Here is a 57671-nt window from a genome sequence, read left to right as displayed (position 1 = left end):
TGGATCGAACTGGCCATCACCGAAGGCCGCAATCGGCAGGTGCGGCGGATGACGGCGGCGGTGGGGCATCCGACCTTGCGACTGGTGCGCTGGCGGATTGCGGACTGGACGCTGGAGGGGCTGGCGCCGGGCGAGTGGCGCGAAGTGCGTGCCAGCATGGGGCCGCAGCGCCGCCGAGCGCCAGGCGCATAGCACCAATGAAGGGCTGGCGCAGGGGTTCAGTTTGCCCTATTTCCCCGCCAACAGCCGGTCCATTCTGGACCTGGCCGGGTTGGAGGACTGAATTTGTCGACCCAGACCCCACTCAGGCGCCTGACCACGCGCGATATCGCCGCCATGCGACGACGCGGCGAGGCCATCGCCATGCTCACTGCCTATGACGCTACCATGGCCGCGCTGGTCGAGGCAGCGGGGGTCGACATGATCCTCGTCGGTGACAGCCTAGGCAATGTCGTGCTCGGTCACGAGACGACGCTGCCGGTGACGCTCGATGACATGATCCGCCATGCCGCTGCGGTCAAGCGAGGATCGCAGCGCGCACTTCTGGTCTGCGACATGCCGTTCGGCTCGGTGACCGATCCCGATACGGCGCTCCGCAATGCCGTCCGGGTGATCAAGGAAACCGGGGTCGAGGCCGTCAAGATCGAGGGCGGGCTCGCCATGGTGCCGACGGTCCAGCGGCTGGTGGCCCATGGCATTGCCGTGGTCGCCCATATTGGCCTCACGCCGCAGCATGTGCACCAGATGGGCGGCTACTACATGCATGGCAAGGACGAAGCTTCGGCGGAACGGCTGCGCCAGGAGGCCCGTGCGCTCGAGGCGGCCGGCGCCTTTGCCATCGTGCTCGAATGCGTCACCCCGGCGCTGGCGAGCGAAATCACCCATATGCTGACCATTCCCACCATCGGCATCGGCTCGGGCAAGGATTGCGCGGGACAGGTGCTGGTGATCAATGACCTCATCGGCCTCAATACCGCGCCCCCGCCGAGTTTTGCCCGGCCGCGCGCCGATGTCGCCGCGATCATCAAGGCGGCGGTGGGCGAGTATGTCAGTGAAACCAAGGCTTTACGCGGGCCTATTCCGCTGCCGCGGCGGGCTGACTGACGCCATGGCCAATATTCTCATTGCCGTTTCCGGGTCGATCTCGGCCTACAAGGCAGCCGATCTGGTCAGCGAACTGGGCAAGGCCGGGCATCAGGTGCAGTGCATTTTAACCAGCAGCGCCAAGGAGTTCGTGTCGCCGCTGGTGCTCGAAACGCTGAGCGGCCGCAAGGCGCGGGTGGAGCAGTTCGGACCGGATGTCTCCGGTACCGAGCATATCGATTTCGCGCGGTGGGCGGAGGTGATGGTGTTTGCGCCGGCGAGTGCTAACATGCTGGCGCGCCTCGCTTTAGGGCTGGCCGATGACCTGCCCTCGACGGTGGCGCTGGCCACCGAAGCGCCGCTGCTGATTGCGCCGGCGATGAATACGGTGATGTGGGAAAAACCCGTTGTGCAACAACATCTTGCGACGCTGGTCGAGCGCGGCGCGACGGTGATTGAGCCGGCGTCGGGGCTTCTGGCCTGTGGCGAGGTGGGCGTGGGCAAGCTGGCGCCGGTGGCGACGATCGTCGCTGCCATCGAAACGGCGCTGCGGCCCGGAGGGGTCCAGGACCTTCAAGATGAACGCATTCTGATCACCGCCGGGCCGACCACGACGGCGATCGATGCGGTGCGCTATATCACCAATCATTCGACCGGGCGCATGGGCGCGGCCATGGCCGAGGAAGCGCTCAAACGCGGCGCGGTGGTCGACTATGTGCTGGGTGTCGACAAGGGCGTGGTGCGGCCCAAGCCGCCACGCGGAACCGAGGAGCGGCTTCACCTGGTTGAGGTGCGGACCGCCGAGGAGATGGCCGCGGCCGCGCTCGAAAGATTGCCGCAAGCCACCGGCGTCGTGGCGACGGCGGCGGTGATGGACTATGCGGTGGCGGCGCCCTCGGCGAGCAAGCTCAAGCGCGCCTCGGACGCCATCGCGCTCGATCTTGTCCCGTCCACCGATGTGCTGGGCAGCCTGAGGCAGGCGGCAAACGGCCAGTGGTTCCTCGGCTTTGCCGCCGAGACCGATGATGTCGAAGCGCATGGCGCGGGCAAGCTCAAGGCCAAGGGGCTCGATTTCCTCTTTGCCAATGAGGTCGCCAGGCTGGGCGCGGCCGGCCAGACCGGCTTTGCCGTGGGCACCAATGCCGGCGTGCTGCTCTCGGCCAAGGGCGCGCGCCACGAACTGGCGCTGGGACCCAAGAGCGAGATTGCCCGGCAGATCTGGGATCTCATCGCATGACACTCATTCTGCGCGACAAGGCCAGCCTCAGGGCGTGGCGCGCCAAGGTGACCGAGGGGACACGCATTGGCTTCGTGCCCACCATGGGGGCGCTGCATGAGGGCCATATGAGCCTGATGGCCCAGGCGCGGGAGACGGCCGACGTGGTCATCGCCTCGATTTTCGTCAATCCGCTGCAGTTCGGGCCGAACGAGGATCTGTCGCGCTATCCGCGCCCCATCGAAGCCGATATCGAAAAGCTCGAACGGGCGGGGGTCGATGCGCTGTTCCTGCCAACGGTGGAGGACATGTATCCGACCGGTGCCTCGACGCTGGTGGAGGAGACACTGGTTTCCGGCCCCCTATGCGGGGCCATGCGGCCGGGGCACTTCCGCGGCGTCACCACGGTGGTGCTGAAGCTGTTCAACCTGGTGCAGCCACATGTGGCCGTGTTCGGGCAGAAGGATGCGCAGCAATGCGCGGTGATCGAGCGCATGGTGCGCGATCTCGACGTGCCGGTGGAGATCGCGCGCGGGCCGATCGTGCGCGAGGCCGATGGATTGGCGCTGAGTTCACGCAATGTCTATCTCTCGGCAGAAGACCGGGCGGCCGCGCCGCTGATCCACAAGAGCCTGCAGGCGGTGGCCGCGGCCCATGCGGCGGGCGAACATGATGCGGAAAGGCTGGCCGAGATCGGGAGATCGATGCTGGCGCAGTCGGACCGGATCAAGGTGCAGTATTGGGACGTGCGGGACCCCGAGAGCCTGGGGGCCATCACCACGGTGGGCGCGCGCGGGGCGCTCTGTGCGGTGGCCGCGCATCTGGGGGCCACGCGGCTGATCGATAATCTGGTGATTGGGCCGGAGGGGTAGGGGGCCGAGCGATGCCCCTGCCAGTCGAGTATAGCTCTCCTGGCCTTCTCACCTAAATTCGCTCCATTGGCGCGAATTTGCCTACGGCCAGTTCGAACCCCTCATCCGCCCTTCGGGCACCTTCTCCCACAAGGGGAGGAGGGAGGCGATGAACACCGGCGGCAGCGCCGGCCCCTGCCAGTCGAGCATAGCTCTCCTGGCCTTCTCCGCTCATATCGCTCCACCGGAGCGATATGCCCTTCGGGCCGCTGCGAAGCCCACTATGGGGAGGGAGACGATGAACATGACGCTCGTTTCCGGAAAGGCCTACTCGGCCGCCATGATCTGGGGCGCGCCGGCCAGCTTGTTGTCGCCGAAAAAGCGCAGGGGGCGGATTTCGTAGCAGCCGAGGCCGGGATTGGCTTCCGCCAGATCCCTGGCGAAGGCGAGGGCCTCGTCCATGTCGGCGCAGTCGGCGACGTAGAAGCCCAGAAACTGTTCCTTGGTTTCGGCAAAGGGGCCGTCGAAGACAACCGGCGCGCCATTGGTTTTCCGCAGCGTCTTGGCCTCATCGGTGTTCCAGAGGCGCACCACCGGGCCCAGCTTGCCGCGACCGGCCATGCCCGACTGCACATGCATCAGCCGCGCCATGCAGGCATCGTCCTCTTCCTGGGTCCAGGATGCGACGGCGTTTTCCTCGTTGTAGCACAGGATGGCATAGAGCATTTTTCCGACCTCTTGCTGGCAGCGGCAGGGACTATGCTCCTGTCAGGTCAGGATTCCAAGACCTCCGGCGGCGGCACGCGGCGGGCAATGGTGAGGGTGGCGCCGATCGAGGCGGCGATGATGGCGGCCATGCCGACAACCTGCCCGGCGGTCAGCACTTCGCCCAATATGACGAGGCCAGACAGCGCGGCCAGCGCGGGTTGCCCGCTCATCAGGATGCCGAAGAGACGGGCCGGGATATGGGGCAGGGCGACCATGTCGAGTGCATAGGGGATGGCGCTGGAACAGAGTGCGACGGCGAGGCCGAGGGGCAGCAAGGCCGGGTCGAACAGGCTCGCGCCCGCCGTGGCAAGGCCGAAGGGCAGGGCGATGATGGCCGCCGTTCCGACGCCCAGCGCGGCGATATGGGGGCCGCCGCCGGTCCCGGCGCGCTGGCCGAAGACGATATAGCCGGCCCAGCAGGCCCCGGCGCAGAGCGCCAGCGCGATCCCCAGCGGGGAGATGTCGCCGCTGGTCTGCGCCCAGGGCAGCAGCAGGGCGAAACCGGAAACGGCGAGCACGATCCAGAAGAAATCCAGCGGCTTGCGCGCCCCGAACAGGGCCACGGCAAGCGGGCCGGTGAATTCGAGCGCCACGGCGATGCCGAGCGGAATGTGTTCGAGCGCGGCATAGAAAAAGAGGTTCATCGCCCCCATGGCGCCGCCATAGAGCAGCACGGCGCGCCATTGTGCCGGGCCGAGGCGATGGCGCCAGGGGCGGAAGACGGCGATCAGCACCAACGCCGCCAGGGTCAGCCGCAGGGCCGTGGCCCCGCCGGCGCCGACCAGGGGAAACAGCATCTTGGCAAAGCTCGCCCCGGTCTGGGTGAAGACCATGCCGAGGGTGACGAGCAGGACGGGGAGAAGGAGGGTGCTGGAGCGCACGGGATGGGCTTTCTGGACGATTTTGGCGGCTGTAACAGGCTTTCTTGCGCGGCCTACCCCACTTCACCGCAATCTATATGCGTGCCAATGTTCTTGAAAGAGGTGGTCGATCTAGTTTTCGATCCAGTATCTGCCATGATAAAGGTGCTGCTTGCCTCTTCTACTAGGATGGACCCAATGCGCCGTTGCCGATTTCTTGGAAGTGGTCGCCATACTCGCAGCAGGTGGGGTGAACGTCTATGTTGACGCCGCTTCCCCTCCAATTGGAGGTAATTACGTTTGATATTCGTCAAGCCATCAATGCAAAATTGTATTACCCTGCACTGCTAGTAACTTTAACCTTGCCGGAAATATGCGCGGGGCTCACTCTAGACAAATCTCAGTTCGTCAAGCAAAAGCAGTACGTTGAATTTGTCGACTCTTACACGAGGCCAGAGGAGTTGGGACTTGATGGCATCAGCTGCTACCAACTTAGGGGCGGGTTGGTCCATCGTGCAGATTTGCGTGCTCACCCGTATTTTGGCGGCACACACGTGATCTTCACTACCCCGGAATCCCGAGGCTCAACCCACGGATTCTCCATTGCTGTCGCTGACAAGAGTGCCGCGATGTTTGACCTGGTTATGATGAGCAATGCGATGATCGAGGGCGCGCGTCGTTGGTATGGCGACAACAGTAGCAACCAAAAGGTAGCCGAAAATCTTGCGTTTCTCATTCGATCCTGCCCCAACGGTCTGCCACCATTTGTTGCTGGATTTCCGGTTGTTGCTAGCGGCGTGTGACGGACGAGTGAATGGACGAACATCGCCGGCCCCTGCGGCAAGGCTGCGCTACCTCCCCTAGAATGGAAAGTGGTCCGCTCGGAATGGGTTTCGGCTCGTGCTCGCTAAGTCTGACATATGAGAGCAATCAACATTGCGGCGGGTGGCAGTTTCATATCAGCCCAATTGACCCCAATCCCCGCCCCCTTTAGTCCTAGCTACCGGAACAAAGGAGGAATCTCATGGAGTATCGCTATCTGGGGCGTTCGGGGCTGAAAGTCTCGGTGCTGACCATGGGGACCATGACCTTTGGCGGATCTGAAAAGATCGGCAATACCAGCCCGGCCGACGCGGCGCGGCAGGTGGACATGTGCCTTGATGCCGGGATCAATCTCTATGACACCGCCAATGTCTATAATGCCGGTGTGTCCGAGGAGATACTGGGCGATATCCTGGCCGAGAATGGCCGCCGACAGAAGGCGCTGGTGGCCACCAAGGTGCGGTTCCGGATGGGCGAGGGGCCCAATGAGGCCGGGCTTTCCCGCCACCACATCATGGAACAGTGCAAGGCGAGTCTTCGCCGCCTCAAGACCGATGTGATCGACCTCTACCAGGTGCATGAATGGGACGGGAGGACGCCCATCGAGGAGACGATGGAGGCGCTCGATACGCTCGTGCGGCATGGGCATGTGCGCTATATCGGCTGCTCGAACTATTCGGGCTGGCACATCATGAAGGCGCAGGCCTCTGCCGACCAGCGGCACAATGCCCGCTTCATCTCCCAGCAGATCCATTATTCGCTGCATAGCCGCGACGCCGAATATGAGCTGGTGCCGATTTCGCAGGACCAGGGGCTGGGCATGCTGATCTGGTCGCCGCTGGCCGGGGGCCTGCTGTCGGGCAAGTATCGCCGCGACAGCCAGCCCGAGAGCGGGCGGCATGTGGGCGGGTTCCGCGAGCCGCCGGTCTATGATTGGGACAAGCTTTACGACACTATCGACGTCATCGTCGCCATCGCCGAAGCGCGGGGCGTATCGGGCGCGCAGGTGGCGCTGAGCTGGCTGCTTGGCCGGCCGGGCGTGACCTCGGTGATCATCGGCGGGCGCAATGAAAAGCAGTTTGCCGACAATATCGCGGCGGCCGATTTCAAGCTCAGCGCCGAGGAGCGGGCGCGGCTCGACGCGGTGAGCCGGCCGCCGCTGCTTTACCCCTATTGGCACCAGTCCTTTACGGCGCAGGACCGGCTGGGCCCGGTCGATCTCGACCTGATCGCGCCCTATGCCGAGGAGTTCAAGCGTGGCTGACCTGGTGTTTCCGGCGCCACAGCCGGTGCGCGTTCCGGTGCAGGGGGGCGGGTTCTTTCCGGTGCGGCGCATCTATTGCGTGGGGCGCAATTATGCCGAGCACGCCCGGGAGATGGGCCATGACAGCCGCGAGCCGCCATTCTTTTTCGACAAGCCCGCTGATGCCGTGGTGATCGATGGGGCGCCCATCGCCTATCCGCCGCAGACCAAGGATTTGCAGCACGAAATCGAGCTGGTGGTGGCCATTGGCAAGGATGGCGCGGCCATTGGCGAGCATGCGGCGCTCGAGCATGTATTCGGCTATGCCGCCGGACTGGACATGACGCGGCGCGACCTGCAGGCCCAGGCCAAAAAGGCGGGACGGCCCTGGACCATGGCCAAGGGGTTCGACCAGTCGGCGCCGATCGGCGTCATCGCCCCGGCCAGCGTCATCGGCCATCCAGCCCGCGGCGCGATCAGCCTTTCGGTCAATGGCGCGGTGCGGCAGCGGGGCGACCTTGGCGAGCAGATCTGGAGCGTGCCCGAGACCGTGGCCTTCCTCAGCCGGCTGGTGACGCTCAGGGCCGGTGACCTGATCATGACCGGCACGCCGGCCGGGGTCAGCGCGGTGCGGCGGCGCGACGTGCTGGAGGGCAGTATAGAGGGCGTGGGCACTGTTTCGACGGTTATCGCCTGATGGCGCCGGTCTGGTCGGGCCAGCAGGACGCCGCGCTGGTGGCGGTCTCGCAATGGCTCAAGGACAGACAAGGCCCGCAGGTATTCCGCCTGTTCGGCTGGGCCGGAACCGGCAAGTCGACGCTGGCGGTGCATCTGGCGCAGGATGTGCGCAGCGTGAAATATGCAGCCTTTACCGGCAAGGCGGCGATGGTGATGCGCAAGCGCGGCTGCAAGGGCGCCCAGACCATCCATAGCCTCATCTATACGCTGGTGAGCGAGAAGGAGGGCGAGCCGCGCTTCGTGCTCGACCCGGAAAGCCCGGCGGCTGACGCTGATCTCATCGTCATCGACGAGGTGTCGATGGTCGATGAGCAATTGGGCGCGGATCTGCTGAGCTTTGGGGTCAAGGTGCTGGTGCTGGGCGATCCGTTCCAATTGCCGCCGGTGCAGGGCGCGGGGTTCTTCATCAATAAAGAGCCCGACATCATGCTGACCGAAATTCATCGCCAGGCGGCGGACAATCCGATCATCCAGCTCTCCATGGCGGTGCGCGAGGGCGGCTTTCTCGAGCATGGCCGCTATGGCGAGAGCGTGGTGGTGGGGCGCGACCAGGTGGATCGCGACGCGGTGCTGGAGGCCGACCAGGTGCTGGTGGGGCGCAACAAGACGCGGCTGACCTATAATGACCGCCTGCGGGAATTGAAGGGCCTGCCCTTTCATGAGCCGGTGGTGGGCGACCGCATGGTGTGCCTGCGCAATAACCCGCGCAAACGCCTGCTCAATGGGCAGATCTGGATCGTCACCGACGCCACGCGGCGCTCGAACGGCAAATGGAGCCTGCTTTTGGCCGATGACGAGGGCAAGGGCGAGGCCCGGGTTTTGACCCACAAGGCGTTCTTTGCGGGCGAGGAGGACGCGATGAGCTGGCCGGAGCGGCGGCAGTTCGACGAGTTCACCTTCGGCTATTGCCTCACCGTCCACAAGGCGCAGGGCAGCCAGTGGGACAATGTGTATCTGTTCGACGAGAGCTTCGTGTTCCGCGAGGAACGGGCGCGCTGGCTCTACACCGGGATCACGCGGGCGGCGGAGAAGATCACCATTGTGAGCTGAGGGGCAGTCCGCGCAGCGGATGAATGGCTCCAGTGGAGCCATTCAAACCCCGAAGGCCATGAGAGCTATGCTCGAATGGCGGAGTCCTATTTCGATTTTGCCTGTGGCGGAGTCCCCGCCACTCGACCATAGGTCTCGTGGCCTTTGACCCTAGAAACGCTCCACCGGAGCGTTTCTGCCGGAGGCACGGGTCAAAGTTCCAACATACTTGACCTGATCTATAGAGCTTGGCGCGCGACCGGTCCGAATGGCTGATATGTCATGGGCAGGGAAGGCTTGCGCTGCCGGGGAAAAATACCCCATTGTTTCAATCGACATAGCCAAGACCGCCGGAGGCGCCGATGCACCATGACACCCCCCTGATCACAACGATCGTCGCGGGTCTGGTGCTGGCCTATATTTTCGGCATGGTCGCCAACCGGTTCCGGATGCCGCCGCTGGTGGGGTATCTGTTTGCCGGCGTGCTCGTTGGTCCCTATTCGCCGGGCTTTGTCGCCGATCTCGAACTGGGGGCGGAGCTGGCCGAACTGGGCGTCATCCTCCTGATGTTCGGCGTGGGCCTGCATTTTTCATTGAAGGACCTGATGAGCGTCCGGGCGCTGGCCATTCCCGGCGCCATCGTGCAGATCGGGTTTGCGACCCTGCTCGGCATGGGGCTGGGCCTCCTCCTGGGCTGGGACCTGTTCGGATCCATCCTGTTCGGGCTGGCGCTGTCGGTGGCCTCCACCGTGGTGCTGCTCAAGGCATTGCAGGACCGGCGGCTGCTCGAAAGCGAGCGCGGGCGCATCGCGGTGGGCTGGCTGATCGTGGAAGACCTGGCCATGGTGCTGGCGCTGGTGCTGGTGCCGGCCATTGCCAGCCTCAATGGCTCGGTGGAGGGCGTGCACGACCCCTTCGTGTCCTTCGTGACCCGGCTCCTCGGCATCGATGTGGGCCTGTGGGGCATATTGGGGCTGACGGTGCTCAAGGTGGCCGCCTTTGTCGGCTTCATGCTGGTGGTGGGGCGGCGCGTCATTCCCTGGGCGCTGCATGCCACCGCCCATACGGGCAGCCGCGAATTGTTCCGGCTGGCGGTGCTGGCCATCGCGCTTGGGGTGGCGCTGGGCTCGTCGGTGCTGTTCGGCGTGTCGCTGGCGCTGGGCGCCTTCTTTGCCGGCATGATCCTTTCCGAAAGCGAGCTTTCCCATCGCGCCGCGCAGGAAACCCTGCCGCTGCGCGACGCCTTTGCGGTGCTGTTCTTCGTATCGGTGGGCATGCTGTTCGACCCCTCGATCATCGTGACGCAGCCGCTGCTGGTGCTGGCGGTGGTGTTCATCATTGTCATCGGCAAGTCGCTGGCCGCCTTCTGGATCGTGGTGCTGTTCAAGCGGCCCGTCTCGACGGCGCTGACCATTTCGGCCTCGCTGGCGCAGATCGGCGAATTTTCCTTCATCCTGGCCAGCATGGGCGTGGCGCTTTCGATCATGCCGCCCGAGGGACAGGACCTTATCCTGGCCGGGGCGCTGATCTCGATCGTGCTCAACCCGGTGGTGTTCTTCGCGCTCGACCTGGTCAAGCCGCGGCTCGAGGCCCGCGTCGCCCGCCGCAAGGGCGAGGAGCCGCCGGCACCGAGCGAAGTGCGGATCGAACCTTCTGCGGGCACTGAGGGGCCGGCCACGACCGATGCGCCATCCGAAGGCGCCATCGACCGTGGGGCGCAGGGCGCCGATGACGATACCGGGGAGCCCTCGCACCAGACCGGCCATACCGTGCTGGTCGGCTATGGCCAGGTGGGGCGGATCGTGGCGGCTGGCATCAAGGCCGATGGCGGCGGGCTGGTGGTGATCGAGGATTCCGACCACGACGTGGCCGCGGCCCGCGCCGAAGGCTTCGAGGTGATCTTCGGCAATGCCGCCAGCGAGGATGTGCTCAAGCTGGCCAATCTGGGCGCGGCCAAGGCACTGCTGGTGGCGATCTCCAACGGGTTCGAAGCGGGATCGGTCTGCGAGAGCGGGCGCAAGCTCAATCCGGGCATCGCCATCATCTCGCGCGCCTATTCGGAGGAGGAAGAAGCCTTCCTGCGCAATCTGGGCGCCACCACGATCATCCGCGGCGAGCAGGAAATCGGCAAGGGCATTCTCGCCTATCTGCGCAGCGATGCCGGCATGGCCGGTGCGGGCGTCGAGATGCCGGCGGAGCCGAAGCTGCCCACGGCCGAGAATATCCTCGCCAATGCGGCGATGGGCGCGGCCCTGACCGAGGCGGCGCTGAGCGAAGCGTCCCCCGAGGACGCCGAGACACCACCGGTCGCAGAGCCATCGACGGACGAGCCTGTTGCTGTGGCGGCGGGCGCGGACGAGGCGCCGCCCGAGGACGCTGGCGAAGCGGAAAGCGAGGCGCCGGACAAGACGGACGAAGCGGCACAGGCCGAGGTCGAAGCCGGCATTGCCGTCATCGAGGCGCCCCTGCCGAATGAGGCGCCGAGCGCCGAACCGACCGCCGGGCAAACCGAAGACGTCATCATCCTGCCGCCTGCGGAACTCGAGCCGGTCGAGACGACCCCGCTGGTGGGCGAGGCGCCGGCGGAGATCGACGAGATCGTCGCGCTGCCAAAGGCGGATGCGGACGAGGTTCAGCCGGACGCGGATGCCGGGTCCGGGGAAAACCAGTTGCCCGAAGGCGATGGTGATGACATTGGGACAGCGGCGGAACAGGACAATTCGGCGCCGGACGAGGAGCCGGAGCCCAAGCGTTAGGGGCGGTAAACGCCAGGGGGACTGAATGATTTCGCAGAAGGCGAAATATGCCTTGCGGGCCTTGGTATCGCTGGCACGCGCCGGCCGGGGCCAGAGCCGCATGATTGGCGAGATTTCCAAGGATCAGGCGATCCCGAAGAAGTTTCTCGAACAGATCCTGCTCGAACTCAAACGGGCGGGCCTGGTCAATTCGCGGCGCGGCCGCATGGGCGGCTATGAATTGCTCAAGGCGCCCGAGGAAATCACCTATGGCGAAGTGCTGCGGCTGATCGACGGGCCGATTGCGCCGCTGCCCTGCCTTTCCAAGATTGCCTACAAGAAATGCGTCGACTGCCAGGACGAGGGGTCCTGCGAAATCCGCCATGTCTTCGAGCGGGTGACGCTGGCGACGCGGGCGGTGCTGGACCAGACAAGTCTCGCGGATTCGCTGAATCTCGAAGATTTGCCGGTCTGATCATCGGCCTGCAGGGCAAGATCGCTCCAGTGGAGCGATTTTAGATGAGCAGGCCATGAGGGCTATGCCCGAAGGGCCCGGAAGTCCAGCAAGCGGGATACCCCGCGCCAGGGTTTCACGTTCAGGCTGACGCGGTTCAACCGCCCCTCCACTTGAGGGGCAGGGGTCAACTTCGGCCGCGGGCGCCGGGATCAATGGTGCCGCCCGAACCCCCACCCTCGTTCCCTCCCCGCAAGGGGGAGGGAGGCGATGGAGCCGGCAATCCAGCGAATAGCGAGACCCTCTGGCTTCTCCTTGATGGGGGAGGGAAGCCACCAGGTGGGGCATCGCGTATGAGGTGCGCCCGGGCCATTCGAGCATAGCTCTCATGGCCTTCTTGCTTTCAAAGGCTCCACCGGAGCCTTTGATCTGCTGCGCAGACCAGCTGCGAAGTTACCCAAACACCACCGTCTTGCGTCCATTGAGCATGACCCGGCTTTCCAGGTGCAGCTTGACGGCGCGGGCGAGGACGCGGCTTTCGATGTCGCGGCCGGCGGCGACGAGGTCGTCGGGGCTCATGGCATGGGTGACACGGGCGGTTTCCTGCTCGATGATCGGGCCTTCGTCGAGGTCGGGCGTCACGTAATGGGCGGTGGCGCCGATGATCTTGACGCCGCGCTCATGGGCCTGGTGATAGGGCTTGGCGCCCTTGAAGCTGGGCAGGAACGAGTGATGGATATTGATGACCTGGCCGAAGAGGCGGGTCGAGAGATTGTCGCTCAAAACCTGCATGTAGCGCGCCAGCACCACGAGGTCGGCGCCGGTGGACTTGACGATGTCGAGCACCTGGGCTTCCTGGGCCGCCTTGGTGTCCCTGGTGACCGGCAAATAGTGGAAGGGCACGCCGGCGTCTTCGGCGATCTTGCGGGCGTCCTCGTGATTGGAGACCACGGCCGCCACCTCGGCATCGAGCCAGCCGACGCGGATCTGATAGAGCAGGTGCAGCAGGGTATGGTCGAACTTGGAGACCATGATGACGATGCGCTTCTTGCGGCTCTCGTCGACTAGGGCCGTCTTCATGTCGAAGCGCTCGATGGGCGATTTGAGCGCCTTCTCGATGGCGTCGCGATCGACCCCTTCGGGCGCGGTGAAGGCCAGGCGCATGAAGAAGCGGCCGGTTTCCCGATCCCAGAACTGATTGCTCTCGGCGATATTGGCCTTGAGCGCCGCCAATTCTGTGGTGACGGCGGCCACGATGCCGGGGCGATCGGTGCAGCTGAGGGTCAGAACGAAATTGGACGCGGGCAATTCTGCCTCCAAGTTTATTTGTCGCGCTTCCGAACCGAAAAACCGGCAACCACTTTTTCTGGAAGCGCTTTGGGCTCGGCCAGCGGTATCAATGGGTTGAGCAGCGCAGTCAAGCCATACCGGGGCGATTGGTGAAGGGGAGGGCCAACAGAAAAGGGCTGCCCTTTGCGGACAGCCCTTCCTGAGCTTATCGGCCTTGAGGGCCGGGAGGTGTGTGCTTGTTGTTCCCTAGGCGCGGTCTCGAAACGGAAAAGTGGTGTCCACTTTTCCTGAGCCCGCTCTAGTCGAGATCACTCCCAGTCAACACACGAAAACCCAGACCTTCCTCAAGAGCCAAAATCTCATAAGACACTGGATCACCTCCTTTGCTTTGGTTGAACATGAGGGGAGCTTGCGACTGATTTGCCGCCTTGTCCAGTCATGACGTGATCACGAGCGATTCAGGGTCTCACGAAACAGGGGAAAGATGACCAATCCCAGGGATGTCAAATATGCCAATGAGAGCATTGCCCGCTGGCAATCCGCCCTCAAGGAGCGGGCGATGCTGGAAACCAACAATATCACCTTCGCCTGCCTGCGCGGTGTCCTGCACGAAATCCGGGCGCGACTGCCACTCAAGGACCTGGCGCGCTTCGGCAATCATCTGCCGGCGGTCCAGAGAGGCGTGTTCTACCAGGACTGGACGCCCTCGGACCCGGTGGACACGCCGGACCTGGCCAGCTTCGAGCGCGCGCTGGCGGATCGGCTGCTGCCCCATGTGCATATGCCGGAAGGCATCACTGCAGACGTGCTCTTTGTCATCCGGACCGAAAGCGAACCCTTCGATGCCGCGGCCATCGGCGAGGTCCTGCCCCCGCCGCTCAAGGCCCTGTGGGCGCGCTTCTAGCTCGGTCCGAGCCGTCGCCGGTCAGCCTTGCGCCTTGGGCTTGCCGCGCAGCTGGATGATGGTGGCCGCCAGCACTCCCAGCGCCACGATGCCGATGATGATGGTGGCCAGCGCATTGACGTCGGGTGAAACGCCCAGCCGCACCTTGGAGAAGATCACCATGGGCAGGGTGGAGGAGCCCGGGCCGGAAACGAAGCTGGCAATGACGAGGTCGTCGAGCGAGAGCGTGAAGCCAAGGAGCCAGCCCGAGACCAGCGCCGGGGCGATGATGGGCAGGGTGATGTCGAAGAAGGTGCGGACGGGCGAGGCACCCAGATCCATGGCGGCTTCCTCAAGGCTGCGGTCGAAATCCCCGAGGCGCGACTGCACCACGACGCATACATAGGCGGTGCAGAAGGTGGCATGGGCGATGACGATGGTCAGCATGCCGCGGCCCTGCGGCCAGCCCAGCACCGATTCCATGGCCACAAAGAGAAGCAGCAGCGACAGGCCGGTGATGACATCGGGCATGACCAGCGGCGCCGAAACCATGCCGGAAAACAGGGTGCGGCCGCGGAAGCGGCGGAAGCGCACCAGCGCCACGGCGGCCAGCGTGCCCAGCACCAGCGCGATGCTGGCGCTGATGGCGGCGATCTGCAGGCTCAGCCAGGCGGCGCCGAGCAGTTGCGGATCGCTGAACAGGGCGCCGTACCACTTGGTCGAGAAGCCGGACCAGACGGTGACCAGGCTCGATTCATTGAACGAGAAAATGACCAGCGAGACGATGGGCGCGTAGAGGAACGAGAAGCCCAAGGCTGCAGCTATCGGCAGGAACCATCCGCGGCGCATGCTACTTCTCCACCACGGCGCCCTGGGCGCGTTGCAACAGCATGATCGGCACCACCACCACGACCAGCATGGCCACGGCCACGGCGGCGGCGCGTGGCCAATTGGTGGCCGAGAAGAATTCGTCCCAGAGCACGCGTCCGATCATCAAAGTTTCCGGCCCGCCGAGGAGCGAGGGGATGACGAATTCGCCAATGGCCGGGATGAACACCAGCATGGAGCCGGCAATGATGCCGGGCAGCGACAGCGGCAGGGTGATGAAGAGGAAGGTGTGCACCGGCCGTGCGCCCAGATCGGCCGAGGCCTCGAACAGGGAGACGTCGAGCTTCACCAGCGTCGTATAGAGCGGCAGGATCATGAAGGGCAGGTAGGTGTAAACAATGCCCACATAGACCGCGAAATCGGTCTGCATCATTACCAGCGGCTCAATGCCGAACAGGCCCAGCAGCTGGTTGATCACCCCGTTGCCGCGCATGAAACCGGTGAGCGCATAGACGCGCAGGAGGAAGGAGGTGAAGAAGGGCAGCACCACCAGCATCAGGAGGATATTGCGCCAGCGATCGGAGGCGCGGGCAATGGCATAGGCCATGGGATAGCCCACGAGCAGGGTGATGATGGTGGCAATGGCGGCAATGCGGATCGAGGAGAGATAGGCCGCGACATAGAGATTGTCGGTGAACAGGCGGATATAGTTGTTGAGATGCAGCGTGAGCTGCACCGTGCCCTCTTCAGTGGTGAGGAGGGGCGAATAGGGCGGGCGGCCGAACTGCTTGGTTGCCAGGGAAATGCCGAAGACCACGGCCAGGGGCACGAGGAAAAAGACCAGCAGCCACAGGACCGGCGCGGCCAGCACCAGCATGCGGCCGGTGATGCCGACGCGGGCGAGGCCGCGCTCGACGGCGTTCCAGGGCTTCAAGCGCCGGGGCGGCGGAATGGTGGGGTCGTGGGTGGTGGTCATGGGCAGACCTCCATGAGTCCGGTGCTGCTCCCCTCCCCCTTGAGGGGAGGGGTAGGGGGTGGGGGTGTTGTGCCCAGAACGCGCGCAGCATGTGGGAAAAGGGCCGACACCCCCACCCCAGCGCCGCTACGGCCCTTAGGGCCTAGCTTTGCTACCCTCCCCTCAAGGGGGAGGGAGCCGAAGGGGCCGAAAGTGCCTGCTCTGCTCATCATGAGGTCAGCACCGAGCCGGCGGAATCGTCCCAGGTCACATAGACCTTTTCTTCCCAGGTGATGGCGTCGGGATTGCCGCGCACCGAATTGGTCTGGCTGACGCGGATGCGTTTGCCGCTCTCGAGCGCGATCTGATAGACCGAGATATCGCCCAGATAGGCGATTTCCTCGACCACGCCGGTGGCGACATTGGCGCCATTGAGGCCCTCGGGCTTCTCGCGGCTCAGGACCATCTTTTCGGGCCGGATCGCCCACCAGAGGCGCTGCTCGGGGGCGCAATCGACGCCGTGGCCGACATAGATGTCCGAGCCCAGTTCGCTCGAGCGGATGCGCACGTGATCGGGCTCGTCCTCGGTGACGACGCCTTCCACCATGTTGACCGATCCGATGAAGCCGGCCACGAAGCGCGAATTGGGGAATTCGTAGATGTCGGTGGGCTCGCCGATCATGACGATCTCGCCCTGGTTCATCACCCCGATGCGGGTGGCCAGGGTCATCGCCTCTTCCTGGTCATGGGTCACCACGATGAAGGTGACGCCGAGCTGTTCCTGGATCTTGACCAGTTCGAACTGGGTTTCCTCGCGCAGCTTCTTGTCGAGCGCGCCCAGCGGCTCGTCGAGCAGCAAGAGCTTGGGGCGCTTGGCCAGGGCCCGGGCCAGGGCGACGCGCTGGCGCTGGCCGCCGGACAATTGGTGCGGCTTGCGCTTGCCATAGTCCTGGAGCTTGACCAGGGCCAGCAGTTCGGCGACGCGGGCATTGATCTCGGCGCGCGGCAGGCCGTCGCGCTTCAGGCCATAGGCAATGTTCTGCTCGACGGTCATATGCGGGAACAGCGCATAGGACTGGAACATCATGTTGACCGGCCGGTTATAGGGCGGCACCTCGGTCATGTCCTGGCCGTCGATCTCGATGGTGCCCGAGGTGGGGGTCTCGAAGCCGGCCAGCATGCGCAATAGCGTCGACTTGCCCGAGCCCGAGCCGCCGAGCAGGCAAAACAGCTCGGACTTGTAGATGTCGAGCGAGACGTCGTGCACGGCAATGATGTCGCCGAATTTCTTCGACACATTCTTGATGCGCACAAAGGGCTTGTTGTTGGCCGTATCGCGCCAGGGACGGGTGTCTATCGCAAGCTGCGGTCTTTTGGCCATGACGCTCTGCAAATCTGGTTGGGGCGGCGGTTGCCGCCGTCTTGTGCGTGTGCGGCGGCGGCGGATCGGAAGGGCCGCCGCGCACCGGTGATGGAGGGGGCGGCCGAAACCGCCCCCGGATCATGGCCTATTGGCCGGTCTTGATGCGCGTCCAGGTGCGGGTGAGGGTTTCCTCATAGTCCGGCGAATGGGCCTGCATCACGAAGGCCTTGGCGATGGTCTCGGCGGGCGGGTAGATGCCCGGGTTGGACTTGACTTCCTCGTCCACGAATTCCAGCGCCGGCAGGTTGGGGTTGGCGTAGTAGACATAATTGGTGATGGCGGCCACGACCTCGGGCTCGAGGATGTAGTTGATGAACTTGTGGGCATTGTCCGGATGCGGGGCATCGGCCGGGATGGCCAGGAAGTCGAAGAGGGTCGCCGCGCCTTCCTTGGGGATCAGGTAGTTCACTTCCACGCCCTGCCCGGCCGCTGCGGCTGCGTCGGCGGCGATGAAGATGTCGCCCGAATAGCCCAGCGCCAGGCAGATTTCGCCATTGCCCAGGTCGTCGATGTACTGGGAGGAATGGAAATAGCGGATCGAGGATTTGATGGAATTCATCAGTTCCTCGGCCTTGGCCAGATCCTCGGCGCTTTCCGAATTGGGGTCGAGGCCCAGATAGTGCAGGGCAATGCCCATTACTTCGGAGGGGCTGTCGAGCACTGCCACGCCGCAGCCGGCGAGCTTTTCGACCACTTCGGGCTTGAACAGCAGGTCCCAGCTGTCGATCGGGGCGTCGGCGCCCAGTGCCTCGGTGACCTTGGCGACATTATAGCCCAGGCCGATGGTGTTGATCATATAGGGCACGGCATGGGCGTTGTCGGGGTCCTGCGCGGTGGCGGTGGCCATCACGGCGGGATCGAGATTGCCCAGATTGGTCAGCTTGGACTTGTCGAGTTCGAGGATCAGGCCAGCCTTGATCTGGCGCTCGAGGAAATTGCCCGAGGGAACGACGATGTCATAGCCCGAATTGCCGGCCAGCAGCTTGGCATCGACGATCTCGTTATTGTCATAGACGTCGTAATTGACCTTGATGCCGGTCTCCGCCTCGAAATTGGCGATGGTGTCCTCGGCGATATAGTCGGACCAGTTGTAGACGTTGAGCACCGGCTCCTCCTGCGCAAAGGCAGGGCTCGCAGCCAGAAGAGCGCCAAAGGCAATGGCGAGCGACTTTTTCATCAGTTCAGTCTCCTGTGAGGACTGTGGTGGAGGCGAGTGGCGTCCTCATGGACAGCCGGTTCGACGCGCCAGGGGCGCAATCCGCGGAAAGAGCCGCGGCTCAACCCCGGGGCCTCATCTTCGAGACCCCGGAAATGGCGAAAACGGTTTGTGGTGGTCGGCCGCGCGGCGCCGCCCGGAGGCGCCGGAACAACTTGCTGCGATCAGCCCGGAGCCGGGCGCGTATCGAGGCGCGAACAATGCGCCATCAATGCTGGACCTGGTCAGCGAAGTGCCCTTTCCCTCTCTTGCCAAAGGCAAATTATCGACAAACCAAGGGGCCGACAAGGCGGATAAATGCAAGAATCCGCGGGGCTTGACCGGCCTGATGCGGCAGCGCACAAGCACGGGCAATTCTGTCGCCCAGGGGGCGATATCCATGCTGTTCGGAGTGATGTGACATGAGCGCAAAGGCCTATCTTTCGGTCTCGGGCGAGGTGAAGGCGGCACTGGCCGCGGGCAAGCCGGTGGTGGCGCTGGAATCCACGATCATCACCCATGGCATGCCCTATCCGCAGAACCTCGAGATGGCACGCGAGGTCGAGGCGGTGGTGCGGGCCAATGGGGCGGTGCCGGCCACCATCGCCATCATGGATGGGCGGCTGTGCGTGGGGGTTTCGGGCGAGGACCTCGAGCGCCTCGCCGAAGAAGGCCATGCAGCCGCCAAGGCCAGCCGGCGCGACATGGCGAGCCTTCTGGCCAGCGGCACCATGGCCGGCACGACCGTGGCCACCACCATGCAGATCGCGGCCCTGGCGGGCATCCGTATCTTTGCCACGGGCGGCATTGGCGGGGTGCATCGCGGCGCCGAGGACAGTTTTGATATCTCCGCCGATCTTGAAGAGCTCGGCCGCACCCCCGTGGCGGTGGTGTGCGCGGGCGCCAAGTCGATCCTCGATATCGCCAAGACGCTCGAAGTGCTCGAAACCAATGGCGTGCCGGTCCTGGGTTTCGGCACCGAGGATTTCCCCGCCTTCTGGGCGCGGACCAGCGGGCATAAGGTGGACCAGCGCTATGACAGCGCCGCCGACGTCGCGCGCATGCTGATGATCCAGCACGATCTCAATATGGGAGGGGTGCTGATCGCCAACCCCATTCCCGAAGCCGATGCCTGGGCTGCGGCCGATATCGAAGCCTTCATTTCCCAGGCGCTGGGCGATGCCGAGGCGCAAGGGATCAAGGGCAAGGCGACGACGCCGTTCCTCTTGCAGCGCATCTTCGAATTGACCGGCGGCAAGTCGCTCGAAAGCAATATTGCGCTGGTCAAGAACAACGCAAAGGTCGCGGCCGAGATCGCGGTGGCGCTGTCGGCCCATCTGGCGTCCCGCCCTGCATGAGCGCTCGGGTGCTCGTGGTCGGCGACGTGATGACCGACATCATCGTGCGGCCCGAGGGTCCGATCGTTCCGGGCTCTGACCGGCGCGCCGAAATCCGCAACCGGCCGGGTGGCTCTGGCGCCAACCAGGCGGTCTGGCTCGGGGCGGCGGGCGCCGATGTGCTGTTCGCGGCGCGGGTCGGGGCCGGTGAGCGCGCCATGTATGAAAACTATTTCCGCGGATTGGGCGTGGTGCCGGCGCTGGCGGGCGACAGGGACCTGCCCTCGGGCGTGCTGGTGACCATTCTCGATCCGTCCGGCGAGCGGAGCTTTCTCACCGACCGGGGCGCCAATCTCAATCTCTCGGTCGCCGACCTGCCCGAAAGCCTGCTCGATGGGGTCGGGCTGGTGCTGGTCTCGGGCTACAGCTTTTTCGCCTCGGGTCCGCGCCATGCGGTGCAGGCGCTGTTGCGGGCAGCCCGCCGGCGGGGCGTGCCGATTGCCGTGGATCCGGCGTCGACCGGCTTTCTCGACGAGGTCGGCCCGCAGCTGTTTCTCGACTGGGTTGGCCAGGCCGACTGGCTCTTTGCCAATGAAGCGGAAGCCGAGCTCCTGACGGGCGAGGCAGATTTCGACGCGCAGATGCGGGTGCTGGGGCAGCAATTCAGCCATGTGGTGATCAAGCGCGGCCGTTTTGGCGCGGCACTGGGTGGCCGCGACGGCGTCATCCAGAGCCATCCGGCGCCCCTGGTCAAGGTGGTCGACACGACCGGGGCCGGCGACGCCTTTGCCGCCGGTTTCGTGGCGGCGCTGCTCCGGGGCGAGGCGCATGCGGCCTGTCTCGAAGCCGGCATTGCCAGCGGCGCGAGGGCCGTGCAGGCGGTGGGCGGGCAGCCGCAATAGCACCGATCATTCGGCGTCATCAGGGTTGACCTATGCGTCAACCGGCCTATCTCTGCGGTTCAATTGCAAGGAGCCGGCCATGAAGCGTGCGGTCTATTCTCAGTTTGGAACCCCGGAAAAGGTGCTGGGCGCCGCAGAGGCGCCGAAACCCGAAGCGGGTCCCGGACAGGTGCTGGTGCGGATGGTGCTCTCACCGGTCCACAATCACGACCTGATGACCATTGCCGGGCAATATGGCTTCAAGCCCGGCCTGCCGGCGGTGCCGGGCACGGAAGCGGTCGGCATTGTCGAGGCGCTGGGTGAGGGCGTCACGCATCTGCAGGTGGGCCAGCGCGTGGCGGGCGGCGCAGAGGGCACCTGGGCCCAATATTACCTGGCAAATGCGGCGCGTCTGGTGCCGGTGCCCGAGAGCGTCGACGATGAAACGGCCTGCCAATTGGTGTCGATGCCCCTGAGCGCCAAGATGCTGCTCGAGACGCTCGATGTCGAGCCGGGCGCCTGGATCGTCCAGAATGCGGCCAATGGCGCGGTGGGAAAGCTGGTCGCCCGTTATGGTCAGGAACGCGGCATCAATGTTGTCGGGCTAGTGCGGCGGCAGGACGCCGTGGAGCAGCTCAAGGCCCTGGGCATTGCCAATGTCGTGGCCACCGATGCCGAGAACTGGCCGGAGACTGTGCGTGCGCTGACCGGCGGCGCGCCGATCGTGCGCGCCATTGAATCGCTGGGTGGCGATGGTGCAGCCCAGGTGCTCAGCGTGCTGGCCGATGGCGGGCAGGTGATCAGCTTTGGTGCGATGACCGGGCGCCCTCTCAAGATTTCCGCCGGCGACCTGTTGTTCCGTGGCATTACCGTCAAGGGTTTCTGGGGCGCCAGGCCACCGGTCAAGCCGGAACGGATCGGGCAATTGCTCGGTGAACTGGTGGCCGATGCGGCCGCGGGCAAGCTCAAGCTGCCGATCGAGAAAGCCTATGACATTGACCAGGTGGCCGAGGCGGTCGCCGCCAGTGGCGAGCCCGGCCGCAATGGCAAGATCGCCATTCGGGGGGCGTGAGCGCGCCGCTTGCGGTCGCCCTGCCGCCCCCCGAGCTGATCCGAGGGCCATTCGGCAGGCAGTGGGCATCTTGAATGGTCCTCGGGTCGAGCCCGAGGACGGCACCGTGGTTGGGAGCGCAGCGCGCTCGGCGATACCCCCACCCAGCTTGCCAGGCCTCCTCAGTATCCCAAGAGCTTGTCCTGTTCCCGGCGCAGGGCGTAAAGCCGCGTGGTCACATCTGGGGTCGCATTGGCGGTGGTGATGAGGGCGCCCTTTTCGATCGGCGCGGTGACCTTGCCGCCCTCGAGCAGGCCCACTGGAAGCGCGCCCGCGGCGCGGGCATCGGTGACGGTCATGGCGTAGGAGCGGTAGCAGGTTTCGCCGATGGCATCGAGGGCGTCGCCGGGTTTGAGGTCGCGCTTGGCCACGGCACAGACCTCGGCCACGGGGCGGGGCAGCGGCACCATGTCGGGCTTGCCGGTCAGCATGATGCGGGCGCAGGTCAGCGGGACTTCGAGGCTCGTCAGGTGATAGGGCCGGAAGAAGCCATAATAGGGTCCGTGGCCGATATGGAGATCATCCATGCGCTCGATAATGCGCGGGTGCTCGGCCTTGACGATGACGAAAACTCCCGGCGCCACGCCCTTGCCGATGGTGAAATCGACCACGCCCGAGGAATTGAGGATGCCGCCATCCGCCTTGGGGATGAGCACCTTGGCCATGTCGTCGCGATGGGTCGCCGGGCCGTGCATGCCCGGCACGTCGGGCAGGAGCCCGGTGGCATTGGCGATGGCGGTCATCTCGACGGCCGTCTTGGAGCCATCGACGAACTCGACCAGCATGCGCGGGTTCATGTTCCGGCGAGTGGCTTCCTCGCGATAGTCGTCCGGGACCGCGTCGTGCTTCAGCGGATTGTTCTTGCCCTTGCCGGCCGCGACGATGTCGAGGCCGAGGGCGGAGACGAATTCGATCAGTTCCATGCAGGAGCTGGGTTCGTCGCCGGCACCCACCGAATAGACGACGCCCAGCCGGTCGGCCTGGGCCTTCAGATAGGGCCCGATGGTGACGTCGGCCTCGACATTCATCATCACCAGATGCTTGCCATGCTCCATGGCCATCAGGTCGTAGTCAGCGGCGACGCCCGGCTTGCCGGTGGCATCGATGACGACGTCGATATTGGGGGTGGTCACCAGCGTCTCGGCCGAGGTGATGGCAATCTTGCCCTGTTCGATGGCAGCGGTGGCGGCGGCGGGCGTGTCCACCACCTTGCCCATGGAATCCTCGCCATAGGCGATGGTCATGGCGTCGAGCGCTGTATGGGGGCGGCGGGTGGCGATGGCGGCCATCTCGATGCCGGTCATCAGGCTCATCTGGGTGACGAGGTCGGTGCCCATCTCGCCCGAGCCGATGACGCCCACGCGAATGGTCTTGCCTTGCTCGGCGCGCAGGGCGAGGTCACGGGCGAGGCCGGTCAGGGCGATCTTGGTGGGCATGGGGCGGTCCAGTTCTGGTGTCGCCGATGCGATAGCGCCGTGCGGGAGCGGGGGCAAGGATTTCTCGGTAACGAAGGACATTGTGCTTGCGGCCCTGGCGTTTGCGGCCGAACCTTTCGGCTCGGATCGCGCCACTGGCGCTCAGCCCCTTCGGGTACGAGTGGATCGCCCTGCGAGCGTAGCTCTCCGGGCCTATGACCCTCCAACCGCGCCACTGGCGCGTTTGGCCGCGATGCGGACGGGTCATAGTTAGCAATTCTTAAACCGTTCGGGCTGAATATGCCGACTGGAGAAGACTCCGGGGGCACCCTTACGAACATGGCCAAGCAAACCAAGCAAACGGTCGCCTTGCCTGAGGTTATCGATCTCGATGCGATCGATGGCATTCGCGACCAGTTGATCGACGCGCTGGAGGAGGGCCCGGTTTCGGTCCAGGCCGGCGCGGTCGAACGGGTTTCCACCAATGCACTGCTGCTGCTGGTGAGTGCCGCCGAAACGGCCCGGAGACACCATTTTGATTTTACGATTGAAGCGCCGAGCGCGGCCATGAGTGCCGCCATCGAGCGACTGGGCCTTGAAGCCCAGTTTTCGGGGATGATGAAACAATGACGCTGCGCGTACTCACTGTTGATGACTCGCGAACCATTCTGGCCATGCTGCACCACACCCTGTCCAATGCCGGGTTCGAGGTGCTGCAGGCCGAAGATGGCAAGCAGGGGCTGGACGTGCTCAAGGCCCAGGAGGTCGATGTGGTGATCACCGACATCAACATGCCGGTGATGGATGGCATCGAGTTCATCAAGAATGTGCGCGCCACCGGGCAGCACAATTCCCTGCCCATCCTGATCCTCACCACCGAAACCAGCCAGGACAAGCGGGACCAGGGCAAGGCCGCCGGCGGCACCGGCTGGATCGTCAAGCCCTTCGATCCGGAGAAGCTGATCTCGGTCATCCATCGCGTCGTGCACTGAACCTAAAAAGAAGCGGACCCAGAAGGGTTGGAAGCCTAAAGCATGAGTGATCTCGACGACTTCAAGGCCACCTATTTCGATGAATGCTCCGAGCTTCTGACCGAGCTCGAGGAGCAGTTCGCCGCCATCGAGGAGGGCGAGCGTGGCTCGGACCGGCTCAACGCCGTGTTCCGCGCCATTCACTCGATCAAGGGTGGCGCGGGCGCCTTCGGCTTCTCGGCCCTTGTGGGGTTCGCCCACGCCTATGAAACCCTGCTCGACTATGTGCGCGACGGCCGGATCGAACTGACCGACGAGGTGGTGACCCTGTGCATCAGGGCCAATGACATCGTGGCCGACCACGTCAACGCCGCCCAGTCGGGCGAGGACCTGCCGGCCGATTACGGCGCCGAGGAAAAGGCGCGCTTCGATGCGCTGGCCCGCGGCGAGACCGCCGGCGACGACGATGACGAGATGAGCGGCGAGATCGTCGAGGAATTCGATATCGACTTCACCCCGGTCATGGTCAATCTCGATGCCCCCATGGCCAGCGGCGAGGCGCCGGTGGAAGACGTGTTCGACAGCGCGCCCATGGCCGCCGCGGACGGGCAGTGGGAAATCCGCTTCACCCCGCATCGCGCCCTCTATGCGCGGGCCAATGACCCGCTGCTGCTGTTCCGCGAACTGGCGGCGCTGGGCACCATGAAGGTGCGCGCCATTCTGGGCGAGGTGCCGCCGCTTTCCGATTTCGAGCCCTTCGCGGTCTATTGCGCCTGGGAGATTACCCTGGTGGCGCCGGGGCTCAGCGAAGCCTCGATCCGCGAGGTCTTTGAATTCGTCGATGGCGATTGCGACATCGCCATCGCGCAGGCTGGCATCGTGCCGGGCCTGGCCGAGGCCGGGTTCGACCTGTCCGATTTCGACGCGGCGCCTGCCGCCGAGGCGGATGCGGTAGCCGAGGCTGACGAACAGGACCTCTCGAGCCTGCTCGCCCTCACCGAGGAAGAAGTGGCCAATCCGCAGGCGCCCGTGGCGCCGCTGGCCGGATTTACCCCCGAGGCCCCGGCCGAGCCGGTCGGTGCCCAGGACAAGTTCGAAGAGGCGCCGGCGCTGAGCTTTGCCGACCTGGCCGCCGAGATCGCGCCACCCGCTCCGCCGGCCCCCAAGGCCGAGGCCGCACCTTCGGTTGCCGCCAAGGCGCCCGCCGCGGCAAGCGAGGGCGAGGATGGCGGTGGCCGCTCGGTCGGCGTGCAGTCGATCCGCGTCGATCTCGACAAGGTGGACCGCGTCGTCAACATGGTGGGCGAACTGGTCATCACCCAGTCCATGCTGACCCAGCAGATGGATGAGACCCTGCGCGCCCGCTATACCGAACTGGTGCGTGGGCTCGAAGTGCTGGCGCAGACCACGCGTGGATTGCAGGATTCGGTCATGGCCATCCGCGCCCAGCCGGTCAAATCGGTTTTCAGCCGCATGCCGCGCCTGGTGCGCGAACTGGCCACCAAGACGTCCAAGAAGATCAAGCTCGAGACCATTGGCGAGAACACCGAAATCGACAAGACGGTGATCGAGCAGTTGTCCGATCCGCTGACCCACATGATCCGCAACTCGGCGGACCATGGTATCGAGACCCCGGAAAAGCGCCTGGCCGCCGGCAAGCCGGAAAGCGGCACGATCCGGCTTTCGGCCGAACAGGCAGGCGGCAATATCCTGATCATCGTCGAGGACGACGGTGCCGGCATCAATCGCGAACGGGTGCTCAAGCTTGCCCGCGACAAGGGCATTGTGGCCCCCGACATCACCCCTACCGACGAACAGATCGACCAGCTGATCTTTGCCCCGGGCTTTTCGACGGCGGAGGCCATCAGCGACATTTCCGGGCGCGGCGTCGGCATGGACGTGGTGCTCTCCAACATCAAGAAGATCGGCGGGTCGGTGCATGTCCGCAGCTGGACCGGCAAGGGTACGCGCATGACTCTGCGGCTGCCGCTGACGCTGGCGGTGCTCGATGTCATGCTGGTCAAGGTCGGCGACAGCCCCTATGTGGTGCCGCTCTCCTCGATCGTGGAAACCATGCAGTGCAGCCGCGCCAGCTTCGAGCGCGTGCCTTCGGGCGGCCGCGTGCTGCAGGTGCGCGGCGAATATGTGCAGGTGATCGATCTGGGGCAGCGCTTTGGCCTCGCCACCGAGGTCGCGCAGTCCGACCAGTTCGTGGTGCTGTGCGAGACCGAGGGCAACCAGAAGGTGGCGCTGGTGGTGGACGACATCATCGGCCAGCAGCAGGTGGTCATCAAGTCGCTCGAAGAAAACTTCGAGCGCGTCGATGGCATTGCCGGCGGCACCATCCTGGGCGATGGCAATGTGGCGCTGATCGTGGATGTGCAAGGCCTGCGCTCGACGCATCTGCACCAGAACGCGGCCTAACCCGGCGGCGCGCGTTAATCAATTGGCGTCGATTGGCGCGGTAGACTGAAGGAAAGTGGCCCAGGACGGGCGGCAGAAAAGGCGAGAAAGATGGAAGCGCTGAGCCTTCGCGACGATGTAAGCGACAAGTCGGCCATAGCCGGCCAGAACACATTGCAGCTGATCGCCTTTTCGATCGGCGAACAGACCTATGGCGTGGAAATCACCACGGTCAGGGAAATCCGCGCCTGGAACGGTGCGACCCCCTTGCCCAATACCCGCGAATTCGTGCGCGGCGTGATCAATCTGCGCGGTACCATCGTGCCGATCTTCGACCTGCGCGCCCGCTTCGGCGACGGCCAGACCTCGCCCACCAAGAACCATGTCGTGGTGGTGATGAGCGTCGGCGACAAATGGGTCGGCATCCTGGTCGATGCGGTGTCGGACATTCTCACGGTCAATCGCGACGACATCCACAATGTGCCCGAAGGCAATTCGATCGATACCGAACTGCTCAACGGCATCGTCACCCATGAAAGCCGCATGGTCGGGCTGATCGACCTCCACGCCGTGGTCTCCGGCGCCAAGATGGACGGCTAGGGCCGGTCTGTCGCACCAAGAGTTTTGACAAGGGCGCCGCGAGGCGCCCTTGTTGTTTCGAGGGTAGTATTTTCTGACGGTCCCAACTATGCCAAGCTTGCGACTTGGATGCGGTGAGAGACAAGTCGCAAATGCAACCTGAGTTCGATACCGCTGCACTAACTGCATTTTTGCCCTGGCGAAGTTACCATTTCTCTATAAGAAACATCATTGTCTGGACCGGAATAATAGCTCTTCTGGTGACGCTGTCATGGTACGTGGAAGATGGTGGCCATAGATTTTCCTTCGGCCTGGCCATGGTCCTTCTACTTGTTCCCGCTGTTCTGCTTTTTTACCGGCGCTCATCCTATCGTGGCAGTTGGTTGATCTATCCTGTTGGTATGGACAGGGATGGAATTGTCGGACCGGGTATGTGGGGGACGCTTTATGTACCATGGTCGGACGTGAAAGCTGTGGCTACCGTAGTGGGCTCAATTGGCGGCGGGTATCGCCCTATCGAAGACAATCTACTCATCGTCAGGCAACGTGGCGGGGCGTCTCGAATTCCATTGCCTGAGTTGACGGCAAGTGAGTTCGAGCAGTTCCTTGTTGTCTTAGAGGGGCTTTCGCGACTCCACCGGTTCCGACTCGTGCTTGGTCACACACCAGAAGGTCAACGGTGGCTCAAGAACAGACCCTGGTACGAATTTTGACATTCATGCTTGGACGCAGAAGATGTCGGAAACGCCGGTCTGCTGAAATCAAGCGACCAGTGCAGCCACGGGAAACAGACGCTGATAGAAGAGCACGATCCTGAATGGCGCAACCTCTGGGACGAGATCGTCAAGTGAAGAGCCCTCGGCACAAGGCCGATGGTGACTCGCGGTGGGTGGGGCGACGGCAGGTTCTGGTCGTCTCATCGTATGGGCTCGATGACCACAACGGCGTCGATTTCTGCCCGGCCTCTCCGAAGTAGGGGGAGCAGACATCGGGCGCAAGCAGGATTTGGCGCTGGCACTGGTCTCGCGCCAGATTCGTCAGGTCCCCCGCCGTGTCGGGGCTGGCTGGGTGAAGGGTATCCCTTGCGCCAATGCGGCGAGTGCTTTGCGGTGATGGTTGAGGTTCGTACCTCGATAAACGCAAAAAGGCGCCTTGCGGCGCCTGCGTCGACAGACCGGATAAAAGCCCTAGAACAGTTCGGCGTCGCCGTGGGCCTGGTGGGCGGCGATGCCCGAAAGGGCGGGGACGCGCAATTCGTCGAGCGTCAGGCTCGCCCAGATTTCGTCATAGACCGAATCGGGGGCGGTGGGCGGCAGCAGCGCGAACTGGCGCACGGCCAATGCCATATTGTGGCAGCGCTGTTCGATGCGGTCCTGGCCCTGGAGGGCGGTGATGATGAGCTGGACCGCTTCCCTGACGGTCGGGTCCTTGCTGAGCTGCTTTTCGGCGAGCAATTCGAGCGCTTCGGTGATGCCTTCTAGCATGGAAGCGGTCTGCCGCGCCGTCTCGTCCAGTTCTCGTGCGAGTTTCTGCAGTGACATTGATACGTATTCCTAGCCCCGTTCTGCCAACCCTATAGCGCGATTTCTAAACCTCTCCTTGCTGAATCAATGGTGACCAGCGAACTCCGCCGTCGTGGTTAGCAATTGGCTAACGAGTTTACCTCTACCATCGGAACCAATTCGCCCGCAGAGGTAGATGACGACCAAATGGCCCTTTCGAATACCCTGCCACCCGAATTCGATCGTGGGGTGGTGACGACCGTCCATCAGGGCGACTGCCACGTTTCCAATGCCGCGGACATCACGTTCTCGACGGTTCTGGGATCGTGCATCTCTGCCTGCGTGCGGGACCGGGTGGCCCTTGTGGGCGGCATGAACCATTTCCTGCTCGCCGAACAGTCGGGATCGGCCAAGGATCGCTACGGGGCCTCGGCGCGCTATGGCGCCTTTGCCATGGAGCAATTGATCAACAAGGTGTTGAGCCAGGGCACCGGCAAGAAGGCCAATCTCGAGATCAAGGTGTTCGGCGGCGGCAAGATCAATTCGGCGCTCGACGATGTGGGTGCCAAGAATATCGAATTCGTCCGGCAGTTCCTCAGCGATGAAGGCTATGTCGCCATGAGCGAGGATCTGGGAGGCACGTTTGCCCGCCGCGTGCTGTTCAAGCCGCATTCGGGCCGGGCCTTCGTCAAGCGGCTCGACAGCGATGCCGGCGCCAATGTGGCCCAGGAAGAACTGGCGATCGCGCGTCGCCGCGTGGTGGTGCCGGCACCGGTGGACGATATCGAACTGTTCTAGAAACGGCCGGGGCGGGCGGTGCTTTCAAAAGTCTTACCGCCCCCGGTCCCCTTATAGACTTGGTTAACCATTATGCGGATAGGGTCCGACCATGCCGGACCACGCCGCCTTTACTGTTGATTCGCGTCCGCCTCATCGGGGCTTACGCCTCATGGCGGCCGCGGCCGGGCTCTGGACGCTTTCTGGCGCGGCGGCCGGCGGGCTGCTGCTGGCCCTGGGGCCGGGGCCGGGCTGGTTCGCGGCGGCGGGGAGCCTGGCTGGGCTGGCCATTGCCGGCAGCCTGATCTTCGGACATGTCGTCGATCGGCGCGAGGCGGCCCGGCTAGCGGCCGTGGCCCAGGCGGCCGGTCTCTGCGACAAGCCCGGCGAAACGCTCTCGATTGCCGGCATCGTGGCCCGGCTGGGCCGGCGCCTGGAACGGGCCCATCATTTCCGCGCGGCGCTGGGGACGCTCGAAGCCCCGGTCCTCGTGATCGACGAGCATGGGGTGATCCTGGCCGCCAGCCAGGGCATGGAGCGCCTGGCACCGGCGGCGGTCGAGGGAGAGACGCTCGACGGGCTGTTCGGGGCCGGCTATCTCGAAGGCGGGGGTGGCGCGCCCGAAGAAGCGCTGGTCATGCTCCAGGGGCAAAGGCTGGTGGCCCATCGCCGGGCGCTGCCCTCGGGACGCTATGCGCTGGAACTCAAGCCGGCCGGCCATTTCATCGAGGACGACAATTTCGAGGCGGCGCTCGAGGCGCTGCGGCAGGGGCAGACCGGGTTCCGCTTCGACGCGGAGGCGGTTGCGGCCCGCGCGGCGCTGGGCGGGTTCAATCGCGCGTTCGAGGCGCTCGATGATGGCGTGACGCAATTGCGGTCGGTCATGGCCGGCGAGGCGATTACCGATGCAGCGCTGCCGCTGGCGGACGAGGCGCAGATGGTGATCGACCTGTTTGCCGGCCTCGACGAGCAGCAGCGCGACGAAGCCCAGGCGCGGGTGGCGCTGGAAACAAGGCTGGCCTCGGTCAAGACGCTGCTGGCCCAGTTCGAGGCGCGGGCGGCCGAACTCGAACAGACCGCGGAGACCGGGCGCCAGGCGCTGGCGGCCGGGGTCGAGAAGATGGCCGGGCTCGAAGCGCAGCTGGCCAATGCGCAGCGCCGGACCGACGAGGCGGGCCGCATGGCGGCGCAGGTCGAGCAGGCGGCCGGACGGACGCGGGCCCTGGTCAGCGAGATCGCGCGCATGGCCCAGGAAATCGACACGATGACGGCGGGCATCGAGGATGTGTCGTTCCGCACCAACCTTCTGGCGCTCAATGCCGCCGTGGAGGCGGCACGGGCCGGGGAGAAGGGGGCGGGCTTTGCCGTGGTGGCCGACGAGGTGCGCCAGCTCGCGCAGGTGACCAATCGATCGGCCAAGGACATCCGGGTGATTGCCGACAAGGGGCGGGCGCAGGCGCGCATCGGCCTCGACGAAGCAGGCGAGCTGCAAAGAATCACGTCGGCGCTGAAAGAGAATTTACGCAATCTAAGCAATGGCACGGCCAATATTGCCCCGATTGTGGAGGTCGAGCGGCGCCAAGAGGCGGTGCGGACCGCCGCAGGGCCGCTGGTTGAGCGGGCGGGTCAGGAGACCGGCTTCGACCAGCGCGCCGCCAGCTAGAGCCGGAAGAAACCGGCAAAAAAGGGGTGGTTGCATGGAACAGGGGGAATTCTCCCTTAGTGAGCGCGAGTTTTCGCGGATCAAGGCGCGGGTCTATGCCGTGGCCGGCATTTCCCTGAGCAATGCCAAGCGGACCCTGGTCCTGTCCCGGCTCTCGAAAATCGTCCGTGCGCTGGGCCTGCCGAGCTTTGATGCCTATGTCGACTATCTCGAGCGCAATGGCTCGGCCCAGGACGGGCAGGATTTCGTCAACGCGCTGACCACCAATCTCACGCGGTTCTATCGCGAAGACCACCATTTCGAACATTTGCGCACCTATGTGGGGACGCTGATGGCGGAGCGCCCGCGGGGCACGCGGCTCCGCATCTGGTCGGCCGGCTGTTCGACCGGCCAGGAACCCTACACAATCGGCATGGACCTCCTTGCCGCCTTTCCCGAGCTCAAGCGCTGGGACTTCAAGATCCTGGCCACCGACATCGATACGGCGGTGATCGCCAAGGCGGCCGGTGGCGTCTATCCGGAAAGCGAATTGAGCGGACTTTCGGCAGAACGCGCGCGACCCTTCGAACGGGGCGAGGGCACCATCAGGGTGCCTGGCGCGGTGCGCGAACTGGTGTCGTTCAAGCCCCTGAACCTGATCGGGCCGTGGCCGATGAAAGGCCCGTTCGATGCAATCTTCTGTCGCAACGTCGCTATCTATTTCGACAAGCCGACCCAGGGGGAAGTGTTCGGACGCTTCTCGAAACTCCTGGCGCCTGAAGGCTTCCTCTATATCGGCCACTCGGAAAACCTGGGGTCGGGCGGGGAAGGGTTCCGGCTGGTGGGCAAGACCATCTACCAGTCCAAAGAAAAACTGAGCAAGCGAGCTGCATGATGAGCATCAAGGTACTGGTCGTCGACGATTCGGCGCTTATCCGCGAAGTGCTGGCCCGCATGCTGACGCGGGACGGGGATATCGACGTGGTGGGCACCGCCACCGACCCCATCGACGCGCGCGAAAAGATCAAGGCACTCGATCCCGACGTGGTGACGCTCGATATCGAAATGCCCAATATGAACGGGCTGGCTTTCCTCGAGCGGCTGATGCGGCTCAGGCCAACGCCGGTGGTGATGGTGTCGACGCTGACCAAGAAGGGCGCCAGCGAAACCCTTTTGGCGCTCGAACTGGGCGCGGTGGATTTCGTGGCCAAGCCGAGCGCTGAATTTGCCGGGGGCCTGGATGCCTTCGGGGCCGGCCTCAGGGACAAGATCAGGGCGGCGGCGAAATCGGACGTGCGAGGCCGCTCGGCCAGCCGCGCCGATACGCCCAAGACCGCCAAGGCACCGCTCAAGACCGCAGCCGCGCCCGAGGGCGCGCTGATCGCCATCGGCGCCTCGACCGGCGGGGTGGAAGCGATCCGCGCGGTGCTGAGCGAAATGCCGGCCGACTGCCCGCCCGTGGTCATTGCCCAGCATATGCCCGCCGGTTTTACTGGGCGCTTTGCCGCCCGGCTCGATGAATTGTGCGCGCTCAAGGTGGTGGAGGCGGAAGACCGCATGGTGCTGCAGCCCGGCCATGCCTATGTCGCGCGGGGTGATTACCACCTGCGGGTCGAGAAATCGTCGGGCCAGCTCAAGTGCCGGCTGAGCCAGGATGGGCTCGAGAGCGGGCATCGGCCGAGCGTCGACGTGCTGTTCGAGTCGGTGGCCAAGACCGTGGGCGCGATGGCCGTTGGCGCCATCCTGACCGGCATGGGCCGTGACGGTGCGCGGGGCCTCAAGCTCATGCGCGACGCCGGCGCCTATACGGTGGGGCAGAGCCAGGCTTCGGCCTTGGTCTATGGCATGCCGCGCGTCGCCTTCGAGGAGGGCGCGGTGGTGGAACAGGCGGCCGTGGAACAGATTGCGGCCAAGCTTGCCAATGCCCTGGTCAAGCTCAAATCGGCCGCCTGACAGCGTTGCGACAATCCTGCCGTGTCGGTTGAGAGATTTGTAACGCTTGGCCCATAGAGTTTGAAACAAGTACGGGGCTAGAAGAGCCCTTGGCGCGTAGAGGTAAGAACCACCATGCCAAAAGCGAGCGCTGTCAGCGTCCTGATCGTTGATGACCAGCAGTCGATGCGTGGCATCTGTAAGTACATTCTGACGCAGTTGGGCTTCAAGGACATCATCGAGGCCAAGTCTGGCCGCGACGCCTTGGGCAAGCTCGAAAAGTCCAATGTGGACCTGATTATCTCCGACTGGAACATGGAAGACATTGACGGGCTGACCCTGCTCAAGGTCATCCGCAAGCATCCAAGGACGCAGGCCATGCCCTTCATCATGGCGACCGGCCGTTCGGACAAGGAACAGGTCAAGGAAGCCATTTCCTTTGGCGTCAACAATTACATCATCAAGCCCTTCGATGCCTCGACGATGAAGAAGCGCATCGAGGCGGTGATCGGCGCGCTGACCTGATCAGCGCTCGCAATCGCACAATGAACGCCCTGCCGGGTCCCGGCGGGGCGTTTTGCGTTCTGGCCGGAAAAACGCTGCATTGCTAGGCATTTGCCCAAGAAATGGGCTATCGGCATTTATCCGTAAGAAGTGATTAATCCCCGCACTATATCGTTTCCACAAATTGGCGCCGTTGGGCGTCAAGTGGCTGTCTGCGCCATGCCCGGCCCGGAACCGGAGGGTGCAGGGGGAAGCAGCCGCCGAGGGGGAACCGAGGAATAGTCATGAAATTCTTTCCGCAGTTGAAGATTGCCCAGAAACTGCCGCTGGCGCTGGTGGGTTCGGCTCTGGTGGTGAGCGCGGGCGTGGGTATTGCCAGCTATCTGATCGGCCTGGGCACCGTGCGGGAACAGCGCGACCAGTCGATGCAGGCCTCGCTGACCACGGCGACGTCGCTGGTAAGCGACTATTTTTCCAGCGCCGAGGTGGACCTCAAGCTCTTCGTGCAGCGTTCCGACACCGTGACGGCGATGAAGAACCTGACGCGCGCGCTCGACGAACTGCGCATGGGCCTGAAGGAACGCGCCGCCATTCAGCTGCAGACCGCCTATGTGACCGACAATCCCAATCCCGATGACCGCGCCGCCGTGGACAGCGTGGGCGCCATGGGCGCCAGCTATGACCCGGTGCATAAGCGCTATCACCCGGGTTTCCGTACGCTCCGGCTGGAGCGCGATTATTCGGACGTGCTGATGATCAGCGCTGCCGGCGACGTGGTCTATTCGGTGGCCAAGAACCCGGACTTCGCCACCAATGTGGTGACCGACAGCGCCGCGGCCGCATCCGGGCTGGGGCAGGCCTTTGCCGCGGCCAAGGATCTGGCCGAAGGCGAGGCCGCCTTTGTCGATTTTTCCGTCTACGCCCCCAGCGGCACGGCGGAAAGCTTCATGGCCATGCCCGTCTATGACAAGGACGAGAAGACCGGTGTCATGGTGCTGGCCATTTCGCCCGAAGCCATGAGCACCCGGGTTTCCGGGCTTTCGGGCCTGGGACGGAGCGGCGAGGTGGTGGTGGTGGGCCAGGATGGCCTGCTGCGCTCGGAATCCCCGCGCACCGAGGAGACCGACGTCCTTACGACCACGCTCACCTCCAATGTCATTGCCGGCGCCTTTGCCGGCGAGACCGGCGAGGGGCTGAGCACCGATTATCGCGGCGCCCCGATGGTGGTGCGCGCACAGCCGGTCAGCGTCGGCGACGTCACCTGGGCCGTTGCTGCGGTGCAGCCGGAAGACGAGGCCTATGCGGCCGTCGTGCAGATGCGCAACATGACCCTGGCCATTGGCGGGGTGCTGCTGGCCATTGCCGCCGTTATCGGCTTCTTCTTTGCCCGCTCGATCAGCAAGCCGATCAGCCGGCTGACCGGCACCATGGATGCGCTGGCCAGCGGGGATCTCGAAGTCGAGGTCAAGGGCGCAAGGCGCGCCGACGAAATCGGCGCCATGGCCCGCGCCGTGGAGGTGTTCCGCGAGAATGCGCTCAAGGTCAACGAAATGACCGAGGCGGAGGCTGCGCGCATCGTGGCCAGCCAGGCCGAGCGCGCCGCCATGATGCAGGAATTGCAGCGGGCCTTCGGCCAGGTGGTCGACGCGGCCATTGCCGGCGATTTCACCCAGCGCGTGACCGCCGAATTCCCGGACGACGAACTCAACACGCTGGCCCGTTCCGTCAACGGGCTGGTGGAGACCGTGGATCGCGGTGTCACCGAGACCGGTTCGGTGCTGGCTGCGCTGGCCCATACCGATCTCACCCAGCGCATGCAGGGCGACTACCAGGGCGCCTTTGCCCGGCTCAAGGCCGACACCAATGCGGTGGCCGACAAGCTGACCGACATCGTGGGTCAGTTGCGTGACACCTCGCGGACGCTCAAGACCGCCACCGGGGAAATCCTCTCGGGCGCCAACGATCTTTCCGAGCGCACCACCAAGCAGGCGGCCACCATCGAGGAAACTTCGGCGGCCATGGAACAGCTGGCCTCGACGGTGCTGGCCAATGCCGAACGCGCCAAAGAAGCCTCCACCGTGGCGACCGGAGTGACCCATACCGCCGAAGAAGGCGGGCAGGTCATGGGCCGCGCGACCGAGGCCATGGAACGCATCACCCAGTCCTCGGCCAAGATCTCCAACATTATCGGGCTGATCGACGACATCGCCTTCCAGACCAACCTGTTGGCGCTCAATGCTTCGGTGGAAGCTGCGCGGGCCGGCGAGGCGGGCAAGGGCTTTGCGGTGGTGGCCGTGGAAGTGCGGCGCCTCGCCCAGTCGGCGGCCCAGGCCTCCAGCGACGTCAAGGCGCTGATCGAGCAGAGTGCCGACGAGGTCAAGGGCGGCTCCAAGCTGGTGGCCGATGCGGCCGGCCGGCTCGCGGAAATCCTCGCCTCGGCGCGCTCGTCCAGCGAATTGATGAACAATATCGCCCGCGAAAGCCGCGAACAGGCGTCGTCCATCGACGAAGTGAACACGGCCGTGCGGACCATGGACGAGATGACCCAGCACAATGCGGCGCTGGTGGAGGAAATGAACGCCTCGATCGAACAGACCGAAGCGCAGGCCAGCCAGCTCGACCAGATCGTCGATATTTTCGCGCTCGAACAGCGGCCGGCCGGTGGGGCGTCCAAGGCCCAGCCCAAGGCGGCCAATCCCGGGCCGGTGCAGGCCATCGCCCAGGGTGCACGCGGGCTGCAGGCCAAGCTCAGCACCGCCGCCCGCTCCTATCTCAGCAAGGGCAATGCCGCGGTCGACAGCGACTGGAGCGAGTTCTAGCCACATCAAGGGCGCCCCCGGGCGCCCTTTTGCTTGTCCTTGTAACTACCATACAAGATTAGAGTTGCGTTAAGCCAATGGCGCTAGCTTGGCGATGCGCGGGGCGGGGGTTCCTGCGCCGGACACGGAGGGGGATCCATGAGATTGTTTTCGGCGCTGCGGCATATCCGGTTGACCACGGCCATTGCAGGCCTGCTGGTCGCCAGCATAGGCGTGACTGTCATCGCCTATAGCGTGAGCACCTATCTCAGCCTGCGCGGCCAGGCCATCGGCCAGGCCGTGGCGCAGCAGAGCGCCGACCTCAAGACCGCCGCAACGGTCTATGAGAAGCGCCTGTCGGGCTCGGTGATCACCTGGAACGAAGAGGATGGCAGCATTGTCAGCTTCACCACCTATTCGATCCCCAATTTCTACGACACCGGCGCCGTCGATTCGCTGACAAGGGTCACCGGTGGCGAAACCGCGATCTTCGGGCTGGATGCCGAAAGCCAGTTCATCGCCAAATCCACGAGCTTTGAGACCCCGGATGGCGAACGCGAAGTCGATTTCGTGCTCGATCCCGCCGGCCCGGCTGCCCAGGCGCTGGCGGCGGGCAGCCCGTTCCAGGGCGAGATGACGCTTGAGGGCAGCACCTTCAACGCGGCCGCCTATCCGATCCACAAGCTCGACGGGACCCTGATCGGTGCCTTCTGGGTGGGCAAGGATGTGGGCCTGGCCGATGCGGCCGCCAATATGGCGGTGCCGGGACTGGCGGCCATGGGCGGCGTGCTGCTGCTGGTCATGGGAGCGCTTGGTCTGCTGGTGTCGCGCGTGCTGACGCGGCCCATTCCCCGGCTGGCCGGCACGATGGATGCCATTGCACAGGGTGATTTCGAGGTCGCGGTGCCGTTTGTGGATCGTGGCAACGAGATCGGGGCCATGGCGCGGGCGGTGGAGGTCTTCCGCGAGAACGGGCTGCGCGTCAGCCAGATGACCGAGGCCGAGGCGGCGCGGATCATCGCCGACAAGGACGAGCGGCAGCGCATGATGAGCGAATTGCGCGATGCATTCGGCGTGGTGGTCGATGCGGCGGTTGCCGGCGATTTCGGGCGCCGGGTCACCGTGGAATTCCCCGATCCCGAACTCAATGCACTTTCGGGCAGCATCAACAATCTCGTCTCCACGGTCGACCGGGGCGTGACGGAGATCGGCTCCGTGCTCGGGGCCCTGGCCGATACCGACCTGACCCGCCGCATGGAGGGCGAGTATCAGGGCGCGCTGGCGCAGCTCAAGTCCGACACCAATGCGGTCGCCGACCGGCTGAGCGATGTCGTGGGGCAATTGCGCCAGACCTCGGGCACGATCAAGACCGCGACCAGCGAAATCCTGTCGGGCGCCAACGATCTCTCCGAGCGCACGACGCGACAGGCGGCGACCATCGAGGAGACCTCGGCGACCATGGAACAATTGGCCGCGACCGTGCTCACCAATGCCGAACGCGCGCAGGAGGCCAGTGCCAGCGCCGGACTGGTGACGCGGACCGCCGAGGAGGGTGGCCAGGTGATGGATGCGGCCACCGGCGCGATGGAGAAGATCACCACTTCCTCGGGCAAGATCTCCAACATTATCGGGCTGATCGACGATATTGCCTTCCAGACCAATCTCCTGGCCCTCAACGCCTCAGTGGAAGCGGCGCGCGCCGGGGAAGCGGGCAAGGGCTTTGCCGTGGTGGCGGTGGAAGTGCGGCGGCTGGCGCAGTCGGCCGCACAGGCCTCGGCCGATGTGAAGGTGCTGATCGAGCAGAGCGCCGCCGAGGTCAAGGGCGGTTCGCGCCTTGTGGCGGATGCGGCCACCAAGCTGGGCGCCATATTGGAGGCGGCCCGGGCCTCCAATGCGTTGATGCACTCCATCGCCGCGGACAGCCGCGAACAGGCTTCGTCCATCGAGGAGGTCAACACCGCCGTGCGCACCATGGACGAGATGACCCAACACAATGCGGCGCTGGTGGAAGAGATGAACGCGGCCATAGAGCAGACCGAAGCCCAGGCGACGCAGCTCGACGGCATTGTCGAGGTCTTCCGGATCGCCGGGCGGGACGAGGCGCCCAAGCCTGTCGAGGCACCCGAGCGGGCCCGGCAGCCGGTCGCCGGCAGGGCCGAGAGAATCAAGCCGGCGGCGCGTGCCTATCTGAGCCAGGGCAATGCCGCGGTCGCGACCGATTGGAGCGAATTCTAGCCCCGCCGAGGCCGGGACGGGCATGCCAGGGAGAGCCGGGTTTTCGCTGAGGGGCGTGCTTCGGTGAAAATTGGGGTCCCAAAGAGGCCCTGCAGGGCCAGATTTTACAGCCCGGGCAATGGCAAATGAAAATGAGTCCACACTAAGTTATTGTAATATTTGATTAAATTTGAGGGCCATATTCTTGCTCCCGGGTGCAATCGCTGGGGGCAGGGATGTCTGGTTTCGTGGGTAAGCTGTTTGGTCGTCTGAGCCTGAGGCTGCAGATCTCGGGCCTGGTCATGGCCGCCATCGTGGTCTCGATCGGGGTGGTGGCAGTGGCCATCTATCTCAGCTTCTCGAGCACCATGATGCAGCAGGGGCGGGACCGGCAGGAGACCAATCTCAAGACGGCGGCGACGATCTTTGCCGCGGCGACCAACAACAAGGGCGGCACGGTGGTCCACTGGACCGAGGACGGCGCCATGAGCCAGGTGACCGGCTGGGCGCTGCTGCCGTTCTTCGATACCGAACTGGTCGACGGCATTTCGCGTGTGATCGGGGCCGAGACCGCCATCTATATCACCGACAAGGATAGCGGCCTCCTGGTCAACAATACGACGACGCTTGCGAGCGATGACGGGGAGAGCCTCAAGGGCTCCGTCATCGACGCGGCGGGTCCGGTCATGGCCGCCCTCGGTGCCGGCCAGGGCTGGTTCGGCGAGGAGGAACTGGCGGGGCGCCGCTATTATTCGGCCTATTTCCCGGTCAATCGCGAGGACGGGGCGCTGGCCGGCGCGCTGTTCGTCGGCGAACCGGTGGCAGCGGTCGCGGCCTCGGTCAGCCAGATGATGGGGTTCCTGCTGGTGATCGCGCTGGGGACGACCCTGGTGCTGGCGGCGCTGGGCTATGTCGTCAGCCTAGTCATCACCAGGCCGATCCCGCGCATCGCGACGGCCATGGGCGCTATTGCCGAGGGAGCCTATGAGACCGAAGTGCCTTATCGCGATCTCGGCAATGAGGTCGGCGGCATGGCCCGGGCCGTGGAGGTGTTCCGCGAAAACGGCCTGCGGGTCAGCGAGATGACCGAAGCGGAAGCGGCGCGCATCGTGGCCGATGAGGAACACCGCCGGCAGATGATGGCCGAGTTGCAGGGCGCCTTCGGCGTGGTGGTCGACGCGGCCGTGGCCGGCGACTTCAGCAAGCGCGTGACGACGCAATTTCCCGATGCCGAGCTCAATGGGCTGGCGGCAAGCGTCAACAATCTGGTGGCGACCGTCGATCGCGGCGTGACGGAGGTGGGTTCGGTGCTCAACGCGCTGGCCAATACGGACCTTACGCAGCGCATGGAGGGCGACTATGAGGGGGCGCTGGCCCGCCTCAAGGACGACGCCAATGCGGTGGCCGACAAGCTCGGTGAAGTGGTTGGCCAATTGCGCCAGACTTCGGGCACGCTCAAGACCGCCACCAGCGAAATCCTCTCGGGCGCCAACGATCTCTCCGAGCGCACCACGCGACAGGCGGCGACCATCGAGGAAACCTCGGCGACCATGGAGCAACTGGCCTCGACCGTGCTCACCAATGCCGGGCGGGCGCAGGAGGCCAGTGCCAGCGCTGCCCTGGTGACCCGCACGGCCGAGGATGGCGGCCAGGTCATGGCCAATGCCACCGACGCCATGGAGCGGATCACCACCTCCTCGGGCAAGATCTCCAATATTATCGGGCTGATCGACGATATCGCCTTCCAGACCAATCTTCTGGCGCTTAATGCGTCGGTCGAGGCCGCGCGGGCCGGCGAGGCGGGCAAGGGCTTTGCGGTGGTGGCCGTGGAAGTGCGGCGGCTGGCGCAATCGGCGGCGCAGGCCTCTGCCGACGTCAAGACCCTGATCGAGCAGAGCGCCACCGAGGTCAGGGGCGGCTCGCGCCTGGTAGCCGACGCGGCGGAGAAACTGACCGCGATCCTCGAGGCCGCCCGTACCTCCAACGACCTGATGCATTCGATCGCCCAAGAGAGCCGGGAGCAGGCCGCCTCGATCGACGAGGTCAATACTGCGGTGCGCACCATGGACGAGATGACCCAGCACAATGCGGCGCTGGTGGAAGAGATGAACGCGGCCATCGAGCAGACCGAGGCCCAGGCGACGCAGCTCGACAGCATTGTCGATGTGTTCACCGTGACCTCTCCGGCTGCGCCGGCGCTGGTGCCGGTTGGGCAGGCCAGGCGCGCGCCTGCGGAGGCCCGGGGGCGGTTGCCGGCCGCCGCCGGTGTCCACCGGGTGCAAGGCAATGCGGCGCTGGCCACCGACTGGAGCGAATTCTGAAGAGGGCAGGGCAGATAGAATCATTGGCGCAGACGTCCCCCTGCGCCGAGGCCAAAGCCCTCCCCCATGCCCAGAATCGGCCGGGTCGGCGAAATTTGCGGGCTTCAGGGCGATTTTTTGGGCAGAAATGTCACAAAGTGACTGTCGAAATCGATTGCGGAAAAATCCGTACAGTTTTCGGTAAATAGTTTCCCATAGCGTCTTGTCCCATTGAGCCGGTTCCGGGGATGCCTCCCCAAGGCCATTGCCGGTGCCGTATGGGGGAGAAGACGCTATGAAACAGATTGCGCGCCTTTTGGGAAATGTGCGCATGACCACCACCATCCTGGTGCTTGTCATGCTGTCGATCATCGGATCGATTGGTGCCGTATCGGCGGCCATCTATATGAGCCTTCACAGCCAGGCCATTGCGGATGGCGAAGTGCAGCAGCAGACAAATCTTGGCGTTGCCGCCACGATTCTGGAGCGCCGCATTTCCGGTTCGGTGCTGACCTGGACCGAGGAAGGTGAGATCGCCACGTTCCAGAGCTGGGCCATTCCTCCCTTCTACGACACGGAAGTCATCGATTCGGTGACGCGGGTGACCCGCCAGGACGCAGCCATCTATGTGATCGACACGGCCACCGGCGACATGGTGGCCAAGACTACCAGCATTGAGCTACCAGATGGGACCCGCGATACGGGGGGCATCCTGCCAGCCGACAGCGATGCGGTGACCCGGCTTATGGCGGGCGAAATGGTGTTGGGCCAGATCACGATCGGCGGCACCGCCTACAAGACCGCGCTGCAGCCGATCCAGAAGACCAGCGGCGAGGTTATGGGCGCCATTTTCGTCGGCACGCCGATGGCCAATGTCGAGGCTGCTGCCAATAGTGTCCTGAACCTGATCGCCCTGGTGGGGGGCGCGGCGGTTATCGGCTTCGGCCTGCTCGGCTTCCTCGCCTCGCGCCTGATCACCCGGCCCATTCCCAAGCTTGCCGCGACGATGGATGTGGTGGCGCAGGGCAATTACGACGTCGATGTCCCGTTCACCGAAATGGGCAATGAAGTGGGGGCCATGGCCCGGGCCGTGGAAGTGTTCCGCGAGAACGGGTTGCGCGTCAGCCAGATGACCGAGGCGGAAGCCGCCCGCATCGTGGCGGACGAGGAAAAGCGCCGCCTGATGATGACCGAGCTGCAGGCCGCCTTCGGCGAAGTGGTCGATGCCGCAGTGTCGGGCGACTTCACCAAGCGCGTGCATGCCCAGTTCCCCGATGCCGAGCTCAACAGCCTGGCGGGCAGCGTCAACAATCTGGTCGAGACCTTCGACCGCAGTGTCGCCGAAGTGGGCGAGGTGCTTGGCGCCATGGCCGACACGGACCTCACGCGCCGCATGACCGGCGAATATGAGGGGGCGTTCGCCAAGCTCAAGACCGACATCAATTCGGTGGGCGAGAAGCTGACCGAAGTGGTGCAGCAGCTGCGCCGCACGTCGGGCTCGCTCAAGACCGCGACGGGGGAAATCCTGTCCGGTGCCAACGACCTGAGCGAACGCACCACCAAGCAGGCAGCGACCATTGAGGAAACCTCGGCCGCCATGGAGCAACTTGCTTCTACCGTGCTGTCCAATGCCGAACGCGCCAAGAATGCCAGCGCCAGCGCCTCCAGGGTGACCCAGACGGCCGAAGAGGGTGGCAAGGTGATGGATGCGGCCAACGAGGCCATGGAGCGGATCACCGCATCCTCGGCCAAGATCTCCAACATCATCGGCATGATCGACGATATCGCCTTCCAGACCAATCTTCTGGCCCTCAACGCCTCCGTGGAAGCGGCGCGCGCCGGGGATGCCGGCAAGGGCTTTGCCGTGGTGGCCGTGGAAGTGCGGCGCCTGGCCCAGAGCGCGGCCAGCGCGTCCTCGGACGTCAAGGCACTGATCGAGCAGTCGAGCGTGGAGGTGACCACCGGGTCCAAGCTGGTGGGCGAAGCGGCCGGCAAGCTGGCCAGCATGCTCGAGGCGATCCGCGAGAACACCCAGTCGCTCGAAGCGATTGCCCGCGACAGCGCCGAACAGGCAACCTCGATCGAGGAAGTCACCTCGGCCGTCCGCACCATGGACGAGATGACCCAGCACAATGCGGCTCTGGTGGAAGAAACCAATGCCGCCATCGAGCAGACCGAGGCCCAGGCCACCGAGCTCGATCGCATTGTGGAGATCTTTGCCATCGACCCCGCCAGCGGCGACCAGCATGCGGCGCCGGCCGCGCGGGGCCATGCTCCCGCCCCGGTGTCAAAAGCCGCGCCAAAGGCCGCCAGGGCCTATCTCACGCAGGGCAATGCCGCTGTGTCGGCCGATTGGGACGAATTCTGAGACCCAACCGACGCCCATGATTTGCTGCGGCCCGCTCTTGGGGGCCGCAGTCGTTTTTGGCCCTCAATGGGTGCGCGGGCGAGACAGGCCGGAAGGCCCGGCATTCGTCTTGCGGCCGGGCCCGCTACGTGCCCGGGGCGTCAAGCGCCCCTATCGCAATTTCGATCACGAAATCGCTGGTGCTTTACCCGCGCTTAACAGCCGCCGCGGTAATTTCCTCCTGGACGCAGAACTCGACTAGATGATCGCCGGTGGTGTGCCGGCTGGTCTCGACGGGCGTCCATTCCCGTCCGTCTTCAGATTACCGCCTCGACGGGCGGCCGTTTGCGCATGCGGCACATGCGTTGGCAATTGCCGCTCCAGAAGGGGCGGCACCGTGGAGCGTCAGTCACGATGAAATTGAGCGATCTGTCCATCCAACTCAAACTGGTCCTGGGAGCCGGGGTCCTTTTCCTCCTGGCTACCGGTGGCCTGATCGCGGGCGGGCTGTACCTGATGTATCAGACAGCCGGCAGCGAAGCCCAGGAGCGGGCTCGCGCCCTTCTGGGCCAGTACAGCCAGCTGGCCGTGGGGCAGATGGGCAATGTCATCACCCATACCCAGACCACGAGTGCCGTGATCGAGGCGCTGATCGCCGGCGCGGCCGACCGCGACGAGATCGGCGAAGTGGTGACCCGCGCCCTGCTGTCCCGCCCCTCGGTGGTGGGCATGACCGCAGCATTCGAACCCAATGCGGTGGATGGCCTGGATGAGATGTTCACCGGCCACGCCTATTCCGACGCGACCGGCCGCATGGTGCCCTATTTCACCCAAGCCGATGGCAAGGTCTCGGTCGAACAGCTCGACATGTCGCCTGAAGCCGGGACGGAGGGGTGGTATGACATGCCGTTGCGGGAAGACCGCACCATCCTGACCCCGCCCTATACCTACCCCATCAATGGCGTGGACGTGCTGATGACGACCATCAGCGCGGTGGTTCACAAGAATGGCAAGCCGGCCGGCATCGTTACCTCGGACCTGACGCTGGACACCATTGCCGGGGTTATCGGCCAGCTCAAGCCCTTCGATGTCGGCTCGGTGCTGCTGGTGAGCAATGCCGACACCTGGATTGCCAATCCCGATCCGGCCCTTGTCGGGCAGAAGCTGGCCCCGGAGATTTCCGGCGCTCTGCTCGATACCGAGCTCATGGGCAAGGGCATGACCTATGTCAACGAGACGGGCGTGAATACGTTCGTGGTCACCACGCCGCTCAAATTCGCCGGCGTGGCCGACCAGTGGACCATGATCATGACGGTTCCGGCGGCAACCATCTATGCCGGCGTCGATGCCATGCGCAACATGGCGCTGGTGGCCGCTGGAATCCTGCTGGCCGGTATCCTGGTCCTGGTCTGGTTCGGCGCAGGCGTCATTGCCAAGCCGATCCGTCGCATGACCGATCTGATGGGCGCGCTGGCGCAGGGGACCTATGATGTCGAGGTGCCGCATCGCGGACAGAAGGACGAAATCGGCGGCATGGCGCGGGCGGTGGAGGTGTTCCGCGAGAATGGCCTGCGGATCAGCCAGATGACCGAGGCAGAGGCCGCCCGGATCATCGCCGACCAGCAGGCGCGCCAGGCCATGATGAGCGAGCTGCAGCTCGCCTTTGGCGAGGTGGTCGATGCGGCCGTCTCGGGCGATTTCTCCAAGCGGGTCGATGCGACCTTCCCCGATGCCGAGCTCAACAGCCTGGCCGGCTCGGTCAATGCCCTGGTCGAAACGGTCGATCAGGGGATCAGCGAGACCGGCAAGGTGCTCGAGGCGCTGGCGCGAACCGACCTGACGCTGCGCATGGAGGGCGATTACAAGGGCGCCTTCGCCATGCTGCAGAACAGCACCAACACCGTGGCCGAAACGCTCTCGGAGGTGGTCAACGGACTCAAGACCACCTCGCGGGCGCTCAAGACCGCAACCGGCGAAATCCTCGAAGGCACAAACGACCTTTCCGAACGCACCACCAAGCAGGCGGCAACCATCGAGGAGACCTCGGCGGCCATGGAGCAGCTGGCCACCACGGTGCTGCAGAATGCCGACCGGGCGCGGGACGCCAATGCCATTGCCCAGAGTGTGAGCAACACGGCCGAGGATGGCGGCGTGGTCATGGGCAAGGCCACCGAGGCCATGGAGCGGATCACCAGTTCCTCGTCCAAGATTTCCAATATCATCGGGCTGATCGACGACATCGCCTTCCAGACCAACCTCCTGGCGCTCAACGCGTCGGTGGAGGCGGCACGGGCCGGGGATGCCGGCAAGGGCTTTGCCGTCGTTGCGGTGGAAGTGCGGCGGCTGGCGCAGAGCGCGGCCAGCGCTTCGGCAGAGGTCAAGGCGCTGATCGAGACCAGCGCGGGCGAGGTGGGTGCGGGCACAAGGCTGGTGGCCGAGGCGGCCGCCAAGCTCGAGGCCATGCTCGAGGCGGCCAAGTCCAATTCGAGCCTGATGGAAGGCATTGCCCGCGACAGCCGCGAACAGGCCTCCGCCATCGAAGAGGTGACGGTCGCGGTGCGGCAGATGGACGAGATGACCCAGCACAATGCGGCGCTGGTGGAACAGACCAATGCCGCGATCGAGCAGACCGAGGCCCAGGCCAGCGAACTCGACAAGATCGTGGCCGTGTTCCGAACCGGGAGCGGCGACGCCCAGGAGACAATGGAAAGGTCGCGGCCCGCAGCGGCGCCCCGGCCGGCACAGAAAGTGCGGCAGGCCGCCACGGCCTATCTCAGCCAGGGCAATGCCGCCATCTCGGCCGACTGGAACGAGTTCTAGCGCTTCGGATTGCAGCAAGTTCGCCTGCCGGCGGCCATTCTGACGCCGGCAGGTCAGGCATCAAGCGGTTTTTGCTGCGATGCGCGGCGAATGGTTTCTTGATATACGGAAATGTCCGTATGTGTTTTCCGATATTACTGATCAGAACGGCGCATGGAAGATTTTTCTCTTCAGTGTACTATGTCAGTATATTTCATTACTTGTCATTTATTCGAATTGTTAACTCTCTCGGCGCAGCCTTGACATGACAAACCGGCGTGACAGGCCGGGCACAAGGAGCGTGCAGATGGTTCGGTTCGGGTTCGGCGGCGGCAGCAAGGACAACCAGGGCAAGGTCGATGCGATCATGCGCAGCCAGGCGGTGATCGAGTTTGCGCTGGATGGGACGATCCTCACGGCCAACGAGAATTTCCTTTCGGCCATGGGCTACGCGCTGGAGGAGGTGCAGGGGCGGCACCATTCGATGTTCTGCGACCCTGGCTATGCCCAATCGGGGGAATACAAGGCGTTCTGGGAGGGCCTGCGGCAGGGCCGCTTCCAGTCCGCCGCCTTCCAGCGCTTCGCCAAGGGCGGGCGCGAGGTGTGGATCCAGGCCAGCTACAATCCCGTGCTCGACAAGTCCGGCAAGCCGGTCCGGGTCATCAAGTTTGCCACCGATATCACCGACCAGAGCCAGCGGGCGGCGGACCATGCGGCCCAGATCGAGGCCATTTCGCGGGTGCAGGCGGTGATCGCCTTCGACCTGGACGGGACCATCATCACCGCCAATGAAAACTTTCTCGCCACGGTCGGTTACCGGCTCGAGGAGGTCGTGGGCAAGCACCATTCGATGTTCTGCGACCCCGCCTATGTGCAATCGGCGGCCTATGGGCAGTTCTGGGACCGGTTGCGGGCCGGGGAATATGCCGCTGCCGAGTTCCAGCGCTTTGGCAAGGGTGGCAGGGAAGTCTGGATCCAGGCCAGCTACAATCCGATCTTCGATGCCGCCGGCAAGCCGGTCAAGGTCATCAAGTTCGCCACCGACATCACCGAGCGCAAGCGCTGCGAAAACATCCTCAATGAACTGACGGCAAGCCTGAGCCGGATGGCCCAAGGCGATCTGGGCGGGCATATCGAAACGGTCTTTACCGGCCAGTACGAGGCGCTGCGGCAGGCCTTCAACCAGTCCCTGTCGCAATTGGAGGGTATCGTCTCCAATTTGCGCCAGGCCTCGGGGACACTGCGTACGGCAACCGCGGAAATTCTTTCCGGCGCCAATGACCTGTCGAGCCGCACCACCAAGCAGGCGGCGACCATCGAGGAGACATCGGCCGCGGTCGAACAGCTCTCGAGTGCCGTTGCCGACAATGCAAGGCGTGCGGTCACCGCCAGCGACAAGGCGCGCCGGGTGTCCCAGGACGCCACCGATGGCGGGGCAGTGATGGCCGAGGCGACAACCGCCATGGCCGCCATCGAATCCTCCTCCTCCAAGATCTCCAATATCATCGGGCTGATCGACGACATCGCCTTCCAGACCAACCTCCTGGCGCTCAACGCGTCGGTGGAAGCGGCGCGGGCCGGGGAGGCAGGCAAGGGTTTTGCCGTGGTGGCCATCGAGGTGCGGCGGCTGGCCCAATCGGCCGCCGAAGCCTCATCCGACGTCAAGGCGCTGATCGAGGCCAGCGCCGGCGAGGTGCGCACTGGCGCGCATCTGGTGGGTCGGGCCGCCGAACGGCTGCAGGACATTCTCACGGGCGCGGAGGAAAGCGCCGTGCTGATCGACGAGATCGCGCGCGCCAACCGCGACCAGTCCGGCGCTCTCGAGGAGGTGTCGGTGGCCGTGCGGCAAATGGACGAAATGACCCAGCACAATGCGGCCCTCGTGGAACAGACCAATGCCGCCATCGAGCAGACCGAGGCCCAGGCGGGGCAGCTCGACCAGATTGTTGCCGTGTTCCGTCATGACACGGACCCCAAACGGACGCCATCCACACCGCGCCGGGGCGAGCGCCCCGCCCTGCGCCGGGTGGTCGGTGGTGACTGGGTCGAGGCCTAGGCGGATAATTCATTCCGGGATGGAATGTATTTACCGGCAATTTACCTAAAACTGTTAAATTACAGTGCCTTGATCGAGGTCAAGATTTGGGAGTCTTGTTCGATGCAAGGGACTGGAACAGCGTTAAAGCAGGCCCTCAACATGTCTCCCGATCTCTCCGATACTCTCAAGACCCGACTGGATTTCATCGGGCTTGATCAAGCCGCCCTCGATCAGCTCAAGCAGGCCGGCCCGGCCATCGAAGCACATCTGGTGCCGGCGCTGGAGCGGTTCTATGCGCTGATCGGCACGGTGCCGGCGGTGTCCAGATTCTTCGACGGCAAGCCGCAGATGGACCGCGCCAAGTCCAAGCAGGTCGGCCATTGGCATGCGATCGCGTCGGGCCAGTTCGACGACGCTTATCTCGAAGCCAGCAGCCGGGTGGGCCTGCGCCATGCCAAGATCGGGCTGGAACCGCGTTGGCATATCGGGGGCTATGGCGTCATCATCGACACCATTATTCGCGGCCTGGTGCACGACATGATGGCCGAGGCGCTGCGCCCGGAGAAGAAGCGTTTCGGGCGTCCGGCCCCGCGTTCATCCGAAGCGGTGCTGGCTGACGCCGATGCCATGGCCGGCGTCCTGGTCGCGGTGCTCAAGGCCATGCTGGTGGATGTCGATATCGGTGTCACGGCCTATTTCGAAAAGCTGACGGCCGACGCCCATGACGCCGAACAGGCGGCCCAGGCCAAGATCGAGAAAGCGGTCGCAGCCACCGGCGCGGTGCTCAGGAAAGTGGCTGCGGGGGACCTGACCTGCCGGGTGACCGAAGCGCTCGAACCCGAATTCGACCAGATCAAGGACGATACCAATAGTGTGGCCGAGCGGCTCGCCGAGATTGTCGGCCAGTTGCAGAGCACATCGCGTTCGCTCAAGACCGCCACCGGCGAAATCCTCTCGGGCGCCAATGACCTGGCCGACCGAACCACACGCCAGGCAGCCACGATCGAAGAGACCACGGCCTCGATCGAGCAATTGTCCTCGGCCGTGCTGGACAATGCCAAGCGCGCCGTGACCGCCAGCAATACGGCGCGCAAGCTGGCCGGCAATGCGCGGGACAGCGAGACGGTCATGGGCGAGGCGACCGAGGCCATGACGGCCATCGAAAGTTCCTCGGCCAAGATCTCCAATATTATCGGGCTGATCGACGATATCGCCTTCCAGACCAACCTCCTGGCCCTCAATGCCTCGGTGGAAGCGGCGCGCGCCGGAGAGGCGGGCAAGGGCTTTGCCGTGGTGGCGGTGGAGGTGCGGCGCCTGGCGCAGAGCGCGGCCAACGCCTCGGCCGAGGTGAAGCAACTGATCGACGCCAGCGCTGCCGAGGTGCGCAACGGCACGCAATTGGTGGCGCGCGCAGCCGAGACCCTCCATGATATCCAGACCGGCGCCGAAGAAAGCGCCAGCCTCATCGACACCATTGCGCAGGCCAATGGCGAGCAGTCGGCGTCCCTCGAGGAGGTGACGGTGGCCGTCCGGCAGATGGACGAGATGACCCAGCACAATGCAGCGCTGGTGGAAGAGACCAATGCCGCCATCGAGCAGACAGAGGCCCAGGCCGGGGAGCTGGACCGTATTGTCGAGGTGTTCCGTGTCTCGCAGAACGCGGCACCGGCACCCAAACGACAGGCGCCACCGGCCAAGCCCAGACCGGCCCCGCGCAGTATCGGCAATACGGCGCTCGCCAGCGACTGGGAAGCCTTCTAGCCGGTCCTGCTGACGCGGATTGTCAGGGCGTCGTTCCAGAAGGGTGCTGCGGCGCGGCCGGCGCGCCCTGGCTTCTGGAGATGTCATGCAGGGTCCCGAACGGATCACGATGGACGGGCTCGATCGGCTGCTGGCGCCCTTGCCCGAGGCGATCGGCGAGCTCTGCAGATCGGTCGTCTCCCTGCTTGCCGCGACGCCGGGCCTGGATGGCAGCGTCAAGTTCGGCTGGCGCTCGGTCAATTTCCGGCATGGGCGGGCGGGACTGGTCTGCGCGGTGTTCCCCTATGAGGACCGCGTCGCGGTCTATTTCGAACGGGGCCGGATGCTGGAAGACCCCGAGGGCCTGTTGCAGGGCGAGCACCTCAAGAAGGGCCGTTTCATGCGCCTTTATCCAGGCGCTCCTCTGCCCGAGGCGGGGATCGCCATGCTGGTGGCGGAGGCAATCGCGCTCGGGTCCGGGCCGGGCCTACGTAAAAGCCGATAGGGATTTGTTAACCATAGTGTTTACCCCGAAGCGCTCTGATTGACCTTGAGAACAGGGCGCATCTTTGAGGGGTCACCATGCCGGACATACTTCAGCAAAGGCTCGACTTCATCGGGCTCGGCGAAGGCGTCGAGGTGCGGCTCGCGCCCATTGCCGGACGGGCGGCCGATCACCTCGAACGGGCGCTGGAGCGCTTTCACGCGCAGGCCGCCGCAACGCCAAGCGCGGCGCGTTTTCTCTTTGGCCGGGAACGCGTGGAGGGAAGCGGCGCCGGACCCGCGGCGCACTGGCGCGCCCTGGTGGCCGGGCAGGTCGATGCCGCCTTTGCCGATGCCGCGCAGCGCACAGGCCAGCGCCATGCCCGGATCGGCGTCGATCCGCGCTGGCATATCGGGAGCTATGCCATCATCCTCGATGCCGTGCTCAAGGGCGTGATGCGGGACGTTCTGGCGGAGGCGGTGCAGCCGCGCCGCGGGCCATTGGCGCTGCTGGGGGCTCCGGACCCGGCCGTGGTCCTCAAGGCTGCCGAAGTCACGGCCGATGGGCTCGCGGCCCTGGTCAGCGCGGCGCTGCTCGACCTCGACCTTACCATGGCCGGCTATGCCGAGCGGCTGCGCCTGGACGCCCAGGACGAAGCGACCAGCCAGCGGGCCAGGCTGCACCGCATGGCCGAACAGGCCGGGCAGATGCTGGAACGGGCGGCAGAGGGGCAGTTGCATCCCGCTCTCGGGGAGGCACCATCACCCGAATTGGCGCCGCTTTATGCCGGGGCCGAAAAACTGGCGGACCGGATGATCGGATTGGTCTCCGACCTCGAGGTCGCGGGCCGGTCGGTCGAAACCCTCGCTCGCCAGGTGCTCGACGGCGGACGGGAATTGGTGGCCGGACGCGTGGCGTGGGTGGACAAGGCGGCGGCGCTGACGGCGATATTGGCGCCGCAGGGCGAGCATCCGTCATTGCCCCTCAAGCGCAGTACTGCCAGCGGACAGGCACGGACGTTGCAGCGTCGGTGCCGCAAGGTCGGTGGCGCGGTCGAGGCGGTTCGTGGCGCCCTGGCGGACGCGCACGGCAGCGACCAGCAGGCGATGCTGAGCGAGCAGGCCGATGCCCTGGGCCTGGCGGCCGGCCTCCTGGCCTCGCGCCTTGCCGGGCCGCCGAGCCAGCCGGGGCCGGACGAGCGATTGGAAGGTGACATGCGCACCCTCGCTGCGGGCCTTGCCCAGCTTGCCGCGCAATTGCGCGTCAATCACGCCGCGACCCTGCGGGCCGCGACCGATGCCCAACATGGTCTGGCCGATGTCGCCGGGCTTGTGCAACGGCTCTGCGATGATCTGGAGGCGCATCGCGCCGTGCTGGTGGCGGAAGGGGCCGGCGACGCCCAACGCCATGCGGCTTTGGATGAGGGGGCTATGCTGGCGCAGCAGCTCGAGACTGCGCTGGCGGCGGACCGGCAAAGAACAATGGAAGCGAAGCTGGCCATAGAGACGGCCCTGGAGGGTGCGGGAGCCCTCTTGAACCTGGCGAAGGTGCTCGATGGGCAAAGCGGGCCGGGTGGCGCATCCGAAACCTTTCCGGCGCCGGACAATGCCGCGCTCGCTGCCCACTGGCATGTCCTCTGACCATTGCCGGATTATGGCCCATTGCCCTTTTGGCGCCATGAAGGCAAGAAAGCGCCGACCAGCACTGGAGGCGAAGCATGGCGCGGATCGGTCTTGTGGCCCATGACGACAAGAAGGATGATCTCTGCCGGTGGGCGGACACGAACAAGGACAAGCTGCGCCAGCACGAACTCTGGGGCACGGGCACGACCGGCAGCCGGGTGACGGCGGCGACGGGGCTCGATGTGCATCTGCTCAAGAGCGGGCCGCTGGGCGGGGATCAGCAATTGGGCGCCATGATCGCCGAGGGACGGCTGGACGTCCTCATCTTCTTCATCGATCCGCTCTCGGCCCAGCCGCATGATGTGGACGTCAAGGCACTGACGCGCCTCGCCACGCTCTACGATGTGCCGCTGGCCAACAACAAATCCACAGCAGACGCCGTGCTGGCGGCGATCTGAGGGCGGCCCGGCGGTTGACCGCTTGTTAGTCTTGTGAGCAGATGCCCCAAAATCGCCCGGATTGAACCGGGCATGCAGGCATTCAGGAAACCGGGGCTTCTGACAACTTGTCCTCCGACTTGGTCATAGACGTTCGCAACGTCTCGAAACGCTTTGGCGGGCTCACCGCCGTCAACAATTGCTCGCTCTCGGTCCAGCGCGGCTCGATCACCGGGCTGATCGGCCCCAATGGCGCGGGCAAGTCGACCCTGTTCAACATGGTGGCCGGCAATATCGTGCCCGATGAAGGTCAGGTGATCTTCGACGGCGCCGATGTCACCGGCCTGCCGCCGCACCAGCTGTTCGGCATCGGCATGCTGCGCACCTTCCAGATTGCGCATGAGTTCAGCCAGATGACGGCGCTGGAAAACCTGATGATGGTGCCGGGCGACCAGCCCGGCGAGCATCTGGTCGATGTGTGGTTCCGGCCGGGCCTGGTGAAGAGCCGCGAGACCGAGGTGCGCAAGAAGGCCCTCGACGTCATCGATTTCCTCAAGCTCGGCCATGTGCGCGATGAACTGGCGGGCAATCTGTCGGGCGGGCAGAAGAAGCTGCTCGAGCTGGGGCGCACCATGATGGTCGATGCCAAGGTGGTGCTGCTCGACGAGGTGGCGGCGGGCGTCAACAAGACCCTACTCAACGACCTGGCCTCCAATATCGAACGCATGAACCGCGAGCTGGGATACACCTTCTTTGTCATCGAGCATGACATGGACCTGATCGGCCGTCTCTGCGATCCGGTAATCGTCATGGCGCAGGGCGAGAAGATCGCCGAAGGCCCCATGGCCGAAATTCGCGCCAACCCGGCCATTGTCGAGGCCTATTTCGGCACGCCGGTGGAGGCCAATTCCTGATGCGCGTCTTCCCATCCGAAAACCGGTTCCCACTGTTCGGGGAGACCCGTTAATGCCCCTGATCGAACTGAAACACGTCGTGGGCGGCTATGGCGGCGCTCCGATCCTCAACGGCGTCAACATGGCCATCGAGAAGAGCGATATCGGCGTTATCGTGGGCCCCAACGGGGCGGGCAAGTCGACCACGCTCAAGGCCATTTTCGGGCTGTTGAAGGTCACCGGCGGGACCATCGATTTCGGCGGTGAGAACATCGCCAATTCGCTGCCCGACAAGCTCGTCCCCAAGGGCCTTTCCTTCGTCCCGCAGGAAAAGAACGTCTTCACCTCGATGAGTGTGGAAGAAAACCTCGAAATGGGGGCCTTCACCCGCCAGGACGATTTTCACGGCACCATGAACTGGGTCTATGAAATGTTTCCGGTGCTGGCCGAAAAGCGCCGTCAGCCGGCGGGCGAGCTCTCGGGCGGGCAGCGGCAGATGGTGGCCATGGGCCGGGCGCTGATGAGCAAGCCGAGCCTTTTGATGCTCGACGAGCCCTCGGCGGGCCTTTCGCCGCGCTATGTCATCGAGATTTTCGAGACCATCCAGCGCGTCAACAAGGAAGGCGTGGGCATCCTCATGGTGGAGCAGAATGCGCGCCAGGCGCTGGCTTTCGCCACCAAGGGCTTTGTCCTTGCGGGCGGGCAGAACCGCTATACCGGCACCGGGGCGGAGCTGATCGCCGATCCTGAAGTCGCCAAGTCGTTCCTCGGGGGCTGAGCCGTGACCGAAATCATCTTCTTCATCAATCAGGTGATCATCTCCGGCCTCGTGCTGGGCTGCATCTATGCGCTGGGGGCCATCGGCATCACGCTGATCTTCGGCATATTGCGCTTTGCCCACTTTGCCCATTCCGAGCTGATGACGGGCGGCGCGTTCATCGCCTTTCTCCTGGCCTCGGCCTTTGCCGCCTGGGGCATTGTCACGCCCATTCCCACCGGCTTCGTGGTGCTGCCCATTGCCATGGTGCTGGCGGCCATTCTGGCGCTGGGCATCGACAAGGGCTTTTATGCGCCGCTCAGGAAGCGCGGGGCCAAGCCGGTGACGCTGCTCATTGCCTCGATCGGCGTCACGCTGATGGTGCAGGGACTTATCCGCCTGTTCTTCGGGGCCGGCTCCTATTCCTTCTTCGAGAACGAGCCCAAGGAAATCTTCCGCATCGACACCTCGGCCATCGGCTCCACGCGCCCGCTGGTGATCACCGAGCCGCAGGTGCTGATGATCCTCGTCACCCTGGTTTCGGTCATCGCGCTGCATTTCTTCCTCACCCGCTCGCGGCTGGGCAAGGCCATGCGCGCCATGGCCGACAATGCCGACCTGGCGCAGGTTTCGGGCATCAATACCGCGCTGGTGGTGCGGGTGACCTGGGTCATCGCCGGGGCGCTGGCCTGCATGGCCGGCACCATGCTGGCGCTCGACGTGACGCTGAAGCCTGACCTGGCGTTCAACATCATCCTGCCCATCTTTGCCGCCGCCATTGTCGGTGGCCTCGGCCAGGCCTATGGCGCCATTGCCGGCGGGCTGCTGATCGGTTTTGCCGAAACACTGGCAGTGTTCAACTGGACCATGCTGTTCCGGCCGCTCAATGCGGTGCTGCCCGACTGGCTGCAATTGCCCTCGACCCTGGCGCTGGTGCCCACCGAATACAAGCTCACCGTGGCCTTCGTCATCCTGGTGGTGACGCTATTGGTGCGACCCACCGGTATCTTCAAGGGAGCCTCGTCATGATCCAGCGTTCGCTCTCCCTGTTCGGCGGGCTTTTCGTCCTCATCCTCGTCGTTGGCTGGGTGATGGGCCTGCCCTTTACCTCTTCGCGCCTGGTCGAAGCGGCTGCCTATGCGCTGATCGCGCTAGGGCTCAATATCCAGTGGGGCTATGGCGGGCTCTTCAATTTCGGCATCATGGGCTTCCTCATGGTGGGTGGCGCGGCCGTCACCTTCATCTCCTACCCGGTCAATCCCGAGTTCTGGGGCTCGGATGGCCCGATGATGCTGGGGCGGGCCCTGCTGGCCTTTGCCGCGGGTGCGCTGGTCGTGCTGGCGGCGCGCCAGGCCCATCGCGTGGGCATTACCGGCAGGTGGAAGGGCGCGCTCATCGTGCTCGCCTGGTTCGTGGCCTATGTGCTCTATCGCAGCCAGCTCGATCCGGCAGCGGCCTATATCGAAAGCGCCGGTGGCGGCTGGGTCGGGGGGCTGGGTGCCCATCCGGTTCTGGGCTGGCTGTTCGGCGGTGTGCTGGCGGCCGGTATCGCCTATATCATCGGCAAGATCTGTCTTGGCCTCCGCACCGACTATCTCGCCATTGCCACGATCGGCATTTCCGAGATCATCCGCGCGCTGATCAAGAACATGGATTGGCTCACCCGCGGCACGCTCACCGTCTCGCCCATTCCCTGGCCCACGCCGTTGCCGCAGGATTACCAGGCCAATGGCATGGACATCTCGTCCTCGCTGCTGGCGGCGCGGGCCGGTTATCTGATCCTGGCGCTGGTGGTGCTGGCGGTGGTCATGTGGCTGATATCGCGCGCCTATGCCGGTCCCTGGGGTCGCATGATGCGCGCCATCCGCGACAATCACATCGCGGCTTCCTCCATGGGCAAGAACGTCACTGCGCGGCAGCTCGAAATCTTCGTCTTCGGCTCGGTGCTGATGGGTATTGGCGGAGCCATGCTGGTCAGCTTCGTGCAGATTTTCGATCCCTCCAGCTACCAGCCGATCAACCACACCTTCCTGATCTGGGTGATGGTGATCGTGGGCGGCGCGGGCAATAATTGGGGCGCCCTGTTCGGCGCCATCCTGCTCTGGCTGGTCTGGGTCATTTCCGAGCCGCTCTCCAAGGCCGTGTTCGACTTTGTCAGCTACTGGTCGACCAATGCCGGCTGGGGCGCCATTCCCGAGATCGAAGCGCGCTCGGCGCAGATGCGCGTCTTCGTGCTGGGGCTGGTGATCACCATTGCCCTCAGGTTCGCGCCCAGGGGACTGATCCCGGAAGTGGTGAAGCGGGAAGGGTAAGCTAGGCAATACTGGCAAGCAGGGCGGTCATCGCCCGCTTGAAGTCACGTTCGGGCACGATGCGCAGGTGGGCCATGTCTGGGCGAGCGAGCACGGCTTGTGCGGCGGGGGGCGGGTTTGCCGCCGGCCACATGCCGGCCATCAGCGAGCCTCCCATGGCGATGGCCCAGGCGCAGTCCTGCGGAGTGCTGTTGGGCAGGCGCGCTGCCAGGGCGGCAACGGCGCGGGCATTCTGATGGCTAAGATAGATCTTGGTCTCGGCGATCGTCGTTTCCGAGACGTTCTGCTCCAGTGTGCTGGACAGGATGGAAATGAGTTCGCAGCAACGCGGGCGGGCCAGAAACGTGGCCGTAATGGCCTCGGCGAGGCGCGCTACATCTCCCGGTGGCTGGGCACCGATAGCCACTTCGAGCGCCTCCACCAAGGCGGCAAACTCGGCCCGGAACAATTCGAGCAGAACCTGCTCCCGGCTTTCGAAATAGCGATAGACATTGGACTTGGTAAAGCCGGCCTTGGCAGCAATGGCATTGAGGCCCGCGCCCGTCGGACCCTGTTCGTCGAACAAGGTGGCTGCCGCCGCGAGGAGTTGCTCGCGGCGGAGGTTGATTTCTTCGGGCTTGCGGGCCCGCTGGAAAACTTGCGCAGCACTCATTAGTCCAATCTATGCCGGGACAGCGGCGCGAGGAAAGCTCACTCCCGACAGTTCCTCCGAAATATCCCACAGCCGACGTGCCAGGATCGTATCGAGCGCTGCATCCGGGGTCCGGGCCACGCCAACCCGGCCCCGGATCTCCTGCATGCCCGTTGGGCCATAATAGCCACCGGGAATAGCATTGGGCTCCGTCGCCGCAAACACACTCGCCAGCGCCGCCTGCGGCACAGGCGCGAACAGAAACGACATGTATTTCCGCACAAACGCCAAGGGGCTCCGCTCGCCCATGCCGTTGACGATAAGGTCCGTGCGGGCAATGCCGGGATGCGCCGCGGTGCTGGTGATGCCCCAGCCATTCGCGGTGCTTCGGCGCTGCAGTTCGAAACCGAATATCAAGCAGGCCAGCTTGCTCTGGCTATAGGCGGCCACCGGCCTGTAGGTCTCCGATTGCAGATTGTCGAAGTCGATTTGCCCCTGCCTGGCTGCAAGGCTTGAGAGCGACACGACGCGAGCGGCGGGTGCTGCCGTCAGCAGGGGCATCAACCGGGCCGTCAGCGCAAAATGGCTCAGGTAGTTGGTGCCGAACTGCAACTCGAAACCGTCGCTGGTGGTCTGGCGGTTTGGTGGGGTCATGACGCCCGCATTGTTGACCAGAATGTCGATGGGGTTGCCTGCGCTATTGAGGCGGTCGTTGAGGGCGGCGACCGAGGCTAGGCTGCCAAGGTCGACCTTTTCGAATGTCACGTCTGCCTGAGGCGCAGTTACCCTTATGTCGTGGAGCGCCTTGGCGCCCTTGCCGGCATTGCGACCGGCCAGAATGACGCGGGCGCCGTGCTCGGCGAGCATCCGGG

General features: G+C 64.6%; 50 protein-coding genes and 1 pseudogene (2 of these 51 only partly in view). 40 read left to right on the top strand and 11 right to left on the bottom strand.

What is annotated here, in order from left to right; translation table 11 throughout:
- The 4 genes from K1X15_RS18425 to panC all read left to right on the top strand — a co-directional run.
- Positions 1–192: the 3' portion of a pseudouridine synthase gene (locus K1X15_RS18425; protein ID WP_220305027.1), read on the top strand. Its footprint begins 345 nt before the window's first position; the window shows 192 of its 537 coding nt (coding positions 346–537); the start codon falls outside the window, past its left edge; the stop codon is at positions 190–192.
- Between the two features lie 93 nt (positions 193–285).
- Positions 286–1104, top strand: a complete 819-nt coding sequence (gene panB, locus K1X15_RS18420; RefSeq protein WP_220305026.1) for a 3-methyl-2-oxobutanoate hydroxymethyltransferase — start codon at positions 286–288, stop codon at positions 1102–1104.
- A gap of 4 nt (positions 1105–1108) precedes the next feature.
- A complete protein-coding gene (gene coaBC, locus K1X15_RS18415; RefSeq protein WP_220305025.1) occupies positions 1109–2320 on the top strand; it encodes a bifunctional phosphopantothenoylcysteine decarboxylase/phosphopantothenate--cysteine ligase CoaBC in 1212 nt (403 codons plus the stop codon).
- Positions 2317–3171, top strand: a complete 855-nt coding sequence (panC, locus tag K1X15_RS18410) for a pantoate--beta-alanine ligase (protein WP_220305024.1) — start codon at positions 2317–2319, stop codon at positions 3169–3171. The genes coaBC and panC overlap by 4 nt, the downstream gene beginning before the upstream one ends.
- Positions 3172–3477: 306 nt before the next feature.
- On the opposite strand, the gene K1X15_RS18405 is transcribed toward panC, so the two are convergent.
- Positions 3478–3876 (bottom strand): YciI family protein, encoded by a 399-nt coding sequence (locus tag K1X15_RS18405; RefSeq protein ID WP_220305023.1) that lies wholly within the window; start codon positions 3874–3876, stop codon positions 3478–3480.
- 47 nt (positions 3877–3923) lie between these two features.
- Positions 3924–4799, bottom strand: a complete 876-nt coding sequence (locus tag K1X15_RS18400; RefSeq protein ID WP_240549561.1) for an EamA family transporter — start codon at positions 4797–4799, stop codon at positions 3924–3926.
- Positions 4800–5038: 239 nt separating this feature from the next.
- Here K1X15_RS18400 and K1X15_RS18395 point away from each other — a divergent pair, with 239 nt between their 5' ends.
- From K1X15_RS18395 to K1X15_RS18370, 6 genes and pseudogenes are all read left to right on the top strand, one after another.
- Positions 5039–5581, top strand: a complete 543-nt coding sequence (locus K1X15_RS18395; RefSeq protein WP_220305022.1) for a hypothetical protein — start codon at positions 5039–5041, stop codon at positions 5579–5581.
- A gap of 221 nt (positions 5582–5802) precedes the next feature.
- Positions 5803–6864: an aldo/keto reductase gene (locus K1X15_RS18390; RefSeq protein WP_220305021.1), complete on the top strand. Its 1062-nt coding sequence runs from the start codon at positions 5803–5805 to the stop codon at positions 6862–6864.
- Positions 6857–7540 (top strand): fumarylacetoacetate hydrolase family protein, encoded by a 684-nt coding sequence (locus K1X15_RS18385; RefSeq protein WP_420828348.1) that lies wholly within the window; start codon positions 6857–6859, stop codon positions 7538–7540. Before K1X15_RS18390 ends, K1X15_RS18385 begins: the two co-directional genes overlap by 8 nt.
- Positions 7540–8631, top strand: coding sequence for an ATP-dependent DNA helicase (locus K1X15_RS18380; protein WP_220305019.1), 1092 nt, complete (start codon positions 7540–7542; stop codon positions 8629–8631). The genes K1X15_RS18385 and K1X15_RS18380 overlap by 1 nt, the downstream gene beginning before the upstream one ends.
- Positions 8632–8972: 341 nt before the next feature.
- A pseudogene (locus K1X15_RS18375) lies at positions 8973–10751 on the top strand (cation:proton antiporter domain-containing protein); the annotation flags it as partial.
- Between the two features lie 640 nt (positions 10752–11391).
- Positions 11392–11820 (top strand): RrF2 family transcriptional regulator, encoded by a 429-nt coding sequence (locus tag K1X15_RS18370; protein WP_220305017.1) that lies wholly within the window; start codon positions 11392–11394, stop codon positions 11818–11820.
- 432 nt (positions 11821–12252) lie between these two features.
- On the opposite strand, the gene purU is transcribed toward K1X15_RS18370, so the two are convergent.
- Positions 12253–13107, bottom strand: a complete 855-nt coding sequence (gene purU, locus K1X15_RS18365) for a formyltetrahydrofolate deformylase (protein ID WP_220305016.1) — start codon at positions 13105–13107, stop codon at positions 12253–12255.
- A gap of 466 nt (positions 13108–13573) precedes the next feature.
- Between purU and K1X15_RS18360 the strand changes: the two genes are divergently transcribed.
- A complete protein-coding gene (locus K1X15_RS18360) occupies positions 13574–13993 on the top strand; it encodes a DUF2267 domain-containing protein (RefSeq protein WP_220305015.1) in 420 nt (139 codons plus the stop codon).
- A gap of 21 nt (positions 13994–14014) precedes the next feature.
- Here the strand turns inward: K1X15_RS18360 and K1X15_RS18355 are convergent, their stop codons facing one another.
- The 4 genes from K1X15_RS18355 to K1X15_RS18340 all read right to left on the bottom strand — a co-directional run bounded on the left by K1X15_RS18355 (position 14015) and on the right by K1X15_RS18340 (position 18358).
- Positions 14015–14821, bottom strand: coding sequence for an ABC transporter permease subunit (locus K1X15_RS18355; RefSeq protein ID WP_220305014.1), 807 nt, complete (start codon positions 14819–14821; stop codon positions 14015–14017).
- A gap of 1 nt (position 14822) precedes the next feature.
- Positions 14823–15776, bottom strand: a complete 954-nt coding sequence (locus tag K1X15_RS18350; protein WP_220305013.1) for an ABC transporter permease subunit — start codon at positions 15774–15776, stop codon at positions 14823–14825.
- A 208-nt stretch (positions 15777–15984) separates the two neighbouring features.
- Positions 15985–17136, bottom strand: a complete 1152-nt coding sequence (locus tag K1X15_RS18345; protein ID WP_220305012.1) for an ABC transporter ATP-binding protein — start codon at positions 17134–17136, stop codon at positions 15985–15987.
- A gap of 127 nt (positions 17137–17263) precedes the next feature.
- Positions 17264–18358 carry a polyamine ABC transporter substrate-binding protein gene (locus K1X15_RS18340; RefSeq protein ID WP_220307612.1) on the bottom strand — a complete coding sequence of 365 codons (1095 nt, stop codon included), beginning with the start codon at positions 18356–18358 and terminating at the stop codon, positions 17264–17266.
- A gap of 247 nt (positions 18359–18605) precedes the next feature.
- Between K1X15_RS18340 and K1X15_RS18335 the strand changes: the two genes are divergently transcribed.
- From K1X15_RS18335 to K1X15_RS18320, 4 genes are all read left to right on the top strand, one after another.
- Positions 18606–18794, top strand: a complete 189-nt coding sequence (locus tag K1X15_RS18335) for a hypothetical protein (RefSeq protein WP_220305011.1) — start codon at positions 18606–18608, stop codon at positions 18792–18794.
- Position 18795: 1 nt separating this feature from the next.
- Positions 18796–19731, top strand: a complete 936-nt coding sequence (locus K1X15_RS18330; RefSeq protein WP_220305010.1) for a pseudouridine-5'-phosphate glycosidase — start codon at positions 18796–18798, stop codon at positions 19729–19731.
- Complete coding sequence (locus K1X15_RS18325) at positions 19728–20612, top strand: carbohydrate kinase family protein (protein WP_220305009.1); 885 nt, start codon at positions 19728–19730, stop codon at positions 20610–20612. The genes K1X15_RS18330 and K1X15_RS18325 overlap by 4 nt, the downstream gene beginning before the upstream one ends.
- Before the next feature lie 79 nt (positions 20613–20691).
- Complete coding sequence (locus tag K1X15_RS18320; RefSeq protein ID WP_220305008.1) at positions 20692–21663, top strand: zinc-binding dehydrogenase; 972 nt, start codon at positions 20692–20694, stop codon at positions 21661–21663.
- A gap of 161 nt (positions 21664–21824) precedes the next feature.
- On the opposite strand, the gene K1X15_RS18315 is transcribed toward K1X15_RS18320, so the two are convergent.
- Positions 21825–23138 (bottom strand): NAD(P)H-dependent oxidoreductase, encoded by a 1314-nt coding sequence (locus tag K1X15_RS18315; protein WP_220305007.1) that lies wholly within the window; start codon positions 23136–23138, stop codon positions 21825–21827.
- 318 nt (positions 23139–23456) lie between these two features.
- On the opposite strand from K1X15_RS18315, the gene K1X15_RS18310 reads away from it, so the two are divergent.
- The 6 genes from K1X15_RS18310 to K1X15_RS21470 all read left to right on the top strand — a co-directional run bounded on the left by K1X15_RS18310 (position 23457) and on the right by K1X15_RS21470 (position 27921).
- On the top strand, positions 23457–23747 hold the full coding sequence (locus K1X15_RS18310; protein ID WP_220305006.1) for an STAS domain-containing protein: 291 nt from the start codon (positions 23457–23459) through the stop codon (positions 23745–23747).
- A complete protein-coding gene (locus K1X15_RS18305; protein WP_220305005.1) occupies positions 23744–24109 on the top strand; it encodes a response regulator in 366 nt (121 codons plus the stop codon). Before K1X15_RS18310 ends, K1X15_RS18305 begins: the two co-directional genes overlap by 4 nt.
- 42 nt (positions 24110–24151) lie before the next feature.
- Positions 24152–26512 (top strand): chemotaxis protein CheA, encoded by a 2361-nt coding sequence (locus K1X15_RS18300; protein WP_220305004.1) that lies wholly within the window; start codon positions 24152–24154, stop codon positions 26510–26512.
- 90 nt (positions 26513–26602) lie between these two features.
- Positions 26603–27091, top strand: coding sequence for a chemotaxis protein CheW (locus K1X15_RS18295; RefSeq protein ID WP_220305003.1), 489 nt, complete (start codon positions 26603–26605; stop codon positions 27089–27091).
- 131 nt (positions 27092–27222) lie between these two features.
- Complete coding sequence (locus tag K1X15_RS18290) at positions 27223–27783, top strand: hypothetical protein (RefSeq protein WP_220305002.1); 561 nt, start codon at positions 27223–27225, stop codon at positions 27781–27783.
- Between the two features lie 9 nt (positions 27784–27792).
- Positions 27793–27921, top strand: a complete 129-nt coding sequence (locus K1X15_RS21470; protein ID WP_276315278.1) for a hypothetical protein — start codon at positions 27793–27795, stop codon at positions 27919–27921.
- A 336-nt stretch (positions 27922–28257) separates the two neighbouring features.
- On the opposite strand, the gene K1X15_RS18285 is transcribed toward K1X15_RS21470, so the two are convergent.
- Positions 28258–28611 carry a hypothetical protein gene (locus K1X15_RS18285; RefSeq protein ID WP_220305001.1) on the bottom strand — a complete coding sequence of 118 codons (354 nt, stop codon included), beginning with the start codon at positions 28609–28611 and terminating at the stop codon, positions 28258–28260.
- Positions 28612–28779: 168 nt separating this feature from the next.
- Here K1X15_RS18285 and K1X15_RS18280 point away from each other — a divergent pair, with 168 nt between their 5' ends.
- The 19 genes from K1X15_RS18280 (at position 28780) to K1X15_RS18190 (ending at position 56168) form a co-directional block, all read left to right on the top strand.
- Entirely contained in the window at positions 28780–29370 is a 591-nt protein-coding gene (locus K1X15_RS18280) for a chemotaxis protein CheD (protein WP_220305000.1), read from the top strand.
- 151 nt (positions 29371–29521) lie between these two features.
- Positions 29522–31012 carry a methyl-accepting chemotaxis protein gene (locus K1X15_RS18275; protein WP_240549560.1) on the top strand — a complete coding sequence of 497 codons (1491 nt, stop codon included), beginning with the start codon at positions 29522–29524 and terminating at the stop codon, positions 31010–31012.
- A gap of 34 nt (positions 31013–31046) precedes the next feature.
- Complete coding sequence (locus K1X15_RS18270; RefSeq protein ID WP_220304998.1) at positions 31047–31886, top strand: CheR family methyltransferase; 840 nt, start codon at positions 31047–31049, stop codon at positions 31884–31886.
- Entirely contained in the window at positions 31883–32944 is a 1062-nt protein-coding gene (locus K1X15_RS18265; protein WP_220304997.1) for a protein-glutamate methylesterase/protein-glutamine glutaminase, read from the top strand. Before K1X15_RS18270 ends, K1X15_RS18265 begins: the two co-directional genes overlap by 4 nt.
- A gap of 114 nt (positions 32945–33058) precedes the next feature.
- Complete coding sequence (locus K1X15_RS18260) at positions 33059–33448, top strand: response regulator (RefSeq protein WP_104892861.1); 390 nt, start codon at positions 33059–33061, stop codon at positions 33446–33448.
- A 263-nt stretch (positions 33449–33711) separates the two neighbouring features.
- Positions 33712–36246 carry a methyl-accepting chemotaxis protein gene (locus K1X15_RS21340; protein ID WP_240549559.1) on the top strand — a complete coding sequence of 845 codons (2535 nt, stop codon included), beginning with the start codon at positions 33712–33714 and terminating at the stop codon, positions 36244–36246.
- Positions 36247–36384: 138 nt separating this feature from the next.
- Entirely contained in the window at positions 36385–38460 is a 2076-nt protein-coding gene (locus tag K1X15_RS18250; protein ID WP_240549558.1) for a methyl-accepting chemotaxis protein, read from the top strand.
- 215 nt (positions 38461–38675) lie between these two features.
- Positions 38676–40760 carry a methyl-accepting chemotaxis protein gene (locus K1X15_RS18245; protein ID WP_240549557.1) on the top strand — a complete coding sequence of 695 codons (2085 nt, stop codon included), beginning with the start codon at positions 38676–38678 and terminating at the stop codon, positions 40758–40760.
- A gap of 310 nt (positions 40761–41070) precedes the next feature.
- Positions 41071–43107, top strand: coding sequence for a methyl-accepting chemotaxis protein (locus K1X15_RS18240; protein WP_220304996.1), 2037 nt, complete (start codon positions 41071–41073; stop codon positions 43105–43107).
- A gap of 393 nt (positions 43108–43500) precedes the next feature.
- On the top strand, positions 43501–45906 hold the full coding sequence (locus K1X15_RS18235) for a methyl-accepting chemotaxis protein (protein ID WP_240549556.1): 2406 nt from the start codon (positions 43501–43503) through the stop codon (positions 45904–45906).
- 286 nt (positions 45907–46192) lie between these two features.
- Entirely contained in the window at positions 46193–47941 is a 1749-nt protein-coding gene (locus K1X15_RS18230; protein ID WP_240549555.1) for a methyl-accepting chemotaxis protein, read from the top strand.
- A gap of 141 nt (positions 47942–48082) precedes the next feature.
- A complete protein-coding gene (locus tag K1X15_RS18225) occupies positions 48083–49684 on the top strand; it encodes a globin-coupled sensor protein (protein ID WP_240549554.1) in 1602 nt (533 codons plus the stop codon).
- Between the two features lie 85 nt (positions 49685–49769).
- The gene (locus K1X15_RS18220) at positions 49770–50168 is read left to right on the top strand and encodes a DUF1801 domain-containing protein (protein ID WP_220304994.1); all 399 of its coding nucleotides are present in this window, start codon (positions 49770–49772) and stop codon (positions 50166–50168) included.
- A 77-nt stretch (positions 50169–50245) separates the two neighbouring features.
- On the top strand, positions 50246–51787 hold the full coding sequence (locus tag K1X15_RS18215) for a protoglobin domain-containing protein (RefSeq protein WP_220304993.1): 1542 nt from the start codon (positions 50246–50248) through the stop codon (positions 51785–51787).
- 77 nt (positions 51788–51864) lie between these two features.
- Positions 51865–52227: a methylglyoxal synthase gene (locus K1X15_RS18210; RefSeq protein ID WP_220304992.1), complete on the top strand. Its 363-nt coding sequence runs from the start codon at positions 51865–51867 to the stop codon at positions 52225–52227.
- A gap of 119 nt (positions 52228–52346) precedes the next feature.
- Positions 52347–53120, top strand: a complete 774-nt coding sequence (locus tag K1X15_RS18205; protein ID WP_240549553.1) for an ABC transporter ATP-binding protein — start codon at positions 52347–52349, stop codon at positions 53118–53120.
- A gap of 52 nt (positions 53121–53172) precedes the next feature.
- The gene (locus K1X15_RS18200; protein ID WP_220304990.1) at positions 53173–53877 is read left to right on the top strand and encodes an ABC transporter ATP-binding protein; all 705 of its coding nucleotides are present in this window, start codon (positions 53173–53175) and stop codon (positions 53875–53877) included.
- A 3-nt stretch (positions 53878–53880) separates the two neighbouring features.
- The gene (locus K1X15_RS18195; protein WP_220304989.1) at positions 53881–54885 is read left to right on the top strand and encodes a branched-chain amino acid ABC transporter permease; all 1005 of its coding nucleotides are present in this window, start codon (positions 53881–53883) and stop codon (positions 54883–54885) included.
- Complete coding sequence (locus K1X15_RS18190; protein WP_220304988.1) at positions 54882–56168, top strand: branched-chain amino acid ABC transporter permease; 1287 nt, start codon at positions 54882–54884, stop codon at positions 56166–56168. Before K1X15_RS18195 ends, K1X15_RS18190 begins: the two co-directional genes overlap by 4 nt.
- Before the next feature lies 1 nt (position 56169).
- On the opposite strand, the gene K1X15_RS18185 is transcribed toward K1X15_RS18190, so the two are convergent.
- Positions 56170–56820: a TetR/AcrR family transcriptional regulator gene (locus tag K1X15_RS18185; protein WP_220304987.1), complete on the bottom strand. Its 651-nt coding sequence runs from the start codon at positions 56818–56820 to the stop codon at positions 56170–56172.
- A 9-nt stretch (positions 56821–56829) separates the two neighbouring features.
- A protein-coding gene (locus tag K1X15_RS18180) for an SDR family oxidoreductase (protein WP_220304986.1) crosses the window boundary here: on the bottom strand, positions 56830–57671 show its 3' portion. It continues 88 nt past the right edge of the window; only the last 842 of its 930 coding nucleotides appear in the window; its start codon lies off the right edge, out of view; it ends in the stop codon at positions 56830–56832.

The organism is Devosia salina (assembly GCF_019504385.1).
Classification (GTDB): Bacteria; Pseudomonadota; Alphaproteobacteria; order Rhizobiales; family Devosiaceae; genus Devosia; species Devosia salina.
Note: the sequence above shows the minus strand (reverse complement) of the source record. Positions and strands in the feature narration are given on the sequence as shown.

What these genes read in the sequence shown, in the direction of transcription:
- K1X15_RS18350 (WP_220305013.1), bottom strand. Translation starts at nt 15,776, where the DNA reads ATGACCACCACCCACGACCCCACCATTCCGCCGCCCCGGCGCTTGAAG.
- K1X15_RS18330 (WP_220305010.1), top strand. Translation starts at nt 18,796, where the DNA reads ATGAGCGCAAAGGCCTATCTTTCGGTCTCGGGCGAGGTGAAGGCGGCA.
- K1X15_RS18360 (WP_220305015.1), top strand. Translation starts at nt 13,574, where the DNA reads ATGACCAATCCCAGGGATGTCAAATATGCCAATGAGAGCATTGCCCGC.
- K1X15_RS18275 (WP_240549560.1), top strand. Translation starts at nt 29,522, where the DNA reads ATGGCGGCCGCGGCCGGGCTCTGGACGCTTTCTGGCGCGGCGGCCGGC.
- K1X15_RS18325 (WP_220305009.1), top strand. Translation starts at nt 19,728, where the DNA reads ATGAGCGCTCGGGTGCTCGTGGTCGGCGACGTGATGACCGACATCATC.
- K1X15_RS18335 (WP_220305011.1), top strand. Translation starts at nt 18,606, where the DNA reads ATGCTGGACCTGGTCAGCGAAGTGCCCTTTCCCTCTCTTGCCAAAGGC.
- K1X15_RS18355 (WP_220305014.1), bottom strand. Translation starts at nt 14,821, where the DNA reads ATGCGCCGCGGATGGTTCCTGCCGATAGCTGCAGCCTTGGGCTTCTCG.
- K1X15_RS18210 (WP_220304992.1), top strand. Translation starts at nt 51,865, where the DNA reads ATGGCGCGGATCGGTCTTGTGGCCCATGACGACAAGAAGGATGATCTC.
- K1X15_RS18235 (WP_240549556.1), top strand. Translation starts at nt 43,501, where the DNA reads ATGAAATTGAGCGATCTGTCCATCCAACTCAAACTGGTCCTGGGAGCC.
- K1X15_RS18280 (WP_220305000.1), top strand. Translation starts at nt 28,780, where the DNA reads ATGGCCCTTTCGAATACCCTGCCACCCGAATTCGATCGTGGGGTGGTG.
- K1X15_RS18320 (WP_220305008.1), top strand. Translation starts at nt 20,692, where the DNA reads ATGAAGCGTGCGGTCTATTCTCAGTTTGGAACCCCGGAAAAGGTGCTG.
- K1X15_RS18345 (WP_220305012.1), bottom strand. Translation starts at nt 17,136, where the DNA reads ATGGCCAAAAGACCGCAGCTTGCGATAGACACCCGTCCCTGGCGCGAT.
- K1X15_RS18315 (WP_220305007.1), bottom strand. Translation starts at nt 23,138, where the DNA reads ATGCCCACCAAGATCGCCCTGACCGGCCTCGCCCGTGACCTCGCCCTG.
- K1X15_RS18220 (WP_220304994.1), top strand. Translation starts at nt 49,770, where the DNA reads ATGCAGGGTCCCGAACGGATCACGATGGACGGGCTCGATCGGCTGCTG.
- K1X15_RS18245 (WP_240549557.1), top strand. Translation starts at nt 38,676, where the DNA reads ATGTCTGGTTTCGTGGGTAAGCTGTTTGGTCGTCTGAGCCTGAGGCTG.
- K1X15_RS18370 (WP_220305017.1), top strand. Translation starts at nt 11,392, where the DNA reads ATGATTTCGCAGAAGGCGAAATATGCCTTGCGGGCCTTGGTATCGCTG.
- K1X15_RS18270 (WP_220304998.1), top strand. Translation starts at nt 31,047, where the DNA reads ATGGAACAGGGGGAATTCTCCCTTAGTGAGCGCGAGTTTTCGCGGATC.
- K1X15_RS18215 (WP_220304993.1), top strand. Translation starts at nt 50,246, where the DNA reads ATGCCGGACATACTTCAGCAAAGGCTCGACTTCATCGGGCTCGGCGAA.
- K1X15_RS18225 (WP_240549554.1), top strand. Translation starts at nt 48,083, where the DNA reads ATGTCTCCCGATCTCTCCGATACTCTCAAGACCCGACTGGATTTCATC.
- K1X15_RS18380 (WP_220305019.1), top strand. Translation starts at nt 7,540, where the DNA reads ATGGCGCCGGTCTGGTCGGGCCAGCAGGACGCCGCGCTGGTGGCGGTC.
- K1X15_RS18265 (WP_220304997.1), top strand. Translation starts at nt 31,883, where the DNA reads ATGATGAGCATCAAGGTACTGGTCGTCGACGATTCGGCGCTTATCCGC.
- K1X15_RS18260 (WP_104892861.1), top strand. Translation starts at nt 33,059, where the DNA reads ATGCCAAAAGCGAGCGCTGTCAGCGTCCTGATCGTTGATGACCAGCAG.
- K1X15_RS18300 (WP_220305004.1), top strand. Translation starts at nt 24,152, where the DNA reads ATGAGTGATCTCGACGACTTCAAGGCCACCTATTTCGATGAATGCTCC.
- K1X15_RS18395 (WP_220305022.1), top strand. Translation starts at nt 5,039, where the DNA reads ATGTTGACGCCGCTTCCCCTCCAATTGGAGGTAATTACGTTTGATATT.
- K1X15_RS18190 (WP_220304988.1), top strand. Translation starts at nt 54,882, where the DNA reads ATGATCCAGCGTTCGCTCTCCCTGTTCGGCGGGCTTTTCGTCCTCATC.
- panC (WP_220305024.1), top strand. Translation starts at nt 2,317, where the DNA reads ATGACACTCATTCTGCGCGACAAGGCCAGCCTCAGGGCGTGGCGCGCC.
- coaBC (WP_220305025.1), top strand. Translation starts at nt 1,109, where the DNA reads ATGGCCAATATTCTCATTGCCGTTTCCGGGTCGATCTCGGCCTACAAG.
- K1X15_RS18285 (WP_220305001.1), bottom strand. Translation starts at nt 28,611, where the DNA reads ATGTCACTGCAGAAACTCGCACGAGAACTGGACGAGACGGCGCGGCAG.
- K1X15_RS18250 (WP_240549558.1), top strand. Translation starts at nt 36,385, where the DNA reads ATGAGATTGTTTTCGGCGCTGCGGCATATCCGGTTGACCACGGCCATT.
- K1X15_RS18240 (WP_220304996.1), top strand. Translation starts at nt 41,071, where the DNA reads ATGACCACCACCATCCTGGTGCTTGTCATGCTGTCGATCATCGGATCG.
- K1X15_RS21340 (WP_240549559.1), top strand. Translation starts at nt 33,712, where the DNA reads ATGAAATTCTTTCCGCAGTTGAAGATTGCCCAGAAACTGCCGCTGGCG.
- K1X15_RS18295 (WP_220305003.1), top strand. Translation starts at nt 26,603, where the DNA reads ATGGAAGCGCTGAGCCTTCGCGACGATGTAAGCGACAAGTCGGCCATA.
- K1X15_RS18305 (WP_220305005.1), top strand. Translation starts at nt 23,744, where the DNA reads ATGACGCTGCGCGTACTCACTGTTGATGACTCGCGAACCATTCTGGCC.
- K1X15_RS18405 (WP_220305023.1), bottom strand. Translation starts at nt 3,876, where the DNA reads ATGCTCTATGCCATCCTGTGCTACAACGAGGAAAACGCCGTCGCATCC.
- K1X15_RS18185 (WP_220304987.1), bottom strand. Translation starts at nt 56,820, where the DNA reads ATGAGTGCTGCGCAAGTTTTCCAGCGGGCCCGCAAGCCCGAAGAAATC.
- K1X15_RS18290 (WP_220305002.1), top strand. Translation starts at nt 27,223, where the DNA reads ATGCAACCTGAGTTCGATACCGCTGCACTAACTGCATTTTTGCCCTGG.
- K1X15_RS18310 (WP_220305006.1), top strand. Translation starts at nt 23,457, where the DNA reads ATGGCCAAGCAAACCAAGCAAACGGTCGCCTTGCCTGAGGTTATCGAT.
- K1X15_RS18230 (WP_240549555.1), top strand. Translation starts at nt 46,193, where the DNA reads ATGGTTCGGTTCGGGTTCGGCGGCGGCAGCAAGGACAACCAGGGCAAG.
- K1X15_RS18390 (WP_220305021.1), top strand. Translation starts at nt 5,803, where the DNA reads ATGGAGTATCGCTATCTGGGGCGTTCGGGGCTGAAAGTCTCGGTGCTG.
- K1X15_RS18200 (WP_220304990.1), top strand. Translation starts at nt 53,173, where the DNA reads ATGCCCCTGATCGAACTGAAACACGTCGTGGGCGGCTATGGCGGCGCT.